At 64.1% G+C, this 44,754-nt stretch carries 33 protein-coding genes; 20 read left to right on the top strand and 13 right to left on the bottom strand.

Features of this window, described 5'->3' with window-relative positions; all coding sequences use genetic code 11:
• Positions 1-930: 930 nt before the first annotated feature.
• Positions 931-1,329 (bottom strand): thioredoxin, encoded by a 399-nt coding sequence (gene trxA / locus RLO07_RS00165; protein WP_462290105.1) that lies wholly within the window; start codon positions 1,327-1,329, stop codon positions 931-933.
• Positions 1,330-1,403: 74 nt separating this feature from the next.
• On the opposite strand from trxA, the gene RLO07_RS00160 reads away from it, so the two are divergent.
• From RLO07_RS00160 to RLO07_RS00145, 4 genes are all read left to right on the top strand, one after another.
• Positions 1,404-2,336, top strand: a complete 933-nt coding sequence (locus RLO07_RS00160; protein ID WP_462290104.1) for an AEC family transporter — start codon at positions 1,404-1,406, stop codon at positions 2,334-2,336.
• On the top strand, positions 2,333-3,064 hold the full coding sequence (locus RLO07_RS00155; protein ID WP_462290103.1) for a DUF429 domain-containing protein: 732 nt from the start codon (positions 2,333-2,335) through the stop codon (positions 3,062-3,064). Before RLO07_RS00160 ends, RLO07_RS00155 begins: the two co-directional genes overlap by 4 nt.
• A gap of 130 nt (positions 3,065-3,194) precedes the next feature.
• Positions 3,195-3,347 carry a DUF3096 domain-containing protein gene (locus RLO07_RS00150; protein WP_462290102.1) on the top strand — a complete coding sequence of 51 codons (153 nt, stop codon included), beginning with the start codon at positions 3,195-3,197 and terminating at the stop codon, positions 3,345-3,347.
• Positions 3,348-3,359: 12 nt separating this feature from the next.
• Positions 3,360-4,787, top strand: a complete 1,428-nt coding sequence (locus tag RLO07_RS00145) for a M48 family metalloprotease (RefSeq protein ID WP_462290101.1) — start codon at positions 3,360-3,362, stop codon at positions 4,785-4,787.
• A gap of 40 nt (positions 4,788-4,827) precedes the next feature.
• Here RLO07_RS00145 and RLO07_RS00140 read toward each other — a convergent pair whose 3' ends face one another.
• Complete coding sequence (locus tag RLO07_RS00140) at positions 4,828-5,391, bottom strand: bacteriohemerythrin (protein WP_462290100.1); 564 nt, start codon at positions 5,389-5,391, stop codon at positions 4,828-4,830.
• 79 nt (positions 5,392-5,470) lie between these two features.
• On the opposite strand from RLO07_RS00140, the gene RLO07_RS00135 reads away from it, so the two are divergent.
• Together RLO07_RS00135 and thpR are read left to right on the top strand one after the other, a co-directional pair.
• Complete coding sequence (locus RLO07_RS00135) at positions 5,471-6,256, top strand: crotonase/enoyl-CoA hydratase family protein (RefSeq protein WP_462290099.1); 786 nt, start codon at positions 5,471-5,473, stop codon at positions 6,254-6,256.
• Between the two features lie 48 nt (positions 6,257-6,304).
• Positions 6,305-6,832, top strand: a complete 528-nt coding sequence (thpR, locus tag RLO07_RS00130) for an RNA 2',3'-cyclic phosphodiesterase (RefSeq protein ID WP_462290098.1) — start codon at positions 6,305-6,307, stop codon at positions 6,830-6,832.
• A 17-nt stretch (positions 6,833-6,849) separates the two neighbouring features.
• Here thpR and RLO07_RS00125 read toward each other — a convergent pair whose 3' ends face one another.
• Positions 6,850-7,029 carry a CsbD family protein gene (locus tag RLO07_RS00125; protein WP_462290097.1) on the bottom strand — a complete coding sequence of 60 codons (180 nt, stop codon included), beginning with the start codon at positions 7,027-7,029 and terminating at the stop codon, positions 6,850-6,852.
• Between the two features lie 104 nt (positions 7,030-7,133).
• Positions 7,134-8,009, bottom strand: a complete 876-nt coding sequence (locus tag RLO07_RS00120) for an SDR family NAD(P)-dependent oxidoreductase (RefSeq protein ID WP_462290096.1) — start codon at positions 8,007-8,009, stop codon at positions 7,134-7,136.
• Between the two features lie 330 nt (positions 8,010-8,339).
• Here RLO07_RS00120 and RLO07_RS00115 point away from each other — a divergent pair, with 330 nt between their 5' ends.
• Entirely contained in the window at positions 8,340-9,806 is a 1,467-nt protein-coding gene (locus RLO07_RS00115) for an amidohydrolase family protein (RefSeq protein ID WP_462290095.1), read from the top strand.
• 7 nt (positions 9,807-9,813) lie between these two features.
• On the opposite strand, the gene mmsB is transcribed toward RLO07_RS00115, so the two are convergent.
• The 6 genes from mmsB to RLO07_RS00085 all read right to left on the bottom strand — a co-directional run bounded on the left by mmsB (position 9,814) and on the right by RLO07_RS00085 (position 17,487).
• Complete coding sequence (mmsB, locus tag RLO07_RS00110; protein ID WP_462290094.1) at positions 9,814-10,704, bottom strand: 3-hydroxyisobutyrate dehydrogenase; 891 nt, start codon at positions 10,702-10,704, stop codon at positions 9,814-9,816.
• 20 nt (positions 10,705-10,724) lie between these two features.
• Positions 10,725-11,837 (bottom strand): enoyl-CoA hydratase/isomerase family protein, encoded by a 1,113-nt coding sequence (locus RLO07_RS00105; RefSeq protein WP_462290093.1) that lies wholly within the window; start codon positions 11,835-11,837, stop codon positions 10,725-10,727.
• Between the two features lie 10 nt (positions 11,838-11,847).
• Complete coding sequence (locus RLO07_RS00100; RefSeq protein WP_462290092.1) at positions 11,848-12,636, bottom strand: enoyl-CoA hydratase; 789 nt, start codon at positions 12,634-12,636, stop codon at positions 11,848-11,850.
• Positions 12,633-13,793, bottom strand: coding sequence for an acyl-CoA dehydrogenase family protein (locus tag RLO07_RS00095; protein ID WP_462290091.1), 1,161 nt, complete (start codon positions 13,791-13,793; stop codon positions 12,633-12,635). The genes RLO07_RS00100 and RLO07_RS00095 overlap by 4 nt, the downstream gene beginning before the upstream one ends.
• Positions 13,794-13,806: 13 nt before the next feature.
• Positions 13,807-15,225: an aldehyde dehydrogenase family protein gene (locus RLO07_RS00090; RefSeq protein WP_462290090.1), complete on the bottom strand. Its 1,419-nt coding sequence runs from the start codon at positions 15,223-15,225 to the stop codon at positions 13,807-13,809.
• A gap of 126 nt (positions 15,226-15,351) precedes the next feature.
• A complete protein-coding gene (locus RLO07_RS00085; protein ID WP_462290089.1) occupies positions 15,352-17,487 on the bottom strand; it encodes a putative bifunctional diguanylate cyclase/phosphodiesterase in 2,136 nt (711 codons plus the stop codon).
• A gap of 153 nt (positions 17,488-17,640) precedes the next feature.
• Between RLO07_RS00085 and RLO07_RS00080 the strand changes: the two genes are divergently transcribed.
• From RLO07_RS00080 to RLO07_RS00060, 5 genes are all read left to right on the top strand, one after another.
• Entirely contained in the window at positions 17,641-18,069 is a 429-nt protein-coding gene (locus RLO07_RS00080) for an acyl-CoA thioesterase (RefSeq protein ID WP_462290088.1), read from the top strand.
• 1 nt (position 18,070) lies between these two features.
• Positions 18,071-19,681 (top strand): Na/Pi cotransporter family protein, encoded by a 1,611-nt coding sequence (locus RLO07_RS00075; RefSeq protein WP_462290087.1) that lies wholly within the window; start codon positions 18,071-18,073, stop codon positions 19,679-19,681.
• 77 nt (positions 19,682-19,758) lie between these two features.
• Complete coding sequence (locus RLO07_RS00070; protein ID WP_462290086.1) at positions 19,759-21,915, top strand: PQQ-dependent dehydrogenase, methanol/ethanol family; 2,157 nt, start codon at positions 19,759-19,761, stop codon at positions 21,913-21,915.
• A gap of 17 nt (positions 21,916-21,932) precedes the next feature.
• Positions 21,933-23,708: an arylsulfatase gene (locus RLO07_RS00065; RefSeq protein ID WP_462290085.1), complete on the top strand. Its 1,776-nt coding sequence runs from the start codon at positions 21,933-21,935 to the stop codon at positions 23,706-23,708.
• A 55-nt stretch (positions 23,709-23,763) separates the two neighbouring features.
• Positions 23,764-26,658 carry a diguanylate cyclase domain-containing protein gene (locus RLO07_RS00060; protein WP_462290084.1) on the top strand — a complete coding sequence of 965 codons (2,895 nt, stop codon included), beginning with the start codon at positions 23,764-23,766 and terminating at the stop codon, positions 26,656-26,658.
• A gap of 12 nt (positions 26,659-26,670) precedes the next feature.
• Here the strand turns inward: RLO07_RS00060 and RLO07_RS00055 are convergent, their stop codons facing one another.
• Together RLO07_RS00055 and ppnN are read right to left on the bottom strand one after the other, a co-directional pair.
• Positions 26,671-28,131, bottom strand: a complete 1,461-nt coding sequence (locus RLO07_RS00055) for an amidase (protein ID WP_462290083.1) — start codon at positions 28,129-28,131, stop codon at positions 26,671-26,673.
• 30 nt (positions 28,132-28,161) lie between these two features.
• Entirely contained in the window at positions 28,162-29,514 is a 1,353-nt protein-coding gene (ppnN, locus tag RLO07_RS00050; protein ID WP_462290082.1) for a nucleotide 5'-monophosphate nucleosidase PpnN, read from the bottom strand.
• A 211-nt stretch (positions 29,515-29,725) separates the two neighbouring features.
• Between ppnN and RLO07_RS00045 the strand changes: the two genes are divergently transcribed.
• The 3 genes from RLO07_RS00045 (at position 29,726) to RLO07_RS00035 (ending at position 35,578) form a co-directional block, all read left to right on the top strand.
• Complete coding sequence (locus RLO07_RS00045) at positions 29,726-32,401, top strand: TonB-dependent receptor (protein WP_462290081.1); 2,676 nt, start codon at positions 29,726-29,728, stop codon at positions 32,399-32,401.
• 98 nt (positions 32,402-32,499) lie between these two features.
• Positions 32,500-34,371 carry an AsmA family protein gene (locus RLO07_RS00040; protein WP_462290080.1) on the top strand — a complete coding sequence of 624 codons (1,872 nt, stop codon included), beginning with the start codon at positions 32,500-32,502 and terminating at the stop codon, positions 34,369-34,371.
• Positions 34,361-35,578 carry a D-2-hydroxyacid dehydrogenase gene (locus RLO07_RS00035; protein WP_462290079.1) on the top strand — a complete coding sequence of 406 codons (1,218 nt, stop codon included), beginning with the start codon at positions 34,361-34,363 and terminating at the stop codon, positions 35,576-35,578. The genes RLO07_RS00040 and RLO07_RS00035 overlap by 11 nt, the downstream gene beginning before the upstream one ends.
• A 126-nt stretch (positions 35,579-35,704) precedes the next feature.
• Here RLO07_RS00035 and RLO07_RS00030 read toward each other — a convergent pair whose 3' ends face one another.
• On the bottom strand, positions 35,705-37,579 hold the full coding sequence (locus RLO07_RS00030; RefSeq protein ID WP_462290078.1) for an N-acyl-D-amino-acid deacylase family protein: 1,875 nt from the start codon (positions 37,577-37,579) through the stop codon (positions 35,705-35,707).
• A 151-nt stretch (positions 37,580-37,730) separates the two neighbouring features.
• Here RLO07_RS00030 and RLO07_RS00025 point away from each other — a divergent pair, with 151 nt between their 5' ends.
• From RLO07_RS00025 to RLO07_RS00005, 5 genes are all read left to right on the top strand, one after another.
• Entirely contained in the window at positions 37,731-38,174 is a 444-nt protein-coding gene (locus RLO07_RS00025) for a MarR family winged helix-turn-helix transcriptional regulator (protein WP_462290077.1), read from the top strand.
• A gap of 7 nt (positions 38,175-38,181) precedes the next feature.
• Positions 38,182-39,246 (top strand): HlyD family secretion protein, encoded by a 1,065-nt coding sequence (locus RLO07_RS00020; RefSeq protein ID WP_462290076.1) that lies wholly within the window; start codon positions 38,182-38,184, stop codon positions 39,244-39,246.
• Positions 39,243-40,751, top strand: a complete 1,509-nt coding sequence (locus RLO07_RS00015) for an MDR family MFS transporter (protein ID WP_462290075.1) — start codon at positions 39,243-39,245, stop codon at positions 40,749-40,751. Before RLO07_RS00020 ends, RLO07_RS00015 begins: the two co-directional genes overlap by 4 nt.
• A 19-nt stretch (positions 40,752-40,770) precedes the next feature.
• On the top strand, positions 40,771-42,267 hold the full coding sequence (locus RLO07_RS00010; RefSeq protein ID WP_462290074.1) for a protein adenylyltransferase SelO: 1,497 nt from the start codon (positions 40,771-40,773) through the stop codon (positions 42,265-42,267).
• A 263-nt stretch (positions 42,268-42,530) separates the two neighbouring features.
• Positions 42,531-44,153, top strand: a complete 1,623-nt coding sequence (locus RLO07_RS00005) for a tRNA-dihydrouridine synthase (protein WP_462290073.1) — start codon at positions 42,531-42,533, stop codon at positions 44,151-44,153.
• Positions 44,154-44,754: the final 601 nt, after the last annotated feature.

Genomic DNA, 44,754 nt, shown 5'->3' with positions numbered 1-44,754 from the left:
ACACTCGGTTCCGGCTGGTTGCCAACCTTTGCCGGGCAGGTTACCAGCCTGCCAGGTCCCGCTAAGAGATTTCCGTTATATTATCCGTTACATAACTTTCCTCTCCTCCAGGCTTTGCCTGGCGCACTCTCCGCGGAAACGCCCGCCACAGCGGTGAGCAATAATAGAACGGGTTTCCACGCCAGAACCGTGGCAGCCTGGTGGCCGCGGAAAAATTGTGACTACGGGATGACTCGGACGAAGCACGTGCTGTATATCACGCAACGCTCCTGTGCTGACGACCGCGCCCGGAATGGACAACTTCTACCTCACACTGGCCTGCCTGGGCATCAAGCTGCTGCTCATGCCCGCCTGTGCCTGGCTGCTCTGGCTCGCGGTGGGGCAGGATGGGCTGGCCTTTCGACAAACCAGACTTCGTCAGCGACCTCCCGAACCCCTGCAAACTGCCCAGCGAATACGCCGCACACATTGGCCTTCCGTTTAACGATGTAAATCCTGCCGCACTGCGTGAGCCAGGCAACAGCGCTTATCGTAAATATCTGATTAAAAATGTAGAAACTTCGAATTTACCTTAGAAAATTGAAAGGTATCCTTACCTCACTTTCAAGGGTGGCTCCAAGCTACCGGCTTCGGAGGACAAAGCATGAGTTCCAACACAGACAACCGCCATCACGATCGAGCCACCGCGCCGTCGCGTGGTCAACGCTTTCTCACGTGGATACAGGAACCCTTTGGCTCCGTGATGTTCGCATCCGTTGCCACCATAAGTTCATTCGGTCTTGTACTCTCCGGTATGTGGGCGATTCAGGCAACCCTGAATTAAGGCCCGCGCCATCCGCTGTTCGTCTTCCCGCGGTCAGGCTCCTTCGCGCATGCAACAGGGTGTCGGTGATTAAGCCTCAAGACCTGCCGTACTGGCCCTACGAGAGATCACCGGGGCACTGCAGCCAATGCCTGTTGCAACCACTGCCGCAGCTGCTGTTCACTCATGGCGCCAGCCTGATGTGCAATTTGGTTTCCGCGATGGAAAAGCATCAACGTGGGAATACTGCGAATCTGCCAGTTGAATGCGGTCGCTACCGCAAGCTCAGTGTTGACCTTGAGCAAGCGCACCCCCCGCTGGGAGGATGCCAGCTTGGCGAAGGTGGGCGCGAACATCTTGCAGGGGCCGCACCACTCAGCCCAGAAATCGACCAGTAGCGGCAGCTCATCCTTCTGCAGCAGGCGCGTAAAGGACGCATTGTATTGTCTCGCGAATGGGTCTGAGGATGCCGTGTTTGCTCTAAAGCCAGCACTTGTTCCGGAGATACCCATGCCCCACCCTGCCATCAGATACCTGCGCCCCAAAATCAGCACAGTATTAGTAACCAGCAGTGTTGTCCTGTATAACACGCAATTTTCCCGTGCTGACTGCCACCGTCATGGACAACTTCTACCTGATACTGGCCTGCCTGGGCATTGGCCTGCTGCTGCGCAGGGCGCCCGGCATGCCCGCCAACAGCGCCATGGCACTGAACGGCTATGCGCTCAATGTGGCCCTGCCGGCAGTCATTCTCCTCAACCTGCCGCTGCTGAATATCTCCAGTGCCCTGCTGATTCCAGCGCTGACCCCATGGCTACTGATGCTGCTGGTCATCGCCCTGGTGCTGACGCTCGCACGGCTGCTGGGATGGTCCCGGGAAATCACCGGGGCGCTGTTGATCGTGGTACCGCTGGGCAACACTTCGTATCTCGGCTTTCCCCTCGTGCAGTCCTTCTTCGGCCAGGAAGCCATGCCCTACGCCGTGGTCTACGACCAGCTGGGCTCGTTCATCGCACTCGCCGCTTACGCGCCGGTCATTGCCGCGCTCTATGGCCCCGCCGTGGAGCGACCAGCGGCGGCCGCGATCCTGGCGCGGATTTTCACCTTCCCGCCCTTTATTGCCCTGCTCGCCGGGCTACTGCTGCGCGGGGTCCAACTGCCACCACTGGCAAACCAGCTGGTGGCCATGCTGGCCGCCACCCTGATACCGGTAGTGATGGTCGCAGTGGGCCTGCAGATCACGGTACGTTTCCACCGCCGCGAGCTGCTGCCGCTGACCTTCGGCCTGGGCATCAAGCTGCTGCTCATGCCCGCCTGTGCCTGGCTACTCTGGGTGGTAGTGGGGCAGGACGGGCTGGCGACGCGCATCGCGGTCTTCCAGGCCGGCATGCCGTCGATGATCTCCGCTGGCGCCATAGCGATTGCCGCGGGGCTGGCGCCGCGACTGGTGGCCGGCACAGTCGGGCTCGGATTGATCCTGTCGTTTGTCAGCCTGCCACTGTTGTACTGGCTGTTGGCGGGTAGCCAGGCATGAACAACCACCCCCCATCCTCCCGTCACTTCGGCGTCGACGGCTGCAAGGGCGGCTGGTTCCATGTCTGCCTCGCGAACGGCGAGCTCTCGGGAGCAGTCGCCCCCCACATCAATGCCATTGTAGCGGAGACTACCGTCGCTGATGTCGTGTGCATCGATATACCCATTGGCTTGTTGGACTCCGGCCCCGATTCCCGGCTGTGCGACACCCAGGCGCGGCGTCTGCTCGGCCCCCGCGCCGCCAGTGTCTTCAACGCCCCGATCCGGGGTGTGCTCGACCAGCCCAGCTATGCGCAGGCCAACCTCCTCAGCCGCGAGCTGTCCGGCAAGGGCCTCAGCAAGCAGACCTGGAATATCTGCGCCAGGATCCACGAGGTCGACAGCGTGCTGCAGACCGATGCAAAGGCCCGGAAGATTCTCCGCGAGGCCCACCCCGAGCTGTGCTTCTTTGGCCTGGCGGGGGGCCGCCCCATGCAGCACAACAAGAAAACCGGGGGCGGTTTCGCAGAGCGCCTGGCACTCCTTGAGCGTCATTTGCCCTCAGCTGGAGATTTTGTGGCGGCGACACTCGCCCGTTATCCGCGCTCACGAGTGGCCAGGGACGACATTGTGGATGCAACGGCCTGTGCGCTGACGGCATCAATGGGCGAGCGCTGGCGCAGCGTCCCGGCCAGCGCCGAGCACGATACCCGGGGCCTGGCGATGGAAATCGTGTATTGCCTGCCATGATTGACTAGACTGGAAGAGCTGGCTTGCTGAATTGCAGTCTGTGCTCCACCGCACTGATGGTGGCACCCGGATTATGGCACCCTGCTGGTCGGCAGCTATCTTCACGCCACCATCGACGGAGTTATACCTTATGGACATGAGCCTCGCACTGACACCGATTGTTTCCCTGATCGCCGGTATTCTCATATTCGTGTTCCCGCGCCTGTTGGCCAAGATTGTTGCGATCTATCTGATCGCTGTCGGGGTGATCGGGCTGGCAGGAGCTGGCAACTTCCACTTCTGAGTGAGGCAGAAGATGAATCGCCTCGCCATTGTCATTCTCGCCCTGTCTCTCGTGGGCTGCGCGGTCAACCCGGTCACCGGCGATCGGGAGCTGGCACTGGTATCAGAGGGCCAGGAAATCCAGATCGGGCGCGAGGTTGCCAGCTCTGCCGAGCAGCAGTTCGGCCTGGTCAAGAACGACGAACTGCAGGCGTATGTACAGCGGCTCGGCGACCAGCTGGCAATGGCCTCCGAGCGGCCGGAGCTGCCCTGGACCTTCCGGGTAGTCGACGAACCGACGCCGAATGCATTTGCCGCGCCGGGAGGATTCATTTATTTCACCCGTGGCCTGTTGGCCATGCTGCGCAATGAAGCGGAACTGGTGAGTGTGCTCGGTCACGAGATTGGCCACGTCACGGCGCGTCACTCGGTCACCATGATGAGCAGGGCACAACTTGCCCAGCTGGGCATCGGCATCGGCTCCATTCTCAGTCCAACCGTGGCGCAGTTCGGGGACCTGGCGGCGGGCGGCCTGCAGCTGCTGTTCCTGAAGTACGGCCGCGATGCGGAGCGCCAGGCGGATGATCTTGGCTACCGCTATGCCCTGGAGCGGGGCTATGACGTGCGCGAGATGGTGAATGTCTTTGCCGCCTTGCAGCAGTCGGCGGAGCTGGCGGGGCAGACCCCGGTGCCGAACTGGCAGGCGTCACACCCCTACCCGGCAGAGCGGATCCAGCGCATCAACAGGCAGCTGGCCTCATTGCCCCCGGCATCCTCCCCTCGCCGCATTGGCGAAGACGACTATCTGCAACGAATCGACGGGCTCGACTACGGCGAGAATCCGCGGGAAGGATTTTTCGATGACAATCGTTTCCTGCACCCGGACCTCGCCTTCCGCCTCGATTTCCCCCCGGGCTGGCGCACACAGAACCTGTCCCGGGCCGTCATCGCCGGCAGTCCGCAGGAGGATGCCATCATCCAGATGACGGTGGTTCCCGGCAGCCTGAAGGAGGCGGCCAACAAATTCTTCAGCCAACAGGGACTGACGGCCGGCAGGGTAGGATCACAGAAGGTCAACGGCCTGCCCGCGATTGCTGGCGCCTTCGAGATACAGACCGAGCAGACCAAGCTCGGCGGAGCGGTAACCTTCGTTGAGCTGGACGGCCGCACCTACCGGATACTGGGCTACACGCCTGCCCAGCAACGCAGCAAATACGAGAAGACCTTCCGCGCCAGCATGAACAGTTTTGCGCGCCTCACCAATGCCCGGGCTCTCGACAAGCAGCCGTTGCGGTTGTCCATTGTGCGTCTGCCGCGCAAGATGACCCTCGAGGCATTCAATCAAGCCTACCCCTCGGCTATTCCACTGGCAGAGCTGGCCCTGATCAACCAGCTGCAAGGGCCAGGGGACACGATGCCGGCGAACTTCCGGGCCAAGCGGGTCACCGAGCCGGGATCCTAGCCGCCCTGGAGTTCACCTCCGGGCGCACTGGGTGCTGCTATTACTTTTCCGCGTTCTCCAGCCGCCTCTCCAGCATATGAATCCGCTCCATGGCATCACTCCAGAGGTGCGTCAGGGCCTGCACGATCGGGCGATACAACGTCACACTGAAGGTAGCCTGCTCAGCCTGATCGTATGCATCGGCTGCCGAGGATCCCGCCGCCAGGGCTTTTAGCTGAATCCCCAGTTGCTGGTCGGTACGCAGTGTGTGAAAGACCAGCCAGTTAGTGACAAACTGCAGCAGTCTCTCGTAGCGCCGCTCCATGGGCTCATCTGCCGTCAGTGACCGCAGGCGCTCGATGTCGTAGAAAAAGGACTGGTGCTCCATTTGCTGAAGCTTGAGATGGCGCGGGTCAACGCCCTGCTCCACCATCAATTGCTCCTCATCGTGGAAATGTTTTTCGGCGTACTGGAGCAGGCCGTCCAGGGCACCTTCCAACTCGTCGGAACTTTCCTCGTCCTGGGCAATATCCTCACCAATTCGCGACAGCATGGCGAACAGCTCGCGATGTTCAGTGTCAATGATTGGTTGGCCAATTTCGTAGCGCTCGTTCCACTGAAACATTGACAGTCCTCCGAAAAGCGGCAGTGTAGCAGACGACAAACGTTTGCGAGCACAGCATGATTCTTTCCAGGAGGTTTCCATGAGCACAGAAGCAGTCATCGTCGACCTGGCCGGCCCGGTCTGTACCATCACCCTGAATCGCCCGGACAAGCGCAACGCCGTTGACCGCCCCACCGCGGACGCCCTGCGCGCGGCCTTTGCCCAGTTCGAGCGCGACAGCAGCCTGCGGGTGGCCGTGCTGCACGGCGCCGGCGGCAACTTTTGCGCCGGCGCCGACCTGGGTGCGATGAGTGATCCGGCGCTGCGCAACGAGGTGGAAGCAGAGGGTACCGGCCCCGGCCCCATGGGGCCGAGCCGGATGCAGCTGTCCAAGCCGGTAATCGCCGCGGTCGAGGGCTATGCGGTTGCCGGCGGGCTGGAACTGGCGCTGCTGTGCGACCTGCGGGTGGCGGCGGAGTCCGCCGTGTTCGGGGTGTTCTGTCGGCGCTGGGGCGTGCCCCTGATCGACGGCGGCACAGTGCGCCTGCCCCGTGTCGTCGGCCAGGGCCGGGCCCTGGACATGATCCTCACCGGGCGCCCGGTGGACGCCGCGGAAGCGCTGCAGATGGGCCTCGCCAATCGCGTGGTGGCCGACGGCACTGCTCGCGCCGCCGCCGAGGCGCTGGCGGCGGAGATCGCCGCCTTCCCCCAGCAATGTATGCTGGCGGACCGGGCTTCAGCCGTCGGGCAGTGGGACCTCGATCTCACCGCGGCGCTACAAAACGAGGGACGGCAAGGCTACCCCGTGGTTTTCGCGGAGGCCATTGCCGGCGCCGAGCGGTTCGCTGACGGTGCGGGGCGCCACGGGGAATTCGGGACCCGGTGAGGCCGTCAGCTGACATGCGCTAAAATCTGCCGGGGAGAGTATCTCTACATGCGTGTTTTTTTCGGACTGAATATCGACACCGACACCCGCCGGGCGCTGGCCGACTGGCGCGACCGCCACGGCGCCGCCGCTGGCCGCGCGGTGCCCGCAGCCAACTTCCACATCACCCTGGCGTTTATCGGCGAGTTGGAGAACCGGCAGCTGGACGCACTCTGCCGGGCCGTTGATGCCTGGAAGCCGGAGCCGCCTGCCGGGGCTGGGGAAGCATTCCTGGATCAAGTGGGGTACTGGCCCAAACCCGGTATTTACTGGGCGGGCCCGTCGCAGCCAATGCCGGAGCTTGCGGCGCTGGCTCGCAAGCTGCAGCACGTCGGCGGCCTGGTCGGTGCCAGGCTTGAGAAGCGACCCTTCACCCCGCACGTGACCCTGTACCGGGGCTGCACAGAACCGCCGCCAGCGCCCGACGTACTGCCAGCTATTCCCGTGGCTTACGACCATTTCACCCTGTTTGCATCACAAATGGGCCGCCAGGGTGTCAGCTACCAGGCGCTGGAGCACTGGCTCCTTGGACCCTGATCCCAACGCTTGCACATCTATTTTTTCGCTTTTTTGGCGTCCTTCTTGAGATCGCCGAATACCGCTTGAGTCTTGCCCACGAACTTTTCAGCCTTGCCCTCATACTCCATGCTCTTGTCACCGAGCACCTTGCCGGTGGTTTCCTTTAGCTTTCCTTTCGCTTCTTTCGTGTGGCCTTTAACCTGATCCTTGTTCATGCTTGGTACTCCATAGTTGGGGGAACACTACAATCATGAACTCATTTGCGCCCGAGGTCTGTGCGGTAGCCGACGCATGGCATGACGTCGGGCACTGAGCCAGGCTACAGCTGCGGTACTTCCGCCTCGTCGATGGGCAGCTCCGCACGGCCGATGCGCTCCGCCCGCTGTTGCAGAGTCTGCGCTGCATCTTCCAGCCCGATCATGATCACGAAGCGCTGCTCGCGAATGCCCTGCAGGCAGTACTGGGCCAGGTCGTCCAGGTCCTGGAACTGGAGCTCCCAACCGGCGCTGGCCGCCGCCTCCTTGAACTGCTCGATAGTGGGCGCCGGTATCGCGGGCTGCTCCCGCGCCAGGTCCGAGGGCCGGTTGCGATCGGTGGTCCAGATACCGGTATCCAGCAGGCCACCGGAGGGGTAGAACACCGAAGCACCCAGGGCTGTGCCCTGGGATTTCAGCTGCGCCGACAGGCACTCGGTCAGGCAGGACACCGCCGCCTTGCTGGAGGCGTACACGGACTGGTAGGGCAGCGCCGAGATGCCGCCATCCCCGGAGGAAGTATTGATGACATAGCCCGGCTCGCCGGAGGCAATCATGCGCGGGACAAAGGCCTGGATACCGTGTACAACCCCCAGCACGTTGACCCCGTGCACCCACTTCCAGTCGTTGGGCGTGGTCTCCCAAATATTGGCCGAAGGCGCGGCGACGCCGGCATTGTTGAACAACAGGTGGCAGCGACCGTGGCGCTCGAACACCTGATCAGCCAGGCGCGTGACGGAAGCCGCGTCCGCAACATCCGTCACCACGCCACTGATATCGCCGAGCGCCGCAAACTCGGCGGTCACGCGGTCGAGCGCAGCCTGTTCGACGTCGGCCACCACCACATGGGCGCCTTCCTGCAACAGGGCCTTGACCAGGGCGCGGCCAATGCCGCTGGCGCCGCCGGTGACGACTGCTACTGAATCGGAAAAATTCTGCATGGAATTGCTGCCTTCTGTTATTGGAATGTGCCCAGTATCCGCACCCGCAGGCGGCTTGCCCAGCCCGGCGAGGCATTAGCGCCGACCAGTTCAAGTAATGCGACCCTCGCAGGGCCGGAACCCGTGGGAGGCCGGCGGCCCAGGCCACCCTCTCTGGCCGCTGCGCGGCCATTCACCTTGTGGCCCAGGCGGTAGCTCACTTGTGGGAGCCCGGTCTCCGGGCGATAGCCATGGGCACAAAACATCGCCCACAGAGTGGGCTCCTACAAGGCCGACCCAATATGAACTAAGATCGAGACTCTGCAATTGCCCGAACGAGGACTCGACACCATGGCCAAGATACTGCAGGACCCGGACGGCACCCGCCTGCCGATCAAGCTGGACAGTACCTCCAACGGCGAGTTCATGCCCATCCCGCTGGACGCGATTCATCACCATGCCAACCGCCTGGCGCTGGAGGATGCGGACCGCAACGCCCGCCGCCGCGGTGTCGACCGCCGCTCGTTCCTGGTCAGCGCCTGCGGCGCCGCCAGCACCCTGCTGGCTTTCAACAGCGCCTACGCCACCCGCGGCGAGCGCGGCGGTTACTTTGAACTGGACCCGGAGGCCGCCATGGACCCCCAACTGGCGGTCGCCGGGGTCGAGGGCAAGGAATTCATCTTCGACGTCCAGGGCCACTTCGTGAATCCGACCGGCGCCTGGACGCAAAAACTGCCGGAAGACGCTCGCCCTCTGTCCGGCCTCCCCAATGCCAGTTGCGAAGCGGGTCAAGGTCCGGGTCGCGCCTACCTGGACTGTTTCAACTCGGAGCAGTTCGTGCAGGATGTGTTCATGGATTCCGACACCGACCTGATGGTGCTGTCCTTCGTGCCATCGCGGGCGGATGCAGAGCCGCTCACCATTGAAGAGGCGGCGGCGACAGCGGAAATCGTCGAGCGCATGAACGGTACCCACCGCCTGCTGTTGCACGGGCGGGTCAATCCCAACCAGCCCGGCGACCTGGACGCCATGGACCAGCTGGCCGAGCACTGGGGGGTCAGCGCCTGGAAGACGTATACCCAGTGGGGCCCGGAGGGCAAGGGTTTCTGGCTGGACGACGAGGACACCGGCATTCCCTTCCTGGAGAAAGCGCGCCAGCTGGATGTGAAGATCGTGGCAATCCACAAGGGCCTGCCCTTTGGCCCGGACTCCTACGAGCACTCCACCTGCGCCGACATCGGCCGGGCCGCCAGGCTGTACCCGGACATCAGCTTCCTGGTCTACCACTCGGGGTACGTGGCCGGCACCAGCGAGGGGCCCTACGACCCCAACCGCGAAGACGGCATCGACGCCCTGGTAACCTCGCTGCGGGACAACGGCATCACCCCCAACAGCAATGTCTACGCCGAGCTGGGCAGCACCTGGCGCTACCTGATGCGGGACCCGGACAGCGCCGCCCACAGCCTGGGCAAATTGCTCAGCTACGTGGGTGAGGACAATGTCCTCTGGGGCACCGACTCGATCTGGTATGGCTCACCCCAGGACCAGATCCAGGCCTTTCGCAGCTTCCAGATTGCGGACCGGCTGCAGCAGATGTACGGCTACCCGAAGATGACGGCGGAGCTGCGGGCGAAGGTCTTCGGGCTTAACGCGCTCAAACCTTACGGCCAGAAAGTCGCGGATCTCATGCCCCGCTTCGGCCTGGATACCGTGGCGACGTTGCGCAGCGACTACCGCACGCGGCCGGACCCGCATTTTCGCACCTACGGCCCCAGGAACCGGCGCGAGTTCATGAACCTGATGCGCTGGGGGGCCTGAGGCAAGCTCAGGATTTGGCCGCCAGCGTCTGCATGATGCTGGAGAAATCCTGCTGGCCCATGCCCTGTTCCTGCAGCTGGCTGTAAAGCTGCTTGGCCAGCTGACCCATGCGGTTGTCCACGCCGCTGTGCTCGGCAATGGCCATCGCCAGGCCCAGGTCCTTGGCCATCAGGTCGACCATGAAGCCGGGCTTGTAGTCGTTGCTGGCGGGCGCCTTCTCCATGACCCCGGGGTAGGGGTTGTAGACTTCCAGCGACCAGTTGCGGCCGGAACTGGCGAGCATGATCTCGGACAGGACCTTCGGGTCGAGGCCGTTGCGGACGCCCATTTCCAGCGCCTCGCAGGTGCCGATCATGTGGATCGCCAGCAGCATGTTGTTGCAACCCTTGGCTACCTGGCCCGCGCCCGCGGGGCCGGCGTGGAAGATGTTCTTGCCCATGTCGGCGAGGATGATCTTCGCCTTCTCGAAGGTGGCGGCTTCGCCACCGCACATGAAGGCCAGGGTGCCGGCAGCCGCCGCGGCAACACCGCCGGAGACCGGCGCATCCATGAAGCCGATGCCCAGTGCGGCCGCCGCCTCGCCGACTTTGCGGGAGGTCGGGGCGTCGATGGTGCTGCAGTCGAGCACGGTAGTGCTGCTGTGCAACTGCGCCAGCAGGCCATCGTCACCCAGGTAAACCCCTGCCACGTGCTTGCCGGCGGGCAGCATGGAGATCACGTACTCCGCGCCGACAACGGCATCGGCCGCCGAGGCAGCGACGCTGGCGCCGGCGTCCGCGAGCTGCTGACAGGCGGCCTCGGAAAGATCAAAAACCTGCACCGCGTGGCCGGCCTTGACCAGGTTGCTGGCCATGGGACCGCCCATGTTGCCAAGACCGATAAATGCGACTTGCGCCATTGTGTAAAACTCCTGTCCTGTTAGAGGTCCGCCAGCGGATTTTCAGCCCACGGCGCCCGAAAGAATGAATCGAGCAGGTCCTGGGGCACAGCCCGCGTACCCGGGAAGGACCAGGCGGGATTGCGGTCCTTGTCCAGCAGCAGGGCACGCACGCCCTCGGCAAACTCCGGATAGCGCACGATATTGGTGGCGAGCACGATTTCAGCCTGGAACACTTCGCGCAACGAGGCGTGGCGAGTCTCCTGCAACTGGCGACTGATCCACAGGGCCGCCAGCGGCGAGCCGTGGGCGAGACCATCGCGCGCCTTCGCCAACCAGGGATCGTCGGTCTGCTGGCCAGTGATGGTGTCCACCACCTGATGCACATCGTCGCCGTCACAGAGGGCATTGATCAGCCGCAGGTGCGGTTCCACCTGGCCGCCGGGCATGCTGCCGACACTCTGCTCGGTCAGCGGGCGCAGGATGTGGCGTACCTGGGCATGGTTGGCGCCGGTGTCGTCGCTCCAGCGACTGCGGCGCAACTGCTCCAGCACGGCAGCCTTGTGCTCACTGCCGATAAAACGGTCGGCAATGCCGGTGAAAACGGCATCCGCGGCATTGATCGAGGCCCCGGTCAGGGCCAGGAACTGGCCCGCCTTGCCGGGCATGTGGTTGAGAAACCAGCTGCCGCCCACGTCGGGGAACAGGGCGATGGTGATTTCGGGCATGGCGATGCGCGTGGCCTCGGTCACGACCCGGTGTGAGCAGCCGGCCATGACCCCGAGGCCGCCGCCCATGACAATGCCGTGGCCCCAGCAAATGATGGGCTTGGGCCAGGTATGCAGGGTGTAGTTCATGCGGTATTCCCGAGCGAAGAAGGCTTCCGCCTCCTCGCAGGGGCCGCCGGGGGTCGCGGTGGCGGAGCGGTGCAGCGCCTGCACATCACCGCCGGCACAGAAGGCTTTTTCGCCGCTGCCGTCGATAAACACGGCAGCTATGGTCGGGTCGTCGCGCCAGGCGTCCAGCTGCTGTTGCAGCGTGTCCACCATCGGCAGGGTCAGGGAGTTCAGGGTTTTCGGTACGTTGAGGGTCAGGCGGCCCACTTTCAGGTGGGCGCAGGCCAATTCCTCGATAACTACAGCTTCATCTGACATGCTTGGATCCTTAGCGGTTTTTCCACTCGGGCTTGCGCTTTTCCAGGAAGGCGTTGACACCCTCGCGCTGATCTTCGGTAGAGAACAGCTCCACGAACAGCTCCCGCTCCAGCGCCAGGCCGCTGCCGATCTCGATGTCCCGGCCGCTGTGGATCAGCGTCTTGCAGGACGCCACGGCGCCCGGGCTCTGGCCGCCCACCTGTTCCGCCAGGGCCAGCGCCCTGTCCAGGGCGGCGCCCCCGGGCACCACTTCCTCCACCAGGCCGATACGCAGGGCAGTCGCGGCATCCACGCGCTCGCCACAGAGGATAATGCGCTTGGCCCAGCCCTCGCCCACCAGCCGCGCCAGGCGCTGGGTGCCGCCGGCGCAGGGCAGCAGGCCGACCTTGGCTTCCGGCAGCGCCATTTGCGCATGCTCTTCGGCAATGCGGATATCGCAGGCCATCGCCACTTCCAGGCCACCGCCCATGGCGAAGCCATTGACCGCGGCAATGGAGACGCCGCGGAAGTCCGCCAGGGTCTCGAAGGCCTCGCCAAAATACTCCGCCATGGTGCGGGCAGTACCGGGGTCGCCATCGGCAAACAGCTTCAGGTCCGCACCCGCAGAGAAGAACTTGTCACCAGCGCCGGTCAGCACCAGGGCGAAAATCGCGTCTTCCCGATTGAGTTTGTTGATCAGGTCGCGCAGGGCGGGCAGGCTCTCGGTGTCCCAGGTATTGGCCGCCGGGTTGTCGATGGTGACCAGGGCGGTGTGGCCGCGGACCTCGACCTTGAGTTTGTCGGATGTACTCAGGTTCATTTGATGACCTCCAGTGCGCCGTCCATTAGCATTTTCCGGGCCACGATGACCCGCATGATTTCGTTGGTGCCTTCCAGTATCTGGTGGACCCGGGTGTCGCGCACGTGACGCTCCATGGGATACTCGCGGATGTAGCCGTAGCCGCCGAACAGTTGCAGGGCATCGTTGCAGACATTGAAACCCACGTCGGTGGCAAAGCGCTTGGCCATGGCACAGTAGGTGGATGCCTGCGGATCCCTGTGGTCCAGCTTGCTGGCGGCGAGGCGCACCATCTGCCGCGCCGCAACCAGTTCCGTGAGCATGTCCGCGAGCTTGAACTGGGTGTGCTGGAAATCAGCGATGGCGGTGTCGAACTGGCGCCGCTCCTGGACATAGGCGGCGGCCTCCTGCAGCGCCTGCTGGGCGGTACCGACGCTGCAAGTGGCGATATTGATGCGGCCCCCGTCCAGCCCCATCATGGCGATGGCGAAACCCTGCCCTTCCTCGCCCAGGCGATACCCCACCGGCACCCGCACGTTGTCGAAGGTAACCATGCGGGTAGGCTGCGCGTTCCAGCCCATCTTGGCCTCTTTCTTGCCGTAGCTGATGCCGTCGGCGTCCGCGGGCACCAGCAGCGCGGTGATGCCGCGGGCACCGTTGTCGCTGGTGCGCAGCATCACCACCAGTACGTCGGTGTCGCCGGCGCCGGATATGAATACCTTGCTGCCGTTGATCACGTAGTCGTCGCCGTCGCGCTTCGCCGTGCTGCGCAGCGAGGCGGCGTCGGACCCGGCGCCGGGCTCGGTGAGGCAGTAGGAGGCCAGTTTTTCGCCACTGACCAGCGCCGGGCACCAGTCGTCGATGACCGAATCACTGCAGTAGGTGCCAATCATGCTGGTGGCCATGTTGTGGATGGTCAGGAAAGCGGCGGTGGTGGTGCAGCCGCGCGCCAGTTCCTCCACGATCAGGCTGGCATCGAGCCGGCCCAGCCCGAGGCCGCCGGCGCGCTCGGGAGTGTACATGCCCATGAAGCCGAGCTCACCCGCCTGACGCAGCGCGTCCTTGGGGAAAAAGGACTCCTCATCCCACTGTGCCGCGTTCGGCGCCAGCACAGCGTCGGAAAAGGCCCGCGCGCTGTCGATGAAGGCCTGTTGCTCTTCGGAAACCGAAAAATCCATGACGTCGGCCCCCTCAGAAACGGTTCATGACTTTGCCGAACAGTTCCTCGTCGCTGGGGATGACCTTGGTCTGGGCCAGCGGCTTCGACACCCAGGTCTCGTTGATCAGGTCGCGCCAGGTAATGTTGTGGTTGATGCTGTTGCCACCCCAGGAACCGCAGCCCAGGGAGAAGGTCTGGCGCATGCCGTTCCACAGGTTGCCGCTGTTGGAGGCGGCCTGGGGCTGGTTCACCATCACCCGCGAAGTGCGTGTGGCCAGGGCCAGCTTGAGGATGTTGTCGTCGCTGCTGGAGTAGATGCCGCAGCTGTGACCCTGGCCCTGATAGGCCTGGATGCGGTTGGTCAGCTCGATGGCCTCGTCGATATCCTTGACCTTGTACAGGGCCATGGTCACGGTCAGTTTCTCGCCGGAGAAGGGATGGTCCGGGCCGGTGCCCGTTTCCGGCACGATCAGGAACTGCTTGCCTTCCGGCAGGTCGATACCGGCGCGACCGGCGATGGTGGTGGCGTGCTGGGCGACGATATTGGGGTTGAGGTGCCCGTCCACCCAGATCACGCTCTGCAGCTTCTGCTTGTCTTCGCCATCGATGATGTAGCCGCCCTCGTGCTTCAGCCGCTCCAGGAACTCATCGTAAATCGATTCAAACACCAGCACCGCGTTGTCCGAGGAGCAGGATGCCGCCAGGTCGAGGGTCTTGGAGATGCGGATTTTCTCCGCCGCGTCGTCCAGGTCCGCGGTGTCGTCGACCGTGATCACGGCGTTGCCCACACCCACGCCCAGGGCCGGGGTGCCGGAGGAATAGGCGGCGCTGACCATCGCCTCGCCCCCGGTTGCAAGGATGCGATCGCACTGGCGCATCAGTTCGTTGGTCTTGTCCAGGGAAGGCACGTCGATGCTCTGCACCAGATCCGCCGGCGCGCCCATGGCGACAATGGCCTCGCGCATGTAATCGCAGATCATCTTGTTGGTCAGCTTGGCGCGGGGATGTGGCGCGATGATGATGGCGTTGCGTCCCTTGACCGCGGAGATGGCCTTGATGACCGGTGTTGCTTCCGGGTTGGTGGAGGGCGACAGGGCACCGATCACACCGACCGGCTTGGCGATCTTGATGATATTGCGGACCGGATCCTCCTCGATCACACCCACCGACTTGTCGTTGATGATGTCCATCAGCGTGGCGCGGGTCTTGCGATGGATCTTCAGAAACTTGCCGTCGTAGTTGCCGAGCTGGGTTTCCTCGACTGTATGGTGAGCGATCTTCTCGGAGACGTCTTCGCGCGCCACCGACCACACCATGGCGGTGATCAATTCGTCGACCTGTTCCTGGGTGTAGTGCTCGATCGCTGCCTGCGCCGCCCGGGCGCGCTGCACCATCGCAGCAATTTCATGCTGCACTTCGTTGCCTTCCTGAATTGTCTCGGCCTTGGCCATGGCTCACACTCCTGCTGACTGTAGACGGAATTATTACGTTAGCCGACAAGGATACTGGCGGCGGGGCCAAGGGCAAAGGGACTAAATTGCGGTTGATATGGACTATCTTGCGGCGTTATTGACCGTTTAAGCCGGGAATCGCTCGAGAAATGCGTCGAATTTATCCACCGGCAGCGCCTTGCTGATCAGCCAGCCCTGGACATCGCAGGCCCCCATGGCAGCGACGATCTGCAGCTGTTCAAGGGTCTCCACACCCTCGACCACGATCTCCATGCGCAGAGCGCGCGCCATCTGGAATATGGCGGAGACCACGGCGGCCTGCTCTGCGTCCCGGTCTATCCCGGCGACAAACATGCGGTCAATCTTCAGGGTCTGCACCGGCAAGCGCACCAAATAGTGGAGTCCCGAGTAGCCGGTGCCGAAATCGTCAATGGCGATACGTACCCCGAGGGCGCGCAGGTCCCGCAACCAGCGGGCCGTGCTTTCCATGTCTTCTATCAGACTGCTTTCGGTCAGTTCGAACACCAGATGCCTGGCGGCATCCGGGTTCGCCTCCAGCAGCTGGCGGGTGTGATCGAGGAATGCCGTGTCCCGCACCTGCAGCGCAGATACGTTGATGGAAAGATCGAAGGGTTCCGGCAACCGATCCGCCCACGCCGACAGCTGGCTGACCGCTGCCTCAAGCACCCATTCTCCCAGCGGCAGGATCAGGCCGGTTTCCTCCGCCAGGGGAATGAACCCGTCGGGATAGCGGAGACCATCGGGATGGCGCCAGCGCAGCAGGCACTCCGCGCCGACCACCCGCTGCAAAGCGCTGTCCACCAGGGGCTGGAAATGCAACTCGAACTCATTGTTCTGCAGCGCCGCCCGCAGCTCCGACTCCAGTTGCAACCTGGAGAACACCTTGCGATTGTGCTCCTCGGTGTAGAACGCATAGCGATTCCTGCCGGATTGCTTGGCATCGAACATCGCCATGTGCGCGCGCTGCACCAGCACATCGAAGTTGTCGCCGTCATCGGGATATACGGATATCCCCATGGAGGCGGTCAGGCTCAACCGTGCGTCCTGCGGCAGCTCACAGGGCTCGGCTATGGTGCCAAGGATGCGGTCCGCCACCCGGGCAGCATCCAGCGTGTCGCTGAAGTCGCTGAGCACGACCACGAATTCGTCGCCGCCGAACCGCGCCAGCTGCATCCCCAGGTTCTCGAGCCCCAGGCTTTCGTCCCTGACAACCAGGTCACAGGGGCGCACCGCGGCCGCAAGCCGCGAGGACACTTGCCGGATCAGGCTGTCCCCGACCGCCGGGCCCAGGGTGTCGTTGATATGGCGGATACCGTCGAGATCCAGCATGCATACCGCACAGCGATTGCCCTGCCGGGCTGCCCGGGCCAGCAGCTTCACCGCCTGCTGCTCCAGCAGACGGCGGTTGCCGAGGCCAGTCATTTGATCGTAATGCGCCAGACGGTGCAGCTCCTGCTGAATGCGCTGGCGCTCGCTGATGTCCTGGAGAATGGCGATGAAGACACTGGGATCATCGTCTTCCGAATACAGCAGCGTGCCTTCGGTGGGATAGACGGACCCATCCTTGCGCCGCATCTGCAGGGAAAACTTTTCCTGCTGGTGCAGACGCACCTGGTCCAGCATGGCATCGAGCCCGCTTGCGGAGCCATTGTGCAGCAGCTCGGCGAAGTTCCTGCCCTGCAGCTCCGCCTTGCCATAGCCGAGATTGCGCAGGGCGCTGATGTTCTCGTCCAGCAACGCGTGGGTGTCGGCAGCGAATACCAGGATCTCGTCCGGAGACTGGTTGATGACGCGGGCAAAGCGATCCGCCGAACGCTGAATGGCGACGACACCGGCGGCGCGCAGCGCGAACCGGGCGCGATAGGCCAGGGCCGACCAGTTCACCGGCTTGGACACGAAGTCCCAGGCACCGATGGCAAAGGCACGCTCTTCGGCATCGGTCTCGTTCAGCGACGTGAGGACAATGACGGGGGTATTCTTGAATCGGGGCCGGCGGCGGATCTCGCGGCACACCTGGAAACCGTCCATGCCCGGCATGATGATATCCAGGAGGATGATGTCCGGCGCAATCTCATCAATCCTGGCCAGCGCGTCCGCGCCGCTCAAAGCGGTGGCGACGGTGTAACCCTCGGAGGCAAAAAAAGTCTCCGCCAGCAGCAGGCTGCCCGGATCATCATCGACCGCCAGCATGACATAGCCCGGCTCCACCTGCTCATCGGGCGTGGCCGGGTTACCTGGCATGAACAAGGAATGGGTGATAGCGGCCAAGGCCCCGTCGCAGACACACAGTGGCAGATACCGGGAGTGTGCGGGGCGTCATGGCGCCTGTCAACCAGCGCAGGCTTGCACTAGAATAAAGGCAATTCCCCGCAGCCCCGCACAACGGACCTCGCCATGCCCCGCAAGACCCTGGCACTGCCCGAACGGTTTATCTTCACTACCCACTACGATGTGCTCTACACCGATGTGAATAGCGCCAACCACCTCGGTGCCGAGCGGCTGCTCTCCATCGCCATGGAGGCCCAGCTGCGCTTCATCCGCCAGCTCGGGCACAGCGAAGCGATTGTCTTCGAAGAGGCGGGACTGATCATGGCGCACGCCGAAACCGCCTATCTGGCGGAGGCGGACTACGGCGACCGCCTCAAGGTAGAACTGGGCGTCAGTGAGATCGAGAACAAGAGCTTCCAGTTTGTCTACCGCATCAGCAAGGACGCCAGCGGCGTCGAGGTTGCCCGGGTCGCCACCACCCTGCTGTTCTTTGACTACCAGCAACACCGGGTAGTACCGGTGCCGGCCGCCTTCCGGGCGCAGGTGCAGGCCTGACATGGCCTGGCTGACGCTCACCATGTCCCTGGGCGGCCTCGGCCTGTTGCTGCTGGGCATGGGCATGATGACTGACGGCCTCAAGGCAGCGGCGGGCAACTCCCTGCAGGGATTCCTGGAGCGCTCCACCCAGACCCGGCTGCGAGCCGCCATGGCCGGCTTCGGCATTACCGCGCTGGTACAGTCCTCCAGCGCCGTCATCGTCGCCACCCTGGGCTTCACCAACGCCGGCATGCTGCGCCTGAAGCAGGCCGCCTGGGTCGTCTTCGGCAGCAATGTGGGCACCACCATGACCGCCTGGATCGTGGCCCTGGTCGGCCTGCGCATCAAGGTGGAGCTCATCGCCCTGCCGCTGATCGGCATCGGCATGCTGCTGAAGCTCTTTTTCAGCAAGGGTCGCAGTGCCCACGTCGGTGTCGCCCTCGCCGGCTTCGGCCTGCTGTTCCTGGGCCTGGGCATGCTGCGGGATGCCTTCATTGACGTGGCCGACTGGATTCCGATCGACCAACTGGGCACCGCCGGCGCCACCGGCATCATCCTGGGGGTGCTGTTCGGAGCCCTGCTGACAGCCCTGATCCAGTCCTCGTCCGCGGCACTCGCCATCATCCTCACCGCCTCGGTCACCGGGGTGTTGACCCCGCTGCTCGGCGCCTCCCTGGTGATCGGCGCCAATATCGGCACCACCGCCACCAGTTTGCTGGCGAGCATAGGCGCCACCGCCAACGCCCGCCGCCTGGCCCTGGTCCACGTGGTCGAGAAGGTGCTGACCGCGGTGATCGCACTGATCCTGCTGGTGCCGCTGTGGTGGGTCTCCGAGCAACTCGCCGGTGGCGCCGCCGGGCGCACCAACATCAGCACCGGCCTGGCCTTGTTCCACACCCTGTTCAACCTGCTGGGCCTGCTGCTGATGTGGCTGCTGGCAGACTGGCTGTTGCGGCATGTGGAGCGCTGGATCAAGCAGCCGGAGCTGAGCTCGGAAAAGCTGCGCTACCTTGACGATACCGTGCTGGCGCTGCCTGCGATGGGTGTCAGCGCCATGCATTCCGAAATCAAGCGGGTCTTCAAGCAACTGCTGGCTCGCGGCCGCCAGATCATCGACCCCGACAAGGAACCCGCTCCCGAGGAAAGCATTCGCACCGGTGTGCTGCTCGCCGCCATCGCCGACTACGGCAACCGCATCGGCGCCCAGAACCTCGGCAACGGCCTCTCGGAAACCTTTCTCAACCTGTACTGGGCGCGAGAGGAATGTGTCCAGTTGCGGGACATCATGCTGGAGCTGGCGGACGTGCCACAAGCGGACATCAACGCGGCGCTCACCCCGGCACTGCGGGAGTCCTTTCTCGGCATCATGCGCAGCGGCGAACTCAAGCAGCTGGATCTCGAGCACCGGGTTGTACGCCTGCAGGACATCAAGCGCCTGCGGCGGCAACGTCGCGCCGAGCTGCTGGAGCAGATTGGCAGCGGCCTGGTGACCGCACCGGACGCCACCCGCCTGCTGCATATTGTCGGCCTGTTCGAGGACAGCGCCAAACGCATCCTGCATATCGCCGAGGTCATTTACCCGGAGCCCGAGCCGGAAGTACAAGTATTTGCGCCAGCCGCAGTCGGATAGGGGCAATCGCGGTCAAAGTGTCGCCGCTGGAGGCTCTGTACCGGGAAAATAGGGCCACATACCAGAACGGATCTGCCATGCGCCCACTGCTGCTACTCACTCTCACCTGCCTGCTGAGCCTGCCCGCCGGCGCCACCACGGTTACCGACGAGCGCCTGCTGGCGGCCGCTGACGATGCCGACAACTGGCTCAGCCACGGCCGCGACTACAGCGAACAACGCTACTCGCCGCTGGCGGACATCAATACCGACAATGTCAGCGAGCTGGGGCTGGCCTGGCACTTCGAAACCGACACCCGCCTCGGGCTGCAGACCACACCGCTGGTCATCGACGGCGTGCTGTACTTCACCGGCGCCTGGAACACCGCCTGGGCGCTGGATGCCGCCACTGGCGAACTGCTGTGGAAGTTCGACCCGCAGGTGCCCCGCAGCAAGAGCATCACTGCCTGTTGCGGTGCCATCAACCGCGGCCTCGCGGCCTGGGGCGACCTGCTGTTCATGGGCGCGCTCGATGGCCGCCTGATCGCCATCGACCGCGCCACCGGGCAGCTGCGCTGGTCGGTCCAGACCACCGACCCCGCCCAGCCCTATGCCATTACCGGTGCGCCGCGGGTGGCGCGGGGCAAGGTATTCATCGGCAACAGTGGCGCCGAGTTCGGCACCCGCGGCTATGTCAGTGCCTACGACGCCGCCACCGGCGAGTTCGTCTGGCGCTTCTACACCGTCCCCGGCAACCCCGCCGACGGCTTCGAAAACGAGGCCATGGAACGAGCCGCGGCGACCTGGAGTGGCGAGTGGTGGCGCCATGGCGGCGGCGGTACGGTCTGGGACAGCATCGTCTACGACCCCGAGTTCAACCAGCTCTACCTGGGCGTGGGCAACGGCGCACCCCACAATCGCAGAATCCGCAGCCCCGGCGGCGGTGACAACCTGTTCCTCACCTCCATCGTCGCCGTCGATCCCGATACTGGCGAGTACCTGTGGCACTACCAGCAGGTGCCGGGGGAGACCTGGGACTACACCGCCAGCCAGCAGATGACCCTGGCCGAGATCCCCTGGCAGGGAGAACCGCGCAAGGTCATCCTGCACGCGCCCAAGGCCGGCTTCGTCTACATCGTCGATCGCGCCACCGGCAAGCTGCTGTCGGCGGAGCCTTACACGACAGTCACCTGGTCCAGCGGCTACGACATGGACAGCGGCCGGCCGCGGGAAAACCCGGGGCAGGACTATGACGGCGAAGCAGCCATGGTCTTCCCCTCCGCCATGGGAGGACACAACTGGCATCCCATGGCCTACAGCCCCGATACCGGCCTGCTCTACATCCCCGAGCTGGACATGGGCATGCTGTTCGACGAAGTCGCGCCGGTTGATTACCAGCATCTGAAACGCCACTACAACACGGGCTATGAATTCAATCATGAGCGCTACTCCCAGCGCTTCACCCAGGCCATGCTCCGGCACCTGCCCAAGGCCCATCTGCTGGCCTGGGACCCGGTGCGCCAGAAGACGGCCTGGAAACTGCCGCACCCGAACATTCACAACGGCGGCATCCTCGCCACCGGCGGCAACCTGGTGTTCCAGGGCACTTCGGATGGGCGCTTTATCGCGGTACAGGCGGACAACGGCGAGCTGCTGTGGACCTACGAGGCGCTCAACAGTGTGATGGCGGGACCGGTGAGCTACCGGGTCAATGGCGAGCAGTACGTGGCAGTCGCTGTGGGCCGCGGCGGCGCGCTGACCATGAACACGGGCCGGTCCTTTCCCACCGACAATCCCAACAACCGCATCGTGGCGTTCAAGCTGGGAGGCACTGCCACGCTGCCCGCGACACCCGTACCGGAGCGCCCGGCACCGCCGCCCATGCCCGAGGCGACGGCAGAGGACCTGGCCGAGGGGCGCGCCGCATTCAACCGCTACTGCGCCCGTTGCCACGGCGCCGATGTCTATGGCGACGGTTCCATCCCGGATCTGCGCTACCTGGCCCCGGTCTGGCACGAGAACTTCGCCGCCGTGGTCCTGGAGGGTCTGATGGAGCAGGCGGGGATGCCGCGCTTTGACGATGTACTGGATGCGGCCCAGGTGGAGCAGATTCACGCCTACGTCATTGCCCGGGCCCACGAGGATTACGCCCTGCGCCAGGAGCAGGGCTGGCTGGGAGCGATGAAAGATTACGCTACCGATATCTCCGCGCGCGTGGCAGCATGGCTGGTACGCCTCCAGGCCGGGGGCGACTGAAGCCACAAGGATCGGCCATGTTGATACCCGTGGTACGCATGCACCCTGTGCGCAGTGCATTTCTGCTCTGCGCCGGCATGCTCGCCAGCCTGCTTGCGGTGGCGGAGCCTGCCCGCCCCAACATCGTCTTGATCCTGGCGGACGACGTCGCGCTGATGGACTTCAGCGCCTATGGCGGCGAGGCGCACACGCCCAATATTGACGCCCTCGCCGAGCAGGGAGTGCTGTTCGCCAACTTCCATACCACACCCATGTGCGCACCCTCCCGGGCCATGCTGCTAACCGGCATGGACAACCACCTCACTGGCGTCGCCACCATTCCCGAAGTACTGCCACCGGAGCACCGCGGCCAACCCGGCTACAGCATGTACCTGGAGCCCGGGGTCGAAACCATTGCCGCGCGCCTGCAGCCGCTGGGCTATCGCACCCTGATGACCGGCAAGTGGCACCTGGGCCACGGCCCCGGGCAGCTTCCCAATCATCACGGCTTCGAACGCTCCTTTGTGCTCGATGCCTCCGGTGCCGACAACTGGGAGCAGCGTCCCTACCTGCCGTTCTACAGGACCGCGCCCTGGTTCGAGGACGGCGAGCCTGCAACCCTGCCGGAAGATTTCTACTCGTCGGCCTTTATCGTCGACCAAATGCTGGAGTACATCGAGGACCTGCAACCGGCGCAGCAGCCTTTCCTGGCCTACCTCGCCTTCCAGGCGGTGCACATCCCGGTGCAGGCCCCGCGCGAATTCAGCGACAACTACCGCGGCGTCTACGACGACGGCTGGCAGGCACTGCGCACTGCGCGCTGGCAGCGTGCCCGGGATCGCGGCCTGGTACCCCCTGATGCCCCCCTGGCAGCCATGCATCCGGCGCTGGCGGACTGGGACGGGCTGGACGCGACGGAGCGTCAGCTGTTCAGCCGCCGGATGGAGGTCAACGCCGGCATGATCGAGGCCATGGACCACCATATCGGCCGCCTCATCGCCTACCTGCGGGAGCGGGACCTGTACGACAACACCCTGTTTGTCGTCACCTCGGACAACGGCCCGGAGGCAGCCGATCCTGCCGACTCCGCGCTGATGCGCCTGTGGCTGCAGTTGGTCGGTTACGACGCGACGTCTATCGACACCCTGGGCGAGGCGGGCAGCTACGGCTTTATCGGCCCGGCCTGGGCCAGCGCCGCCGCCAGTCCCAGCGACCTGTTCAAATTCTACAGCGGCCAGGGCGGCCTGCGGGTGCCGCTCATCATCTCGGGGCCGGGCATTGTTCCCAACAGCCTGCAACCGGCCTTCAGCGTCGCGGCCGATATTGCCCCGACCCTGCTGGAACTGGTGCAGCAGCCGGTGGCGGAAGTCATGACCGGGCGCAGCCTGCTGCCTCTCCTGCGCGGGGAAACAGGGCGGGTCTACCCGCCTGACGCCGCCGTTGGCATAGAGACCGCCGGCAACGCTGCCCTGTTCCGGGGCGATTACAAACTGGTGCGCAACCTGGCGCCCTGGGGCGACGGCGAGTGGAAGCTCTACCACCTGGCGACGGACCCGGGCGAGACTCGCGACCTGGCCCGGGCCGAGCCCGCGCTGCTGGCACAGATGCAGCAGGAATATGCCGACTATGCGCGCCGGGTTGGCGTCCTGGACATGCCGCCGGGCTATGAATCGCTGCAGCAGCTGCAGGCAAACTCCCTGCGCGTGATGGCAGCCAACTATTGGCTTTTTTTGCTGGGCTGCATCACAGTCCTGCTGTTGTTGTCGGTTATCCTCTGGCGTATTCTCAAGAGCATCAAAACACGGCGGACATGAACTGAAACAACTGCGTCTCCAAACCCTGTTCCGGGCCACCTGGCTGCTGCTGGCGATGGCCGCGGCGGCGCCGGTATCGGGGCTTAATCCCGACCGTTTGCCCAGCCAGTACCTGTACGACCGCTTCGGGCGCGAACACGGGCTGCCGTCGGATACTGTCTGGATAGCCCGCCAGGGGCCAGAGGGTTACCTCTGGCTGGGTACAAAAAATGGCCTGGCACGTTTCGACGGTGTGCGTTTCACCGTCTTCAACAAGCAGAACCAAGCCGCCTTCAGCTCCAACGATGTACGCGATATCGAAGTCGCGGCGGACGGCAGCCTGTGGTTGGCCACCTACGGCGGCGGTGTACTGCACTATGCCAACGGCGAATTCAGTGCCCTGACCACCGCCGACGGCCTCGCGGATGACATCGTCCACGATGTCCACATAGGCCCCGGCGGCAGCATCTGGTTCGCCACCGGCGTCGGCATCTCGCGCCTGCGGGACGGTGAGTTGCAGAGCTGGAACAAGACGGACGGGCTCACGGACAACCGCACCTTCCGCATCCACGAAGATGGCCGCGGCATGGTCTGGATTGCCACCCTCACCAACGGCCTCAGCCGCTTTGATGGCGCAACCTTCCACAACTTCAGTGAAGGCAGCGGCCTGGACTCCACCCAGGTTCACCTGCTGTTCGCAGACCGGGAATTCGGGCTCATTGCCACCACCATCACCGGCACCAGCTACCGGCTGACGGAACAGGGCCCGGTGCTGCATGAAAGCAGTTCCCTGCAGCAGGACCTGCCGCTACACGCCGCCGTGCGCGACAGTGACGGCAGCCTCTGGCTGGGCACCTATGGCCAGGGGCTGTGGCGACTCGACGCCGAAGGCGCACTGGAGCAATTCACCCTGACCACCGAGCGGCCGGGTTATGTCTTCGAACTGCTCGAGGACAGCGAAGGCAACCTCTGGGCCTCTACCATGCACGGTGTCTATCGCCTGCGCGATAGCGACTTCCTCCAGTACGGCCAGCCAGAGGGCCTGGCCGAGGCAATATTCGTCGTCACCCAGAGTCCGGTGGACGATGCCATCTGGGCAGGCTCGGAAGGCAGCGGCCTGTTCCGGCTGGCAACCGACGGCACGGTGACACGCTTCGATATGGAACAGGGACTCTCAAACAGCAACGTCTCGGCACTGCTGGCGGAAGACGACGGTACAGTCTGGGCCGGCACCTTTGGCGGCGGCCTGAACCGGATTGGCAGCGACGGCAGCATCAGCCACTTCACGGTACAAAACGGGCTCCCGAACAACCACATCATGGGATTGCAGCGGGACCGGCAGGGGCGGCTCTGGGTGGTTACCGACGGCGGCATGGGCATTCTTGATGAAGTAACCGGCGACCTGCACCTGCACCAGGGCTTGCCGGTGGAGACCGTACTCCGGGAAATCACCGAAGACCACCTCGGACGCCTGTGGCTGACCAGCAACAGCGGCCTGATGCAGCTGCAGGACGACAGCATCACCGTGTGGGACGAGTCTGCGGGACTGGGCAGCAATCTGGTCAGCACCACCTATGTCGACGCCGATGGCGTGGTCTGGATCGGCAGTCGGGAATCGGGCCTGGCACGCCTGGAGGGCGACCGCCTGTTCCAGTTTTCCACCGAACACGGGCTGCCACAGCTATCGGTGCTGGCAATACTGGAAGACGATGCGGGCAGGCTCTGGATGAGTGGCGCCGATGGCCTGGTCAGTGTTGCCCGGGCCGAACTGAACGCTGTCGCCCGGGGCACGGCAAGCCGCTTCAACGCGGAGTTCTATACCGAAGCCGATGGCCTGCGTTCAGCCCAGTTCCTGGGGGGATTCCAGCCCGCCGGCTGGCGTGCCCGCGACGGCCGACTCTGGTTTGCCTCCAACCGCGGCCTGGTGGCCGTGGTACCCGATGCCTTCGAACAGCGCGGTGCACCCCTGCGGCCGGTGATTGAAGAGGTCCGGATCAACGGCGAGCCGGTAACATTGACCGACCCGCTGTATCTGCCGCCCGATGCCGGCTCGATGGAAGTCGACTACACCGTGCCGCGACTGGGCAATCCACACACACTGCAGTTTCGCTATTTGCTGGAAGGTTTCGACCGCGACTGGCATCAGGTGGGCAGCCGCCGCACCGCCTACTTCACCGGCCTCTCGGCGGGAACCAGGACCCTGCGCATTGCTGCGACTGACAGCAGCGCCAGCCAGGGCCCGGCGACCGGAGAAGAGGCCACCCTGACCATTGTCCGCGCCCCCTTCTGGTACCAGACCTGGTGGTTCCGGATCCTGGCAGCGCTGACCATCGTATTACTGGCCGCTGCATTGTACGTATTTGCCAGCCGCCAGGCCCTGCGCCGACAGCGACGGCTGGAGCGGCTGGTGGACCGGCGCACACGGGAACTGCAGATTGCGCTGTCGAAAGTGGAGGAAATATCCCGCACCGACAGCCTGACCGGCGTCGCCAACCGCCGCTTCCTCGACGAGATGCTCGACAGCGCCTGGCAGCAGTGCGCCCAACAGCACGCCCCAATCAGCATCATCATGCTCGATATCGACTGCTTCAAGCAGTACAACGACAGCGTCGGCCACGTCGCCGGCGATGAATGCCTGCGCCAGGTAGCCGATGCGCTGCAATCCGGCGTCTTGCGGGATGAGGATGTGATTGCCCGCTACGGCGGCGAGGAATTCCTCGCCCTGCTGCCGGGCGCAGATGCCCACGCGGTGGCGGGCGTCGCTGAGCGTGTCCAGCGTCTGCTCCGAAACCTGAAGATTCCCCACCCGGACAGTCCAGTGTCACCGTACATTACCGCCAGCCTGGGTTGCGCCACCGTCTGGCCGGCAGAAAAGGGTACGCCGGACGAGCTGATCCAGAGTGCCGACCGGGCTCTGTACCGGGCCAAGGACGATGGCCGCGACCGCATCCGCGTCAGCGGCGAGCCCTGACCGCCCGGTTCCCTACTGGGCATAACCGGGCGGGGCGGTAAAAGCGCGATGATGGCGCTCCAGCAGTCGCGCCACCGCCAGAGTAGTGCGATCCCCCAGATAGCGTGACACCACCTGCACTCCCACCGGCAGGCCATCCAGGGTCAGGCCCGCCGGCACTACCGTGGCCGGCAGGTAGGCATTGAGCGTGAGGCCCGCCCAGCGCAGGAGATCCATGTAGGGCCGCGCCACACCGTTGACCGGCAGAGTACGCTGGAGCATGTCCGGCGCATGATCGTGAGGGAAGGCCGGCACGTGCACGCAGGGGCACAGCAGGACATCGACATCCTCGAAAAAGCGTGACCAGGCGGCCCTGGTCCGCAGGCGAATCTCGTTCTGTTGCTGCCACGCGCTGTGGCTGAGCGCGATGCCACGCATCTGCAACATGCCATCGCTGTAGTCCGCCGGGTCAGCGGCGGCCACCGCCTCCGCCGCCATCTCGCGCACGGAGTCGGGCATCGCGCCCGCCATGACCGCCATCAACAGCTGCACATAATTGCGATGGTTGGCCTCCGGGTCGATGTCCGGGCGGGCCTCCAGATCAACCCGGGCACCCAGGTGCTGCAGGGTGCCCGCCACGCTGTTGATGCAGCGCAGCACCTCGTCATCCACCGGGCAAAAGGGGTCGTCCGCCCACACCGCAACCCGCAGGCCACCGGTCTCCCTGAAGCTGGGCGGAGGCAGAATTACCTGCCAGGCCGGGGCGTCGCCGGCATTGGCGCCGAGCAGCAGGTCCAGGGCATGCTCCAGATCATCGACGCAGGTCGCCAGCGGCCCCACCACGGACAGGTCCGGTTCCGCCAGAATGCCCTCCCCCGGCGGCAGGTGGCCGGCCTGGGAGACGACGCCAAAACTGCTCTTGTGGCCGAACACGCCGTTGAAATGGCTGGGGGTACGGATGGAGCCGCCAATGTCGCTACCCAGTTCCAGCGGGGTCAGGCCTGCGGCAAGCGCCGCCGCCGCGCCACCGGAAGAGCCGCCACAGGTCCGCGCGGGGTTCCACGGGTTGTTGCTGACCCCATAGACCTCGTTGTAGGTCTGCAGATCAGCGCTCATGAATGGAACGTTGGTCTTGCCGAAGACAATGGCCCCGGCATCAATATAGCGCTGCACGGCCGCGGCGTTGCTGGCGGGGATATTGTCGCGACAATCGGGAATGCCGCCGACGGTAACCAGGCCGGCGGTACAGTAGGCGTCCTTGATCGTGAGCGGCACACCATGCAACGGTCCCCAGTCCTCGCCGCGGGCGGCCGCGGCATCGGCGGCTGTTGCGCGCTCCCGCGCCCGCGCCTCATCGAGGGCCACAACTGCGTTCAGTTCGCCATTGAAACGCGCTATGCGGTCGAGAAAAAACTCCAGCACACCGGTGGAGGACAAGTGTCCGGCCTTGATGTCCCGCGCCAGCTCAAAGGCGCTGCGATAGAGTATCTGCATGGTAATCCAGCCTGATGACGGTAGTGGTTTTCAGATTCGGTAACAGGGCTGGTAATCGTGCTCGCCCTCTCCCAGCTTCATGCGTTGCTGCTTTACCAGCAGGCGCAGCAGCCGGTCCATGTGCTGGAGCAGGCGCGGCTCGCCGTGCAGCTGATAGGGACCGTGGCGACGCACCTGCTCAATTCCAAATGCCTTGACGTTGCCCGCGACCAGGCCAGAGAAGGTGCGTCGCAGCTGGCTGGCCAACTGGTGTCGCGGCAGCTCTGCGCGCAGTTCCAACGCTGCCATGTTGGCATGGGTGGGAACGAAAGGCTGCTGCAGTTCACCGGCAATGGCAAGCTCCCAGTTGAAGTAATAGGCCTGCTGCGACTTGCGCCGCCGGGAATGCTGTTCCTGTACCGCCTTGCGCACGCTGCGGCCGACCTGGTGCGGGTCGCCGAGTATTATCTGATAATAACCTTTCACTTCCTCGCCCAGGCAGCCTGTCAGGAAGCGCTCCAGTTCCGCGAAATACTCCTCACAGTCGGCGGGACCGGCAAATACCAGTGGCAGGCTCTCGGCATTGTCCGGATGCATCAGGATGGCCAGCAGGTACAGCACCTCCTCCACCGTACCGACGCCACCGGGAAACACCACAATGGCGTGGGCCAGGCGCACGAATGCCTCCAGCCGCTTCTCGATGTCGGGCATGATCACCAGTTCGTTGACAATCGCATTGGGAGACTCGGAGGCGATGATGCCGGGCTCGCTGATGCCGATATAGCGGCCGTTCTTGATCTGCTGCTTGGCGTGACCCACCGCCGCGCCCTTCATAGGCCCCTTCATGGCGCCGATACCGCAGCCGGTGACAATATCCAGGCCGCGCAGGCCCAGTGCATAGCCTACATCCTTGGCATAGTCGTACTCCTCCCGCGGAATCGCGTGACCGCCCCAGCACACTACCATGCGCGGCGGCACATCCGGACGCACCACATCGGCATTGCGCAGTATCCGGAACACCAGGTTGGTCGCTTCCGCCTCGGAACGCGGGATATCCCCGCCGAGCTTGATATCGGTGTAGACAATATCGCGCAGGGCAGAGAACAGGTGCTCCTGGATGCCGCGGATCATGCGCCCATCGACAAAGGCCTGGGCCGGAGCATTGAACAATTCCAGCCGCAGACCGCGCGGCTGGGGCACCAGGCGCAGGTCGAAATCCGAAAAATCCTCGTAGATTTCCGCGGCATCATCCTTGTTGCTGTCGGTGTTCAGGATCGCCAGGGCACAGCGGCGATAGAGGTCAAACAGCTCGCCGCGGGTGGTGGTGAAGTCCTCGATTTCCGCCCGCGACAACAGGTTCAGGGAATTGATCGGATTGACGATGGCGCGGGGCAGCTTTTCCACCTCAGTTGCCCTCCTGAAAATCGCCCCAGTCCCGGGACTGGCCAACGCTGTTGTGCAATTGTTGCAAGGTAATCTTCATTTTTCTCCTCGGTGTCCTGGCCCGCTCCGACCAGGCGGTTGCAACGTGGTCGAGAATTTTACTACGATTGATTAGTCACGAGATTGACATGCAAAAGACTTCTATAAGAAAGATAATTATACAAGGAGCTGTATGAACACTATCACAGACTACAGGGCACGCCCCCTTTGCATCGCCATTATCGCCGCAACCGCCAGCTTCTCCGGGACACTGGCCCAGGCCCAACTCGAAGAGGTAATCGTAACCGCACAGAAACGCGCGGAGTCCGTGCAGGACGTACCCATCGCGATCACCGCGTTTAACGAATCCGCGCTCCGCGACAAACAGATCAACGGCTTTGCCGACATGCGCTTTACCGCGCCCAACGTGTCCTACAACAAGGGCAACTTCACCGGCAACAACTTCCAGATCCGCGGCGTAGGCACCAACCTCGTTGCCGCCTCCGCCGACAGCGGTGTCGGCGTTCATGTCAACGAGGTGCCGCTGATATCGCCACGCCTGTTCGAAACTGAATACTACGATGTCGAGCAAATCCTGATTCTGCGCGGGCCGCAGGGAACACTGTATGGCCGCAACTCCACCGGCGGCGCCGCCAACATGATCACCCGCGGCGCCAGCACCGACGGTTTCGAAGCCAGTGTCGAAGGCCAGTATGGCAATTACGACCACAAGAAGATTACCGGCGCGATCAATATCCCGGTGAATGACAGCTTCGCCATGCGTTTCGCCGGCATCTGGCTGGATCGCGACGGGTACACCGAGAATCTGTTTACCGGCACCGATGTCGATGGTCGCGACCAGGTCTCTGCACGCGCTTCATTCCGCTGGCTGCCGACCGACACCACCCAGGTGGACCTGATGCTGTCCTGGTTTGACGAGGACAGCACCCGCACCCGCAGCCAGAAGACCATGTGTCACAATGATCCCAGCGGGGTTCTCGGCTGCCTGCCGGACAAACTGGATTTTGATGTACCCAATCCGTCCTCCCAGCTCGCCAACATCCTGGCCTCGGATGCGGTGCTGGGGCCCCTGGGCGTGTTCTCGTTCGGGTCCAACGAGCGCGGCGCCGTACCCAGGGATCTGCGCAAGGTCATCTCCGAACGCGACCCGATCTACGAGGCCGATGAAAAGCTGGCGACCCTGACCATCGCCCAGGAGCTCGGCGAATATACCCTGACCTTTGTCGGCGGCTATCAGGAAACCGAGGTGCTGTCGCAGATGGATTACCAGTGGACAGTGGATGGACCGCGAGCCGTGTCGCCGTTCCTGCCCTTCGTCGCACCCACGGCTGCGAACACATTATACGCCGATGGCCTGTTCCCGATTTCGGCGCCCTCGCCCGAATCCACCGGCATCATCGGCGGCCACATCGATTCCTACAGCGTGGGCCTTGAGTCCTACGACCAGTCCAACCAGTCCTCGGAGCAGCTGTCCGCCGAACTGCGCCTGCAGTCTGACTTTGATGGCCCCTTCAACTTCCTGGTAGGCGGCTTCTGGATGGATGTGGATCTGGACAACCAGTACTGGGTATTCGCGAGCGGCCTGGATTACTTCGGCGCGGTGTTCCCGGGTGCAGCCCTGGGCCTTGATGGCCTGGGCTGGGTGGGTCCCAACTTCAACAACGAGACCGGCGACTACAACATCAACTCCCAGGCCCTGTTTGGCGAGGTCTATTATGAGCTCACCGACACCCTGAAGTTGACCATTGGTGCCCGCTATACCATTGATGAAAAGACGATTGAGGACCGCCAGATCCTGTTCAACAATGATCCGGTGACCGGCCTCCCGGTGTTGCAACCCTTTGGCGCCGACCTGCCCATTCCCACGGCCACCCGCCGGGAAAAGAACGACTGGAAAGAGACCACCGGGCGCATCGTGCTGGACTGGTCGGTATCCGCCGATACGCTGGCTTACGCGTCCTACTCCCGCGGCTACAAGGGCGGCGGCTTCAACCCGCCCTTCGACCCGGTCCAGTTCCCCAGCCAGGAGCCGAACTTTGAACCCGAGTTCGTGGACGCGATAGAGATCGGCGTAAAGAACACCCTGCTGAACAACACCCTGCAGGCCAACTTCAGCGCCTTCTACTACGACTATACCGACATGCAGGTGTCCAAGATCGTCAATCGCACCTCGTTCAACGAAAATACGGATGCCGGCATCTGGGGTGGCGAAGCCGAGTTCGTGTTTGCGCCCACGGCCAACTGGCTGGTGAATGCCAACATCGCCTACCTGAACACCGAGGTGAAGGGCTTCGAGAGCGTGGACACCCGCGACCCCACCGCGGGGCGCAGCGATGTCACCCTGCTGAAGGATCTCTCCAACGCCTCCAACTGCGTGGCGCTGTTGCCACCGGATGTCTTCACCGCTGTCGCCGGCTCTCCTTTCACCAGCTGCAGCGCGCTGGCGGATGCCGGACTGCCGATCACCGATGGCATCAGCCAGGACCTGGACGGCAACCAGCTGCAGAACTCGCCGGAATGGACCGTGAGCCTGGGGGCAGAGTACACCTTTGCCCTGCAGGATAGCAGCGAGCTTTCGCTGAGGGTCGACTACTACTGGCAGGACGAAATGTATGCACGCCTGTTCAACCGGGAAATCGACCGCATAGACTCCTGGGATATCTGGAATGCCCAGGCGACCTATACCTCGGCAGACAACCGCTGGTACGCGAGGGCCTACATCAAGAACATTGCCGACGACGACCACCTGGTCGCCATGTACGTCACCGACCCCTCCTCGGGCATGTACACCAACGTGTTCTCGATCGAGCCCCGGACCTACGGCCTTGCGATAGGGTACAACTTCTGACCCGCCGCTCGCCCCTTTCGGCCCGGAACCTGTCCCGGGCCGTTTTTCCTGCAACTCTGCTAACATCGGGACCTCAGCCACCGTGATGAGAGGCCCCCATGCCCAGAATCCTGCTCTATCTGCTCGGCATCCCGCTATTGCTGGCGATTGCCGCCCTGCTATTGCTGCCTCTGCTTGTCGACGAGGAAAAGCTGGTCAGCATCGCCACCACGGAGCTGGAAATGCGCAGCGGTGCACGCGTGACCGTCCACGGCGATGCCGGTCTGAGCCTGTTCCCGCGCCTGGCACTGCGCCTGGTAGATACCGAGCTGCAGCTTCCCGGCGAGGGACAGCCGGAGATCAGCGTCCGAGAGCTGTCGATTGAGGTGTTTCTGCGGCCCCTGCTGTCGCGGGAAGTCGTCATCAAGGGCCTGGAACTGGACGGGCTGGTACTCACCCTGCCCGCGCCGGACGATGCTCCCGCGGCCGCTCTCGCCAACCTCTCCGATGCGCAGCTGGAAGACTTCTATGCGACCCGCCGGAAAGCCCTGAGTCAAGCTGCGGAGAGCGGCGCCGGTGCCGTCCTGGTGGCGCCCCTCGCCCTGAACGTCGCCAGCCTGCGGCTTACCGATACGCGCATCATCCTGCTACAGCCCGCCGGCGTCGATCCCGTGGTGCTAGAGCTGCCGCTGCTCAGGGGTACCGATCTCAACCTGGAGGGCAATCCCGCTTCTCTGACACTGCAGCTGCGGATGGCGGGCGAACAGGAACTGAGCCTGGACCTCGCCACCCTGTTTACTGCCAACGCCGATTCCCAGCTTCTCGAGCTGCAGGAGCTGGAAGCCGAGCTCAGTGGAGCCACGCCGGAGCCGGTGACCCTCCGGGCCAGCGGCAATCTCAGGCTGGACCAGCGCCTCGCGGAGCTGGAGGTGGAACTGGCTAGCGGCGCCACCCGGGGCAGCGGCACCGTGCACTATGCCGCCACGGAAAGCCCGCAAATTGATGCAGTGTTGCGGATGAATCTGCTGGACCCCGCGCTACTGCTGCTGGCAGGCCCCGAGGCGGCCACCAGTGCCGACACAGACAGCGCCGACGGCGATGCCCCCCTGCCCCTGGACGCACTGCGGCTCGCTGATACCCGCGCTGACCTGCGGGTCGAACGCGCGGTCGTCGGCGCTCATGCGGTAGACAACCTGCACCTGCGGCTGCGTGTGGTGGAGGGTGTAGCAACATTTGACACCATCAATGGTGTCATCCATGGCGGCGAGCTCGACGCCACCGCGACCCTGAACGCACGCCTCAGCACCCCCACCCTGAACACCCGGGGGGAGCTGAAAGGGCTCGACACCAGCGTTCTCCTGGCCGCGCTGGAGGCGGATCCGGTCCTGTCCGGCAGGGCCAATGCCACCTGGCAACTCGACAGTCGCGGCAACAGTCGCAATGCGCTGGTTGCCGCGCTGCAGGGAGAGATCCGGCTCGACACCGAGGATCTTGCCCTGGAACAGGTTGGGATCGAGCGCATGCTCTGCCAGGTAATCGCACAGGTCAACCAGGAACCACTACAGACCGAACTCCCCGCGCGCAGCAGCTTTGGCAGCGCCAGTGCCCGCATCCAGCTGGCCGGCGGCGAGGCCAGGCTGGATCCGCTGCAGGCGAGCCTCGATCACGTCGGGCTGCGTGGCGAGGGCAGGCTGGACCTGCTCAGCAACGAGTTCGACGCCCGTTTCCGGGCCCGCCTGGCACCGACTCTGGGGGAGCTGGATTCAGCCTGCCGGGTCAACGAGCGCCTGGTCGCAATCGACTGGCCCGTCAATTGCCGCGGCCAGCTGGGTGGAGAACCCGGCGACTGGTGCCGGGTGGACAGCGAGAAGATTGTCGCCGACCTCGCCCGCAGGGAACTCGAGAGCATGGCCCGCGAGGAAGGGGGGCGCTTCCTGCAGCGCCTGTTGCAGCGGAACAAGCCGGAGGGGGATGCAACCCGTGAAGATTAAGGCGTACTCGGGCATTTGCGCAGGGATACTGTCCCTGTCGCTGCTGCAAGCAATCAGCCTGCCGCCGGGGGCGGACGCGGCCCGACCTGACGCGGCCCGACCTGACGCGGCCCGACCTGACGCTGCCCGACCTGACGCGGCCCGACCTGACGCTGCCCGACAGCTGATCGAAAGCCTCAACCTGGAGGTCGCGCCCACCGCGGTCAGCAGCCATCCCCGGTGGAAACCGGCGCGGGTGGTCGTATCACTGCCACGCGGCATGGCCGGCAACGACAGCTACCTCAAGCAGCTGCAAGCTACGGCGGGAGAGGTGACCCTGGTGGTGGACGATTCGGGAGCCTTTGTACCCACGCAAGACACCCTGGCCGGGGCCGATGCCTATATCGGTTTCTGCACCACCGACATGCTAGCCAACGCCGATTCCGGTCTGCTGTGGATCCATAGCTACACCGTCGGCATGGATCGCTGCAGCGGCGCCAGCGATGCCCTGCAAGCGGACCGGATCTTCACCAACAACCAGCGCCTGTCCGGGCCAACAATTGCCGAACACGGCATCGCCATGTTGCTGGCAATCAGCCGGGGCCTGCCCGCCTACAGCGCGGCCCAGGCCGAGCGCCAGTGGCGCCGGGAGCTGTCGGCAGAGCTGGGTTTTGGTGAACTGGCCGGCAAGACCATGCTGGTCGCGGGACTCGGTGGCATCGGTACCGAAGTGGCGCGCCGGGCCCACGGCCTCGGCATGCGGGTGACCGCCACCCGCAACTCTTCCCGCGAAGGGCCGGACTTTGTGGCCTACGTGGGACTGGCGGATGAACTGGGCACACTGGCGAGCGAGGCGGATGTGGTAGTCAATGCGCTGCCCCTGACGGAGCAGACCGCCGGCCTGTTCGATGCGGAGCTGTTCGCGCGGATCAAGCCGGGCGCGATCTACATCAATGTCGGGCGCGGCCAGACCACGGACACCAGCGCCCTGGTGGCGGCCCTTGAAAGCGGGCATCTGTACGGGGCCGGCCTGGATGTCACCGACCCGGAACCACTGCCGGAGGACAGCCCGCTGTGGCGGCTGCCCAACGTGATCATCACTCCCCACGTAGCGGCCGCCGGGGGTGACAGCCTGCAGCGCACCGCCCTGATCGCGACCGAGAACCTGCGCCGCTATGTCAGTGGCGAACCCCTGCTCAACCTGGTGGACCTCCAGGCCGGCTACTAGACCTGTGGGAACCCACCGGTTTCTGTAGGAGTCCGCTCCGCGGGCGATGGGGAACCCACCGGTTTCTGTAGGAGTCCGCTCCGCGGGCGATGGGGGATCGATCGCGCACGGAGTGCGCTCCTACCGTCAGGCCGCGCGCAGGGCCCGGCCCAGGCTCCGGCTGCCCAGCACCTCGGTAAACTCGCCCCGCTGCCAGACCGGTTCGCCGTTGATCAGCACCTGGGTTACCACGCCGTCGGAACGGTTGACCATCTGCTTGTGATCGAACAGCTCACGGTGAATGAAGGCCCGGTGCTCGTTGCTATCCCAGCCCTTCAGCACCTCCGGGTCAACCAGGGTGATGTCCGCCTGGGCGCCGATCTCGAGACTCCCCACATCAAGGCCAAAGAATTCGGCCGGGTCCCGCGTCAGGCGCTTGACCATCCTGGCGACGGTCTCCATACCCTCCGCCTGTGCCAGTTTCAGCGACATCAGGTTGGCATCAAAAAAGGCCATGTTGGTGATGTGGGCACCGGAATCATTGAATCCCGGCAGCGCGTTACGGTGCAGCAGGTAGCCCAGGGTTGCCTCCTTGTCCGTGTTGCCGACGTCGACATACCAGCGGAAGGATTTGTCGTACTCGCGCAGCAGGTGCAACATGAAGTCGGCGTCGTCCGCGGTCGGGTTGGGGAAGGCGGCAAGCGCCTCGCGCTCAGCCTCTGAACGGGCCTCCCCTGACTGGCCGCGCTGGAACCGCTGCAGGCGCTCAAATACCTGCTGCATGGATTCACCATCCCACTCGGACACCGGTGCCCCATCAAAAATCATCAACTCCGGGTCGCGGATAACCACCTTGTCCGGCAGCCCCATTCTGGCCTTGAACGTGGCCAGGTTGCGCCCCTTGCGACCGTGAAACCAGTCGCGGCGAAACTCTTCGACAAAGGCAGGGTCATTGAGCAGCGCACGGCGCCCCTCGACATCGTCATACTCCCTGGCGATCAGCTTGCAGGTAGAGTCCAGCTCCTCGAAAATCGGGCTGACGATGCCATCGGCCCAGATGCGGAAATTGGTGCCCAGGGCCTGGAAATGTATGCGTCCCCTGAGCAGGGCGCTGTTGACCAGCCCGGCAACACCCAGGAAAGCGTTGGAGGCCTTGGGCGCCAGCACGAACTTCATCACCGACAGCGCGGAGGTTTTCAGCGGGCGACCGCCGAACAGGCGGCCGCTGCTGAGGAAGAAATACAGCAGACCCTTGATCCGGTTCTCGATGATGGGCGTCGTCTGCCAGACCCGGTCGTGACGGCGGACCACGCCCAGCAGGCGCTTGAGCTCGCCGAAACTGGCGAACTGGGTCGGAATGCGCTGGTCGGTATGGGGCGCGTTGGCGAGGTAGTGGAACGGCAGCCCGTCAGTACTCATCCCCAGGTAGCCCTGGGTCATGGCCTGCTCCAACAGTCTTTCCATCTCCCGCAGTTCAGTTTCGGTGGGATCGCGGCTAATGCTGTCTTGCAGGCCCATCACCTCCACCCGCAGCATGGAATGGGGCACAAAGGCACCAATATTGGGGCCCAGCGGCAGCTTGTCGAAGTGGTCCATGTAGTCACCGGTATTGTCCCAGGTGATGGTTTCCACGCACTTGCTCAACACTTTCTTGGGAATGTTCTCTACCCGGGTGAAGCAGTCCACGATCGGATTCTGTTCACCCTCCAGCTGCTGGCCGAAGCAGGTACCGAGGCTGCAATTGCCCACCAGCACCGTGGTGGTGCCATGGCGCACCACCTCCGGCAGGCGCGGGTCCAGATCCACTTCCAGGTCGAGATGGGTGTGAATATCCAGCAGGCCGGGCATCAGCCACTGCCCTGCCCCGTCGATGACGCGGGACGCCTCGCCTCGCGGCAGGGCGTTGCCCCGGGCGGCGATGCGGCCATCCCTGATGGCAATATCCAGGGTTTGCGGCGGCTCGCCGCTGCCATCGAAGACCAGGGCGTCGGTGATCAGGGTATCCCAGCTGCTTGTGCTCATTGTGGCTCCATGTGAATGCAGGCTAATGGCCGATAGTAATTGCCCAGACCCGCTAATCTGCCATCCACGACCGCCACAGTAAAGCATTTGTCCGCTTGCACTAAATATAAGCTTGCTTATAATGAGGACATCTATAAAAGTGGGGTACAGTGTGAGCCGCGCAAAAGAGGAAGCTGCCAGCCAGCTCAGTTTTGAACTGCACACCGCGGCGCGCCTGCTGCGGCGCAACTACGACCGTCGCGCCCGGGCCCACGGCCTCACCCGCTCCAAATGGCAGGTCCTGTGGTCACTCTCGCGCGAACAGGGGGCAAAGCAGGCGGAGCTGGCCGAACGGCTGGATGTGGCGCCCATCAGCCTCACACGCCAGCTCGATATCCTCGAGCAGGAAGGGCTGATCGAGCGGCGGCGAGACGACCAGGACCGGCGCTGCTTTCGTATTTACCTGACCGATGCGGCGCAACCGGCCCTGGCTACATTGCGCGGGCTTGCCGAATTGACACGCGCCGAGGCCCTGGCCGGTCTCGACCACGACGAGATCGTGCAATTGAAATCACTATTGGAACGGGTTCGCCTGAATCTGGTTCGGGAGGAGTAAACGCACCATGTCACAGCTGCTGCAAAGACGTCTGCTGATGGGCGCGGGCCTGGTCGTGGCCGGCCTGGCGGTCGCCTGGTTCACGCTCGGCGGCCAGGGCAGCATCAGCACCGAGAACGCCTACGTCAAGGCCAACAAGCTGGCCCTGTCCAGTGAAGTCAATGCCATCGTTAAATCCGTGCTCGTGCAACCTAACCAGCCCGTCGAGGCAGGCCAGCTGCTGGTGCAGCTGGAAGACCAGCCATTCCAGCTCGCTGTCGACGAGGCCGAGGCCCACCTGGCCCAGGTGCAGAACCAGATCATGACGCGGCGGGCGGAATACGCCGAAGTGGAGGCCGAGATTCGCCAGGCAGAGGAAGACGCGGCCTACTACGAGCGCCAGCTGTTGCGCAATCAGCGCATGGGGTCCTCTGCCATATCCGAGGCGGACCTGGATGAGTCACGGCAACGCCTGGCGCACTCCCAGGCCCAGATAGCCATCAATCGCCAGAAGCTCGCGGGCCTGCGCGCAGCGCTGGGTGGCGACCCCGAACTGCCGCTGGCAGCTCAGGCCGATATCCAGGTGGCGCAGGCCCAGCTGGACCGCGCGCGTTATCAATTATCGCGCACCCGAATCTCCGCACCCGTCGCAGGGACCGTGGCCAATGAAGTGCCGCAGCTGGGCGAGATGACCGTGGCAGGTTTCGCAGTGGTGACATTGATGGCAACCAACGACATCTGGATCGAAGCGAACCTGAAAGAAACACAACTGACGCACGTGCGCCCGGGGCAAACGGCGGAAGTGACCATCGACGCCTATCCCGGCCAGGTATTGCGCGCACGGGTGGAAACGCTGAGCCCGGCCAGTGGCTCGGAGTTCGCCATGATTCCCGCGCAGAACGCCAGCGGCAACTGGGTCAAGGTCGTGCAACGCATTCCGGTCCGCCTGCGCCTGGAAAGCCTGCCGGAAAATGCCGTAATGCGCGCCGGCATGAGTGCCGAAGTACGCATCGAAACGCGGCCCGAGGAACCGATGGCGAACGCGCAGGCAGCGGCTCCCGCTGCCCGTCAGGTGGCTGCCAACCCGCTGTGAGCCCGCGCACAGTAGCACCGTGGCTGGTGGCCGCCAGCGTCATGCCGGCCACCATCATCCAGGTGGTGGATACCACCATCGCCAACGTGGCCCTGCCCCATATGCAGGGCAGCCTGGGGGCGAGTAGCGACCAGGTTATCTGGATTCTTACTTCCTATATCGTCACCGCAGCGATCATGACCCTGCCGGTGGGGTATATGGCACAGCGCTTCGGGCGACGCTCCGTGTTGTTGTGGTCAGTGGCCGGCTTCACCCTCACCTCCATGCTCTGCGGGCAGGCGACCAGCCTGAATGAAATGGTCATGTGGCGTATTCTGCAGGGGGCTTTCGGGGCCTCTCTGGCACCACTTTCACAATCGATCCTGCTGGACACCTTCCCGAAGGAGAAACATGCCTCGGCGATGAGCATCTGGGGCATGGGCATCATGATCGGCCCCATCCTCGGCCCCACGCTGGGCGGCTGGCTGACAGACACCTACTCCTGGCGCTATGTGTTCTACATCAACGTGCCACTGGGGATCGCCTCGCTCATTGGTATTTACCGCTTTGTGCCCCGAACCGCCGCAATAGAAAAGCGCTTTGATCTGCTCGGTTTCGGGCTGCTTGCCGTATCCGTTGGGGCGCTGCAGTTAATGCTTGATCGCGGTGCCCATGTGCTCTGGTTCGAAGCACTGGAAATCAAGGTGTACGCGGTCATGATCGGCCTCGGGGTGTATCTGTTTGCGGTGCACAACCTGACCAGTGACCAGCGCTTTGTGTCACCCGCGCTGTTCCGTGACCGCAACTACGTCACCGGTGTGTTGTTTATCTTCCTCGTGGGCATAGTGCTGCTGGCGACAATGGCCCTGCTGCCACCTTTCCTGCAAAACTGGAAGGGCTACCCGGCGGTGACCACCGGCCTGGTGTTGATGCCCCGCGGCGTCGGCACCATGCTCGGGATGATGGTTGTAGCGCGACTTATGAAATGGATTGATCCGCGGCTGCTGATCATCATTGGGATGGGTGTGGCGAGCATGACCCTGGGAGAGATGGCCAGCTTCACCATGGAAGTGAGCCAGAGGACGCTGGCCATTACCGGCTTCGCTCAGGGGCTTGGGCTGGGCCTGGTATTTATCCCCAGTACAACACTGGCCTACGCAACACTGGCACCGGCGTTACGCGATGAGGGTGCAGCAATCTTCAGCCTGTCGCGGAACCTGGGCAGCAGTATCGGTGTATCCATGATCATGGCATTATTGACCCGCAATATGTGGATCAACCAGCAGGAACTGGCCGCACGGTTGACACCGAAGTCGGGGTTGCCGGGTGGGTTACACGACCCCGGCATGGTGGTCGCGCTCCCCGGCGAGGTCATTGCCACCGTGGCCCGGCAAGCTGCGGAAATAGCCTACGTCAACGACTTCCACCTGTTGATGTGGGTGAACCTCGCCGCGATCCCGATGGTCCTGCTGCTGCGCGTCCCCAAACACATTCGTCAGCCCCGCGTTGCCGCCGCCGAGACCTGACCCGGAGAGAGTCCCGCCCATGACCAGCACCGGCACACCTCCCACCTTCGAACACAGCTTTGCCGACCTGCCCGAGCGTTTCTACCAGGCCCTGACACCCACCCCGGTCGCCGCACCGACGCCAATACGCGTCAATCGAGCGCTGGCGGAGTACCTGGGCCTGGATGCTGACTGGCTAGCCTCCGAGGCAGGCACCGCCTGGCTTGCCGGCAATACCATCACGCCGGGCTCGCGCCCGCTGGCAGCTGCCTACGCCGGCCACCAGTTCGGCAGCTTCAACCCACAGCTCGGGGATGGCCGCGCGATCCTGCTGGGTGAGCTGCAGGGAACCGACGGCAGGCGCATGGACCTGCAGCTCAAGGGCGCCGGCCGCACGTCCTGGTCCCGGGGTGGCGATGGCCGCTCACCGCTGGGGCCGGTACTGCGCGAATATATCGTCAGCGAGGCCATGGCGGCCCTGGGCGTACCCAGCACCCGCGCCCTGGCTGCAGTCAGCACGGGCGAGCCCGTGTATCGTGAGCGTTCACTACCCGGCGCAGTCCTGGCCCGGGTGGCCGCCAGCCATATCCGCATCGGCAGCTTCGAATTCTTTGCCGCGCGCAAGGATCGGGAGGCCCTGGAGATCCTGGTGCGCTACACCCTGGAACGCCACTACCCGGAGCTGGCCGATGCCGCGAACCCCGGCCTCGCCCTGCTCGAATCGGCAATCCGCGCCCAGGCCAGCCTCGTATCCCGCTGGCAGTTGCTGGGCTTCATCCACGGGGTGATGAACACCGACAACATGCTGCTCTCCGGCGAGACCATCGACTACGGCCCCTGCGCCTTCATGGACGCCTTCAACCCGGATACCGTGTTCAGCTCCATCGACCACGGCGGCCGCTACGCCTACCGCAACCAGCCCGGCATCGCCCACTGGAACCTGGCCTGCCTGGCCCAGGCGCTGGTCCCGGTACTGCACGAGGACAGCGAGCAGGCCGTGGCCCTGGCCCAGGGCGCGGTGGACACATACGGCGACCAGTTCCTCGAAGCCCACACCGCTGGCCTCAAGGCCAAGCTGGGGCTGAAGCTGGTCGAAGACCGCCCCGAAGACGCCGCTCTGATCGAGGACCTCTACAGCCTGATGGCCAGCGAAGCCACCGACTTCACCCTGACCTTCCGCCGCCTCGCGGATCTGGCCAGCCCCGACACCGCCGGCGACCAGGACTGCGGCGAACTCTATCCCCTGCCGCAGAGCTTCGACCCCTGGCTGGCGCGTTGGAGGGATCGCCTCGCAGCCGAGCCCGTCGATTCGCAGGAACGACAAGAGGGGATGTACCGCGCCAATCCGGTCTTCATCCCGCGCAACCACCTGGTGGAGGCCGCCATCGCCGCGGCTACGGATGAGGGCGACTTCGCACCCTTCCACGCCCTGGTCGACCGACTGGCGGATCCCTGGACCTGGAGTTCCGAAGACCGAAGCTTCGCCTTGCCGCCCGGGCCGGAACAGCAGGTGTACCAGACCTTCTGCGGAACCTGATCGAGTCTGGGCAGCCAGAATCTCGCGATGAGGCGCTGACCGGTGCGCGCCCCCCGGGACCGTCCGAGACAGGGAGAGCCCACCCCGCGTTATCGGGTGTGTCGAGGAAGAGCGTCCATGGATGGACTTGCAGCGTGTCCCGGGGGGCGTGCAGCGGGCGGCGCCGGATTCAGATTCATCGCTCCTTCCAGAGGAGGTTTCGACTCGGTTGGGTCAAGCCAGTATAATTGCGCGCTCCAACCACCCAGCCCCGAGCCACCGCCTTGAACACTGAATTTTTCGGCAAGACCCTGTCCGGCCCGTTCACGATTCCCTCCGGGATTGTCACGACTGCCACCTCGATCATCCAGTATGTATTCGACCACATGCCGGAGGTGGGGGTGGTGACGACCAAGAGCATCGGCCTGCAGCCGCGGCTGGGGAACCGGGAGCCGGTGCTGAGCCAGTACGCGCCCGGCTGCTTTGTGAACGCGGTGGGGCTGACCAATCCGGGAGCGCAGGAGTCTGTAGCGCTGCTGGGCAAGCTGCGGGTACCGGAAGACCGGTTCCTGCTGGTGTCCATATTTGGCGGCAGTCTGGAGGAGTTTGTGGAGGTGGCGAAGCTGCTGGCGCCAGTGGCCGACGGGCTGGAGCTGAACCTGTCCTGCCCTCACGCCAAGGGCTACGGCATGGCGATGGGCCAGGACCCGGACATGGTGCGGGAGATTACCGCGGCAGTGAAGGCGGTGGTGGACATCCCGGTGATTCCCAAACTGACGCCGAACACGCCGAATATTGCCGAGATCGCCGAGGCGGCGAAGGCCGGTGGCGCCGATGGGCTGTGCGCCATCAACACCGTGGGGCCGGGCTACACCTCTTCCCACGGCCACGCAGTGCTGAGCAATGGCTCCGGCGGGATGTCGGGCAAGGGCGTGCTGCCCATCGGCCTCAAGTGTGTGCGGGAAGTCGTCGCGGCGACGGGGCTGCCGGTGATCGGCTGCGGCGGCGCCAGCAGCGCCGAGGATGTGCGCGCGTTCCTGGATGCGGGCGCCACGGTAGTGGGAGTGGGCTCGGCGCTGGTGGGCATGACCACCGAAGATATGGCCGAGTACTTCCAGGCCCTGCAACGGGATCTCGAGCGCGAAAGCAACCGCGCCGAGAGCCTGGTCCGCTACGACATCGACATGCAGTTTCGCCCGGTCACCCTGGTCCACACCGAGCGGATCTGCGAGGACATCGCCATCCTCACTTTCGACCGCAAGATCAATGTCCAGGCCGGTGAGTTCATTTTCCTCTGGGTTCCCGGGGTCGGCGAGAAGCCCTTCTCCGCCCTCACCGACGACCCCTTCTCGCTGGTGGTGATCGACCTGGGTCTGTTCACCCACACCCTGATGGACCTGCCGGTGGGCACCGAGGCCTATGTGCGCGGCCCTCACGGCGTCCCGGTCAGCCCCCCCGAGGAGGCCCGCATCATGGCGGTAGCCGGCGGTACCGGGCTCGCGGCGGTATACCAGATCGCGCGAGATTTCGGCAACGCCGAGATCTTTGCCGGCGCCCGCAGCCAGGACCGGCTGTACTTCCTCGAGGAGTGCGCAAAGATTGCCACCCTGCACGTCGCCACCGACGACGGCAGCGCCGGCTTCCACGGCCAGGTCACCGAGCTGCTGCGGCAGCGGCTGCAGGAGATGAGCAAGGAGGAGCGGGCAAAGCTGGTGTTCTACAACTGCGGCCCTGAGCCCATGGTGCACGCCGCCGAGGCAGTGCAGCGCGAGTTCTGCGGCGAACACCAGATCCACAGTGCCATCGACTACCTGACCAAGTGCGGCGTCGGTATCTGCGGGGCCTGTGCAGCGCCGGACGGGCGCAGAGGTTGCGTCGACGGGCCGTTTTTGTCGGCAGGGGGCTGAACAAACCCGCCTGATCTATCAGCAGGCGCGTGTTACGGCTCGCATCGAATTGATAGAACCGGTCGTTGCTGTCATCGTGCACTGAGGTCAGTCGATACCACAGTGTAACTCCACAACTGCGCACCAAATCTCGTAATCCCCGAGATCGTTTGCGGAAGTACCGCTCTCCAGCTCAAATTAATGGTACCAGCGAAGGCGGGGGGCCAGTTTTAAACGGCAACCAACACCCAGGAATTGTGAGCGCTCTTTCGCTGGGCAGGGCAGCGATGTGCGACTACCGAACCAGGGCCGAACCGGCTGCGACGAAAATCCGGCGCCGTGGAGTGTAAGCCGAAGACGTGCAACAGATTTCCAGGATCGAACGCCGAACCGGCGCCGAACGTACTCGGGATGCCGACTTGACGCTAGAGTTTCGCATGAAGATGCTCAACCGCGAACGCTTACTCTAGTGGGCTGCGCGGCTAATTCGGTAACATTCAGCCGGCGCGACTCAGCGTTGTGCCTCTTGGTAAGGGAGCCACCCTTGCCGGCAAGCCACGCCTTGATTCGCGCCGGCACAGGCGCTCTGAACGTTACCGAATTAGCCGCGCAGCCCACTAGG

It is taken from the genome of Haliea sp., from assembly GCF_040221975.1.
Classification (GTDB): Bacteria; Pseudomonadota; Gammaproteobacteria; order Pseudomonadales; family Halieaceae; genus Haliea.
The sequence above is the reverse complement of the archived record's forward strand: the minus strand, read 5'-3'. Positions and strand labels throughout refer to the sequence as shown.

Excerpts from the sequence above, each read along its gene's own strand:
- trxA (WP_462290105.1), bottom strand. The coding sequence starts at position 1,329 with ATGGCAGGGTGGGGCATGGGTATCTCCGGAACAAGTGCTGGCTTTAGA.
- RLO07_RS00155 (WP_462290103.1), top strand. The coding sequence starts at position 2,333 with ATGAACAACCACCCCCCATCCTCCCGTCACTTCGGCGTCGACGGCTGC.
- RLO07_RS00150 (WP_462290102.1), top strand. The coding sequence starts at position 3,195 with ATGGACATGAGCCTCGCACTGACACCGATTGTTTCCCTGATCGCCGGT.
- RLO07_RS00145 (WP_462290101.1), top strand. The coding sequence starts at position 3,360 with ATGAATCGCCTCGCCATTGTCATTCTCGCCCTGTCTCTCGTGGGCTGC.
- RLO07_RS00140 (WP_462290100.1), bottom strand. The coding sequence starts at position 5,391 with ATGTTTCAGTGGAACGAGCGCTACGAAATTGGCCAACCAATCATTGAC.
- RLO07_RS00135 (WP_462290099.1), top strand. The coding sequence starts at position 5,471 with ATGAGCACAGAAGCAGTCATCGTCGACCTGGCCGGCCCGGTCTGTACC.
- thpR (WP_462290098.1), top strand. The coding sequence starts at position 6,305 with ATGCGTGTTTTTTTCGGACTGAATATCGACACCGACACCCGCCGGGCG.
- RLO07_RS00125 (WP_462290097.1), bottom strand. The coding sequence starts at position 7,029 with ATGAACAAGGATCAGGTTAAAGGCCACACGAAAGAAGCGAAAGGAAAG.
- RLO07_RS00120 (WP_462290096.1), bottom strand. The coding sequence starts at position 8,009 with ATGCAGAATTTTTCCGATTCAGTAGCAGTCGTCACCGGCGGCGCCAGC.
- RLO07_RS00115 (WP_462290095.1), top strand. The coding sequence starts at position 8,340 with ATGGCCAAGATACTGCAGGACCCGGACGGCACCCGCCTGCCGATCAAG.
- mmsB (WP_462290094.1), bottom strand. The coding sequence starts at position 10,704 with ATGGCGCAAGTCGCATTTATCGGTCTTGGCAACATGGGCGGTCCCATG.
- RLO07_RS00105 (WP_462290093.1), bottom strand. The coding sequence starts at position 11,837 with ATGTCAGATGAAGCTGTAGTTATCGAGGAATTGGCCTGCGCCCACCTG.
- RLO07_RS00100 (WP_462290092.1), bottom strand. The coding sequence starts at position 12,636 with ATGAACCTGAGTACATCCGACAAACTCAAGGTCGAGGTCCGCGGCCAC.
- RLO07_RS00095 (WP_462290091.1), bottom strand. The coding sequence starts at position 13,793 with ATGGATTTTTCGGTTTCCGAAGAGCAACAGGCCTTCATCGACAGCGCG.
- RLO07_RS00090 (WP_462290090.1), bottom strand. The coding sequence starts at position 15,225 with ATGGCCAAGGCCGAGACAATTCAGGAAGGCAACGAAGTGCAGCATGAA.
- RLO07_RS00085 (WP_462290089.1), bottom strand. The coding sequence starts at position 17,487 with ATGCCAGGTAACCCGGCCACGCCCGATGAGCAGGTGGAGCCGGGCTAT.
- RLO07_RS00080 (WP_462290088.1), top strand. The coding sequence starts at position 17,641 with ATGCCCCGCAAGACCCTGGCACTGCCCGAACGGTTTATCTTCACTACC.
- RLO07_RS00075 (WP_462290087.1), top strand. The coding sequence starts at position 18,071 with ATGGCCTGGCTGACGCTCACCATGTCCCTGGGCGGCCTCGGCCTGTTG.
- RLO07_RS00070 (WP_462290086.1), top strand. The coding sequence starts at position 19,759 with ATGCGCCCACTGCTGCTACTCACTCTCACCTGCCTGCTGAGCCTGCCC.
- RLO07_RS00065 (WP_462290085.1), top strand. The coding sequence starts at position 21,933 with ATGTTGATACCCGTGGTACGCATGCACCCTGTGCGCAGTGCATTTCTG.
- RLO07_RS00060 (WP_462290084.1), top strand. The coding sequence starts at position 23,764 with ATGGCCGCGGCGGCGCCGGTATCGGGGCTTAATCCCGACCGTTTGCCC.
- RLO07_RS00055 (WP_462290083.1), bottom strand. The coding sequence starts at position 28,131 with ATGCAGATACTCTATCGCAGCGCCTTTGAGCTGGCGCGGGACATCAAG.
- RLO07_RS00045 (WP_462290081.1), top strand. The coding sequence starts at position 29,726 with ATGAACACTATCACAGACTACAGGGCACGCCCCCTTTGCATCGCCATT.
- RLO07_RS00040 (WP_462290080.1), top strand. The coding sequence starts at position 32,500 with ATGCCCAGAATCCTGCTCTATCTGCTCGGCATCCCGCTATTGCTGGCG.
- RLO07_RS00030 (WP_462290078.1), bottom strand. The coding sequence starts at position 37,579 with ATGAGCACAAGCAGCTGGGATACCCTGATCACCGACGCCCTGGTCTTC.
- RLO07_RS00020 (WP_462290076.1), top strand. The coding sequence starts at position 38,182 with ATGTCACAGCTGCTGCAAAGACGTCTGCTGATGGGCGCGGGCCTGGTC.
- RLO07_RS00010 (WP_462290074.1), top strand. The coding sequence starts at position 40,771 with ATGACCAGCACCGGCACACCTCCCACCTTCGAACACAGCTTTGCCGAC.